Annotated in this window: 54 protein-coding genes and 1 pseudogene (1 of these 55 only partly in view); 26 read left to right on the top strand and 29 right to left on the bottom strand. The window is 58.3% G+C overall.

What is annotated here, in order from left to right; translation table 11 throughout:
• Nucleotides 1-58: 58 nt before the first annotated feature.
• Nucleotides 59-511: a YhcH/YjgK/YiaL family protein gene (locus ACMWKK_RS08940; RefSeq protein WP_112780458.1), complete on the bottom strand. Its 453-nt coding sequence runs from the start codon at nucleotides 509-511 to the stop codon at nucleotides 59-61.
• Here ACMWKK_RS08940 and ACMWKK_RS08945 point away from each other — a divergent pair.
• From ACMWKK_RS08945 to ACMWKK_RS08970, 6 genes are all read left to right on the top strand, one after another.
• A complete protein-coding gene (locus tag ACMWKK_RS08945; RefSeq protein ID WP_139156888.1) occupies nucleotides 488-736 on the top strand; it encodes a hypothetical protein in 249 nt (82 codons plus the stop codon). The genes ACMWKK_RS08940 and ACMWKK_RS08945 overlap by 24 nt on opposite strands.
• 448 nt (nucleotides 737-1,184) lie before the next feature.
• Complete coding sequence (gene arcA, locus ACMWKK_RS08950; RefSeq protein ID WP_112780457.1) at nucleotides 1,185-2,405, top strand: arginine deiminase; 1,221 nt, start codon at nucleotides 1,185-1,187, stop codon at nucleotides 2,403-2,405.
• 10 nt (nucleotides 2,406-2,415) lie between these two features.
• On the top strand, nucleotides 2,416-3,327 hold the full coding sequence (arcC, locus tag ACMWKK_RS08955; protein ID WP_112780456.1) for a carbamate kinase: 912 nt from the start codon (nucleotides 2,416-2,418) through the stop codon (nucleotides 3,325-3,327).
• Between the two features lie 129 nt (nucleotides 3,328-3,456).
• Nucleotides 3,457-4,461 carry an ornithine carbamoyltransferase gene (gene argF / locus ACMWKK_RS08960; protein ID WP_045331738.1) on the top strand — a complete coding sequence of 335 codons (1,005 nt, stop codon included), beginning with the start codon at nucleotides 3,457-3,459 and terminating at the stop codon, nucleotides 4,459-4,461.
• A 47-nt stretch (nucleotides 4,462-4,508) separates the two neighbouring features.
• The gene (locus ACMWKK_RS08965; protein WP_112780455.1) at nucleotides 4,509-5,912 is read left to right on the top strand and encodes a YfcC family protein; all 1,404 of its coding nucleotides are present in this window, start codon (nucleotides 4,509-4,511) and stop codon (nucleotides 5,910-5,912) included.
• 75 nt (nucleotides 5,913-5,987) lie between these two features.
• Nucleotides 5,988-6,467 carry an arginine repressor gene (locus tag ACMWKK_RS08970; RefSeq protein ID WP_023334317.1) on the top strand — a complete coding sequence of 160 codons (480 nt, stop codon included), beginning with the start codon at nucleotides 5,988-5,990 and terminating at the stop codon, nucleotides 6,465-6,467.
• A gap of 3 nt (nucleotides 6,468-6,470) precedes the next feature.
• On the opposite strand, the pseudogene ACMWKK_RS08975 reads toward ACMWKK_RS08970, so the two are convergent.
• Nucleotides 6,471-6,588: pseudogene (locus ACMWKK_RS08975) on the bottom strand (hypothetical protein).
• Here ACMWKK_RS08975 and ACMWKK_RS08980 point away from each other — a divergent pair.
• The 5 genes from ACMWKK_RS08980 (at nucleotide 6,568) to gbpA (ending at nucleotide 10,156) form a co-directional block, all read left to right on the top strand.
• A complete protein-coding gene (locus tag ACMWKK_RS08980; protein WP_022646880.1) occupies nucleotides 6,568-6,672 on the top strand; it encodes a pyrBI operon leader peptide in 105 nt (34 codons plus the stop codon). The pseudogene ACMWKK_RS08975 and the gene ACMWKK_RS08980 overlap by 21 nt on opposite strands.
• Before the next feature lie 34 nt (nucleotides 6,673-6,706).
• A complete protein-coding gene (pyrB, locus tag ACMWKK_RS08985; RefSeq protein WP_112780454.1) occupies nucleotides 6,707-7,639 on the top strand; it encodes an aspartate carbamoyltransferase in 933 nt (310 codons plus the stop codon).
• A 12-nt stretch (nucleotides 7,640-7,651) separates the two neighbouring features.
• A complete protein-coding gene (pyrI, locus tag ACMWKK_RS08990; protein WP_112780453.1) occupies nucleotides 7,652-8,113 on the top strand; it encodes an aspartate carbamoyltransferase regulatory subunit in 462 nt (153 codons plus the stop codon).
• Between the two features lie 73 nt (nucleotides 8,114-8,186).
• Nucleotides 8,187-8,573 (top strand): 2-iminobutanoate/2-iminopropanoate deaminase, encoded by a 387-nt coding sequence (gene ridA, locus ACMWKK_RS08995; protein ID WP_003863373.1) that lies wholly within the window; start codon nucleotides 8,187-8,189, stop codon nucleotides 8,571-8,573.
• A 131-nt stretch (nucleotides 8,574-8,704) separates the two neighbouring features.
• Nucleotides 8,705-10,156 (top strand): N-acetylglucosamine-binding protein GbpA, encoded by a 1,452-nt coding sequence (gene gbpA / locus ACMWKK_RS09000; protein ID WP_112780452.1) that lies wholly within the window; start codon nucleotides 8,705-8,707, stop codon nucleotides 10,154-10,156.
• A gap of 85 nt (nucleotides 10,157-10,241) precedes the next feature.
• Here the strand turns inward: gbpA and ACMWKK_RS09005 are convergent, their stop codons facing one another.
• Entirely contained in the window at nucleotides 10,242-12,626 is a 2,385-nt protein-coding gene (locus tag ACMWKK_RS09005) for a beta-N-acetylhexosaminidase (RefSeq protein WP_112780451.1), read from the bottom strand.
• A 200-nt stretch (nucleotides 12,627-12,826) separates the two neighbouring features.
• Nucleotides 12,827-15,535, bottom strand: coding sequence for a magnesium-translocating P-type ATPase (gene mgtA / locus ACMWKK_RS09010; RefSeq protein WP_112780468.1), 2,709 nt, complete (start codon nucleotides 15,533-15,535; stop codon nucleotides 12,827-12,829).
• A gap of 391 nt (nucleotides 15,536-15,926) precedes the next feature.
• Here mgtA and treR point away from each other — a divergent pair, with 391 nt between their 5' ends.
• The 4 genes from treR to ACMWKK_RS09030 all read left to right on the top strand — a co-directional run bounded on the left by treR (nucleotide 15,927) and on the right by ACMWKK_RS09030 (nucleotide 21,056).
• The gene (gene treR / locus ACMWKK_RS09015; RefSeq protein WP_045331748.1) at nucleotides 15,927-16,874 is read left to right on the top strand and encodes a trehalose operon repressor TreR; all 948 of its coding nucleotides are present in this window, start codon (nucleotides 15,927-15,929) and stop codon (nucleotides 16,872-16,874) included.
• Nucleotides 16,875-16,999: 125 nt separating this feature from the next.
• The gene (gene treB / locus ACMWKK_RS09020; protein WP_045331760.1) at nucleotides 17,000-18,418 is read left to right on the top strand and encodes a PTS trehalose transporter subunit IIBC; all 1,419 of its coding nucleotides are present in this window, start codon (nucleotides 17,000-17,002) and stop codon (nucleotides 18,416-18,418) included.
• A gap of 52 nt (nucleotides 18,419-18,470) precedes the next feature.
• Nucleotides 18,471-20,126, top strand: coding sequence for an alpha,alpha-phosphotrehalase (treC, locus tag ACMWKK_RS09025; RefSeq protein ID WP_112780450.1), 1,656 nt, complete (start codon nucleotides 18,471-18,473; stop codon nucleotides 20,124-20,126).
• A 183-nt stretch (nucleotides 20,127-20,309) separates the two neighbouring features.
• Complete coding sequence (locus tag ACMWKK_RS09030; protein ID WP_045331753.1) at nucleotides 20,310-21,056, top strand: oligogalacturonate-specific porin KdgM family protein; 747 nt, start codon at nucleotides 20,310-20,312, stop codon at nucleotides 21,054-21,056.
• Nucleotides 21,057-21,064: 8 nt separating this feature from the next.
• Here the strand turns inward: ACMWKK_RS09030 and ACMWKK_RS09035 are convergent, their stop codons facing one another.
• The gene (locus ACMWKK_RS09035) at nucleotides 21,065-21,724 is read right to left on the bottom strand and encodes a MurR/RpiR family transcriptional regulator (protein ID WP_112780449.1); all 660 of its coding nucleotides are present in this window, start codon (nucleotides 21,722-21,724) and stop codon (nucleotides 21,065-21,067) included.
• Nucleotides 21,725-21,903: 179 nt separating this feature from the next.
• Between ACMWKK_RS09035 and ACMWKK_RS09040 the strand changes: the two genes are divergently transcribed.
• From ACMWKK_RS09040 to nrdG, 5 genes are all read left to right on the top strand, one after another.
• Nucleotides 21,904-23,307: a PTS fructose transporter subunit IIC gene (locus tag ACMWKK_RS09040; RefSeq protein WP_406542784.1), complete on the top strand. Its 1,404-nt coding sequence runs from the start codon at nucleotides 21,904-21,906 to the stop codon at nucleotides 23,305-23,307.
• A gap of 10 nt (nucleotides 23,308-23,317) precedes the next feature.
• Nucleotides 23,318-25,915 (top strand): glycoside hydrolase family 38 C-terminal domain-containing protein, encoded by a 2,598-nt coding sequence (locus ACMWKK_RS09045; RefSeq protein WP_112780447.1) that lies wholly within the window; start codon nucleotides 23,318-23,320, stop codon nucleotides 25,913-25,915.
• A 1-nt stretch (nucleotide 25,916) separates the two neighbouring features.
• Nucleotides 25,917-26,489, top strand: coding sequence for a PTS sugar transporter subunit IIA (locus tag ACMWKK_RS09050; protein WP_112780446.1), 573 nt, complete (start codon nucleotides 25,917-25,919; stop codon nucleotides 26,487-26,489).
• Nucleotides 26,490-26,859: 370 nt separating this feature from the next.
• The gene (nrdD, locus tag ACMWKK_RS09055) at nucleotides 26,860-28,998 is read left to right on the top strand and encodes an anaerobic ribonucleoside-triphosphate reductase (RefSeq protein WP_112780445.1); all 2,139 of its coding nucleotides are present in this window, start codon (nucleotides 26,860-26,862) and stop codon (nucleotides 28,996-28,998) included.
• 105 nt (nucleotides 28,999-29,103) lie between these two features.
• Nucleotides 29,104-29,568: an anaerobic ribonucleoside-triphosphate reductase-activating protein gene (gene nrdG, locus ACMWKK_RS09060; RefSeq protein ID WP_112780444.1), complete on the top strand. Its 465-nt coding sequence runs from the start codon at nucleotides 29,104-29,106 to the stop codon at nucleotides 29,566-29,568.
• 3 nt (nucleotides 29,569-29,571) lie between these two features.
• On the opposite strand, the gene ACMWKK_RS09065 is transcribed toward nrdG, so the two are convergent.
• The 12 genes from ACMWKK_RS09065 to ACMWKK_RS09120 all read right to left on the bottom strand — a co-directional run bounded on the left by ACMWKK_RS09065 (nucleotide 29,572) and on the right by ACMWKK_RS09120 (nucleotide 38,735).
• Nucleotides 29,572-29,856 carry a type II toxin-antitoxin system RelE family toxin gene (locus tag ACMWKK_RS09065; protein ID WP_112780443.1) on the bottom strand — a complete coding sequence of 95 codons (285 nt, stop codon included), beginning with the start codon at nucleotides 29,854-29,856 and terminating at the stop codon, nucleotides 29,572-29,574.
• Nucleotides 29,846-30,088: a type II toxin-antitoxin system RelB/DinJ family antitoxin gene (locus tag ACMWKK_RS09070; protein ID WP_023331889.1), complete on the bottom strand. Its 243-nt coding sequence runs from the start codon at nucleotides 30,086-30,088 to the stop codon at nucleotides 29,846-29,848. Before ACMWKK_RS09070 ends, ACMWKK_RS09065 begins: the two co-directional genes overlap by 11 nt.
• Before the next feature lie 77 nt (nucleotides 30,089-30,165).
• Nucleotides 30,166-32,076, bottom strand: coding sequence for a BglG family transcription antiterminator (locus ACMWKK_RS09075; protein ID WP_045329792.1), 1,911 nt, complete (start codon nucleotides 32,074-32,076; stop codon nucleotides 30,166-30,168).
• A gap of 19 nt (nucleotides 32,077-32,095) precedes the next feature.
• Nucleotides 32,096-33,232: a lactonase family protein gene (locus ACMWKK_RS09080; RefSeq protein WP_112780442.1), complete on the bottom strand. Its 1,137-nt coding sequence runs from the start codon at nucleotides 33,230-33,232 to the stop codon at nucleotides 32,096-32,098.
• Between the two features lie 20 nt (nucleotides 33,233-33,252).
• On the bottom strand, nucleotides 33,253-33,993 hold the full coding sequence (gene dagF, locus ACMWKK_RS09085; protein WP_112780441.1) for a 2-dehydro-3-deoxy-phosphogluconate aldolase: 741 nt from the start codon (nucleotides 33,991-33,993) through the stop codon (nucleotides 33,253-33,255).
• The gene (locus ACMWKK_RS09090) at nucleotides 33,990-35,108 is read right to left on the bottom strand and encodes a DgaE family pyridoxal phosphate-dependent ammonia lyase (RefSeq protein ID WP_112780440.1); all 1,119 of its coding nucleotides are present in this window, start codon (nucleotides 35,106-35,108) and stop codon (nucleotides 33,990-33,992) included. Before ACMWKK_RS09090 ends, dagF begins: the two co-directional genes overlap by 4 nt.
• Complete coding sequence (locus ACMWKK_RS09095; RefSeq protein ID WP_112780439.1) at nucleotides 35,092-36,225, bottom strand: amidohydrolase/deacetylase family metallohydrolase; 1,134 nt, start codon at nucleotides 36,223-36,225, stop codon at nucleotides 35,092-35,094. Before ACMWKK_RS09095 ends, ACMWKK_RS09090 begins: the two co-directional genes overlap by 17 nt.
• A 42-nt stretch (nucleotides 36,226-36,267) precedes the next feature.
• Complete coding sequence (locus tag ACMWKK_RS09100) at nucleotides 36,268-36,909, bottom strand: DUF4310 family protein (RefSeq protein WP_023310183.1); 642 nt, start codon at nucleotides 36,907-36,909, stop codon at nucleotides 36,268-36,270.
• A 13-nt stretch (nucleotides 36,910-36,922) separates the two neighbouring features.
• Nucleotides 36,923-37,699, bottom strand: a complete 777-nt coding sequence (locus ACMWKK_RS09105; RefSeq protein WP_008501408.1) for a DUF4311 domain-containing protein — start codon at nucleotides 37,697-37,699, stop codon at nucleotides 36,923-36,925.
• A gap of 22 nt (nucleotides 37,700-37,721) precedes the next feature.
• Nucleotides 37,722-38,021, bottom strand: a complete 300-nt coding sequence (locus tag ACMWKK_RS09110; RefSeq protein WP_008501409.1) for a DUF4312 family protein — start codon at nucleotides 38,019-38,021, stop codon at nucleotides 37,722-37,724.
• A gap of 2 nt (nucleotides 38,022-38,023) precedes the next feature.
• The gene (locus ACMWKK_RS09115) at nucleotides 38,024-38,386 is read right to left on the bottom strand and encodes an SFCGS family glycine-rich protein (protein ID WP_006810339.1); all 363 of its coding nucleotides are present in this window, start codon (nucleotides 38,384-38,386) and stop codon (nucleotides 38,024-38,026) included.
• 10 nt (nucleotides 38,387-38,396) lie between these two features.
• Complete coding sequence (locus ACMWKK_RS09120) at nucleotides 38,397-38,735, bottom strand: glycine dehydrogenase (RefSeq protein WP_112780438.1); 339 nt, start codon at nucleotides 38,733-38,735, stop codon at nucleotides 38,397-38,399.
• A 315-nt stretch (nucleotides 38,736-39,050) separates the two neighbouring features.
• Here ACMWKK_RS09120 and ACMWKK_RS09125 point away from each other — a divergent pair, with 315 nt between their 5' ends.
• Nucleotides 39,051-39,245, top strand: coding sequence for a hypothetical protein (locus ACMWKK_RS09125; RefSeq protein WP_045329808.1), 195 nt, complete (start codon nucleotides 39,051-39,053; stop codon nucleotides 39,243-39,245).
• The gene (locus ACMWKK_RS09130) at nucleotides 39,187-39,309 is read left to right on the top strand and encodes a Hok/Gef family protein (RefSeq protein ID WP_223239959.1); all 123 of its coding nucleotides are present in this window, start codon (nucleotides 39,187-39,189) and stop codon (nucleotides 39,307-39,309) included. The genes ACMWKK_RS09125 and ACMWKK_RS09130 overlap by 59 nt, the downstream gene beginning before the upstream one ends.
• Before the next feature lie 70 nt (nucleotides 39,310-39,379).
• Here ACMWKK_RS09130 and cybC read toward each other — a convergent pair whose 3' ends face one another.
• Nucleotides 39,380-39,766, bottom strand: a complete 387-nt coding sequence (cybC, locus tag ACMWKK_RS09135) for a cytochrome b562 (RefSeq protein ID WP_014882281.1) — start codon at nucleotides 39,764-39,766, stop codon at nucleotides 39,380-39,382.
• Nucleotides 39,767-39,807: 41 nt separating this feature from the next.
• A complete protein-coding gene (pmbA, locus tag ACMWKK_RS09140) occupies nucleotides 39,808-41,160 on the bottom strand; it encodes a metalloprotease PmbA (RefSeq protein ID WP_032643854.1) in 1,353 nt (450 codons plus the stop codon).
• Nucleotides 41,161-41,255: 95 nt separating this feature from the next.
• Between pmbA and yjgA the strand changes: the two genes are divergently transcribed.
• Complete coding sequence (yjgA, locus tag ACMWKK_RS09145) at nucleotides 41,256-41,807, top strand: ribosome biogenesis factor YjgA (RefSeq protein ID WP_042713463.1); 552 nt, start codon at nucleotides 41,256-41,258, stop codon at nucleotides 41,805-41,807.
• A gap of 103 nt (nucleotides 41,808-41,910) precedes the next feature.
• Here the strand turns inward: yjgA and mpl are convergent, their stop codons facing one another.
• Nucleotides 41,911-43,290, bottom strand: a complete 1,380-nt coding sequence (gene mpl / locus ACMWKK_RS09150) for a UDP-N-acetylmuramate:L-alanyl-gamma-D-glutamyl-meso-diaminopimelate ligase (protein WP_161656334.1) — start codon at nucleotides 43,288-43,290, stop codon at nucleotides 41,911-41,913.
• A gap of 197 nt (nucleotides 43,291-43,487) precedes the next feature.
• On the opposite strand from mpl, the gene fbp reads away from it, so the two are divergent.
• Nucleotides 43,488-44,486 (top strand): class 1 fructose-bisphosphatase, encoded by a 999-nt coding sequence (fbp, locus tag ACMWKK_RS09155; RefSeq protein ID WP_032643851.1) that lies wholly within the window; start codon nucleotides 43,488-43,490, stop codon nucleotides 44,484-44,486.
• A 148-nt stretch (nucleotides 44,487-44,634) separates the two neighbouring features.
• On the top strand, nucleotides 44,635-44,991 hold the full coding sequence (locus ACMWKK_RS09160; RefSeq protein WP_112780436.1) for a helix-turn-helix domain-containing protein: 357 nt from the start codon (nucleotides 44,635-44,637) through the stop codon (nucleotides 44,989-44,991).
• On the opposite strand, the gene ACMWKK_RS09165 is transcribed toward ACMWKK_RS09160, so the two are convergent.
• The 5 genes from ACMWKK_RS09165 to ytfQ form a co-directional block, all read right to left on the bottom strand.
• Nucleotides 44,963-46,534, bottom strand: a complete 1,572-nt coding sequence (locus ACMWKK_RS09165; RefSeq protein WP_112780435.1) for a methyl-accepting chemotaxis protein — start codon at nucleotides 46,532-46,534, stop codon at nucleotides 44,963-44,965. The two genes, ACMWKK_RS09160 and ACMWKK_RS09165, sit on opposite strands and share 29 nt — an antisense overlap.
• Nucleotides 46,535-46,627: 93 nt before the next feature.
• Entirely contained in the window at nucleotides 46,628-47,629 is a 1,002-nt protein-coding gene (gene yjfF, locus ACMWKK_RS09170) for a galactofuranose ABC transporter, permease protein YjfF (protein WP_112780434.1), read from the bottom strand.
• Nucleotides 47,616-48,641 carry a galactofuranose ABC transporter, ATP-binding protein YtfT gene (ytfT, locus tag ACMWKK_RS09175; RefSeq protein WP_181663649.1) on the bottom strand — a complete coding sequence of 342 codons (1,026 nt, stop codon included), beginning with the start codon at nucleotides 48,639-48,641 and terminating at the stop codon, nucleotides 47,616-47,618. The genes yjfF and ytfT overlap by 14 nt, the downstream gene beginning before the upstream one ends.
• A gap of 10 nt (nucleotides 48,642-48,651) precedes the next feature.
• The gene (gene ytfR / locus ACMWKK_RS09180; protein WP_112780432.1) at nucleotides 48,652-50,154 is read right to left on the bottom strand and encodes a galactofuranose ABC transporter, ATP-binding protein YtfR; all 1,503 of its coding nucleotides are present in this window, start codon (nucleotides 50,152-50,154) and stop codon (nucleotides 48,652-48,654) included.
• Nucleotides 50,155-50,259: 105 nt separating this feature from the next.
• Nucleotides 50,260-51,216 carry a galactofuranose ABC transporter substrate-binding protein YtfQ gene (gene ytfQ / locus ACMWKK_RS09185; RefSeq protein ID WP_014830433.1) on the bottom strand — a complete coding sequence of 319 codons (957 nt, stop codon included), beginning with the start codon at nucleotides 51,214-51,216 and terminating at the stop codon, nucleotides 50,260-50,262.
• A gap of 309 nt (nucleotides 51,217-51,525) precedes the next feature.
• On the opposite strand from ytfQ, the gene ppa reads away from it, so the two are divergent.
• Entirely contained in the window at nucleotides 51,526-52,056 is a 531-nt protein-coding gene (gene ppa / locus ACMWKK_RS09190) for an inorganic diphosphatase (RefSeq protein WP_010427397.1), read from the top strand.
• Between the two features lie 61 nt (nucleotides 52,057-52,117).
• On the opposite strand, the gene ACMWKK_RS09195 is transcribed toward ppa, so the two are convergent.
• From ACMWKK_RS09195 to tamB, 4 genes are all read right to left on the bottom strand, one after another.
• A complete protein-coding gene (locus ACMWKK_RS09195; RefSeq protein ID WP_112780431.1) occupies nucleotides 52,118-52,468 on the bottom strand; it encodes a type II toxin-antitoxin system ChpB family toxin in 351 nt (116 codons plus the stop codon).
• On the bottom strand, nucleotides 52,462-52,713 hold the full coding sequence (locus ACMWKK_RS09200) for an AbrB/MazE/SpoVT family DNA-binding domain-containing protein (protein WP_112780430.1): 252 nt from the start codon (nucleotides 52,711-52,713) through the stop codon (nucleotides 52,462-52,464). Before ACMWKK_RS09200 ends, ACMWKK_RS09195 begins: the two co-directional genes overlap by 7 nt.
• A gap of 209 nt (nucleotides 52,714-52,922) precedes the next feature.
• Nucleotides 52,923-53,267 (bottom strand): gamma-glutamylcyclotransferase, encoded by a 345-nt coding sequence (locus tag ACMWKK_RS09205; protein WP_014830431.1) that lies wholly within the window; start codon nucleotides 53,265-53,267, stop codon nucleotides 52,923-52,925.
• A gap of 2 nt (nucleotides 53,268-53,269) precedes the next feature.
• A protein-coding gene (tamB, locus tag ACMWKK_RS09210; RefSeq protein WP_406542785.1) for an autotransporter assembly complex protein TamB crosses the window boundary here: on the bottom strand, nucleotides 53,270-55,934 show its 3' portion. The gene runs 1,112 nt beyond the window's last position; 2,665 of the gene's 3,777 nt are visible here — the last part of the coding sequence; its start codon lies off the right edge, out of view — the gene reads right to left on this strand; the stop codon is at nucleotides 53,270-53,272.

Below are 55,934 nucleotides of genomic sequence, written 5' to 3' on the forward strand. Positions count from 1 at the left end.
CCGGCTCGGTGCAGGCCCCTCTCCCCTGTGGGGAGAGGGTTAGGGTGAGGGGTAAAGGTCACTCCACCAGCATCTTCACCACAACCTTACGCACTTTCGCCGGTGCTCCTACCGCGCACAGCGGCTTGTGCACTTCGCCCGGCCAGAACACCACGAAATCCCCTTCGCTTAGCACCACGGTTTTCTCCTGCTCGCCTTCCGGCAGGAACGCGATGTCTTTGTCCGCCAGCCAGTCGGTGTCCGGCGTGCCGTGCGGCAGGGTGCTGAAGGTCATCCCCTCCTGGCCCTTCATTACGATCTGGATATCCAGATAGCGCGCATGGTACTCGGCGCGGCGATCGGCAAACGGCTGAGTGATGTCCTCCGAAACCAGATAAAACAGGCTGTTGCCGTTGATGTCATGTTTCCCGAGCGGCGTCGCGTCGGTGACGTGGCTTTTGACGTGCTCAATGGCCTGGCGCAGCGCGTCCGGCAGCCAGGGCTGGAGATGGTGGATGTTGCCAATGATCATGCGAAAACCCTCGATATAAAACAACGTTTCATTTTCATCTCTTATACGAGAATCCAGGCTGCCATACCAGCCCTTTTTGGAAGAGGTTTGCGCGAGCGCATGTTTATCGGAAAAGGTGTTAATTCTCTGTTAATCCTTCCCGGCAATTATGCAGGGGTTATGCATAACCTTGATAAACGCTTGCCACGCGACCGCTCTAACCTGTTGATCGTTCGCTTTAATTAACAAAACTCCTTGCCGTCTCACACTTTACTGTTTTGATAATTTGCTCTAAAAAACCATAATTATTTATTGATTTTTCTTAAGTCAAAAATAGTTAATTACGTTAATTGCATAGCCATTCCAACTCATGATATTTATCATTTAAAATCAAACACATAACAACTTATTTCAAAAGATTAAAATCTACAAAATAATAACAACCCCAAATAATGCCACGGGATCCTGCTTAGCTATTCACCCTGCAATAATATGAAATTAATCATTATCTGATGCGAATCATGCAAATGAAAACAAACCCCTTAATATCCGTTTTCGCGTGAGCGATATCACAATACGGATTATTTAACTGCCTAGTATGAATCACGAAATCAATTGAGCTTAGCCGCCATGAAATTAATACATGACATGGCGCATGCCCTTTTTATTCTGAAAAACAGTTAAAGGAATAATTATGGAAAAGCATTACGTCGGTTCTGAAATTGGTCAATTGCGTAGCGTTATGCTGCACCGCCCAAATTTAAGTCTGAAACGCTTAACGCCATCAAACTGTCAGGAGCTGCTATTCGATGACGTGCTCTCGGTTGAACGGGCGGGTGAAGAGCATGACATCTTCGCAAACACGCTGCGCGAGCAGGGTGTGGAAGTCCTGCTGTTGACCGACCTTCTCACTCAAACCCTTGATATTGCAGAAGCCAAAGCGTGGCTCCTGGAGACGCAAATCTCCGACTACCGCCTCGGGCCAACCTTTGCCGGCGACGTGCGCGGCTGGCTGGCAGATATGCCGCACCGGGAACTAGCGCGCAGATTAAGTGGCGGATTAACCTACGGCGAAATTCCGGCAGCCATTAAAAATATGGTGGTGGATACCCACACGGCGAATGACTTTATTATGAAGCCGCTGCCGAACCATTTATTTACCCGCGATACCTCCTGCTGGATATATAACGGCGTCTCTATTAACCCGATGGCTAAACCGGCGCGCCAGCGTGAAACCAATAATCTGCGGGCAATATATCGCTGGCACCCGGCGTTTGCCGACGGCGATTTTATTAAGTATTTCGGCGACGAGAATATTAATTACGACCACGCCACCCTGGAAGGCGGCGACGTATTGGTCATTGGCCGCGGGGCGGTGCTGATCGGCATGTCCGAGCGCACGACGCCGCAGGGCGTGGAGTTCCTCGCCAACAGCCTGTTCAAACACCGTCAGGCCGAGCGCGTGATCGCCGTTGAGCTGCCAAAACACCGCTCCTGCATGCACCTTGATACCGTGATGACCCACATCGACGTGGATACCTTCTCCGTCTACCCGGAAGTGGTGCGCAAGGACGCCCAGTGCTGGACGCTCACCCCGGACGGACGCGGCGGGCTGCTGCGCACCCAGGAAACCGACCTGCTGCACGCCATCGAGAAGGCGCTCGGCATTACCCAGGTGCGCCTGATCACCACCGGCGGCGACGCCTTTGAGGCCGAACGCGAGCAGTGGAACGACGCCAACAACGTGCTGACCATCCGCCCGGGCGTGGTGATCGGCTACGAGCGCAACGTCTGGACCAACGAGAAGTACGACAAAGCGGGCATTACCGTGCTGCCGATACCAGGTGACGAACTCGGACGCGGCCGCGGCGGCGCGCGCTGCATGAGCTGCCCACTGGAACGCGACGGAATTTAAAGGAGCCATCATGGAACGAAAACCTACTCTGGTTGTGGCCCTCGGCGGCAACGCGCTGCTGAAGCGCGGCGAGCCGCTTGAAGCGGAGATCCAGCGCCAGAACATCGAGCAGGCCGCCCGCACCATCGCCGGGCTGACGGCGCAGTGGCGCGTGGTGCTGGTGCACGGCAACGGCCCGCAGGTCGGGCTGCTGGCCCTGCAGAACAGCGCCTACGACAAAGTGACGCCCTACCCGCTGGACGTTCTCGGTGCCGAAAGCCAGGGAATGATCGGCTACATGCTCCAGCAGGCGCTGAAAAACAGCCTGCCGCAGCGGGAGGTAAGCGTCCTGCTCACGCAGGTCGAAGTGGACCCCGCCGACCCTGCCTTTAGCAATCCGACCAAGTACATCGGGCCGGTGTACAGCGAAGCCCAGGCGAAAGCGCTGGCGGCTGAAAAAGGCTGGGTGTTTAAGGCCGACGGCAGCTACGTCCGCCGCGTGGTGCCGTCTCCGCAGCCGAAGCGCATCGTCGAGAGCGACGCCATCACGGCGCTGATCCAGCGCGACCACCTGGTGATCTGCAACGGCGGCGGCGGCGTGCCGGTGGTGGAGAACGCCAACGGCTATCGCGGGATTGAGGCGGTAATCGACAAAGACCTCTCCGCCGCCCTGCTGGCCCGCCAGATAGAGGCCGACGCCCTGCTGATCCTCACCGATGCCGACGCGGTGTACCTCGACTGGGGCAAACCGACCCAGCGTCCGCTGGCGCAGGTGACGCCGGAACTGCTCAGGGGCATGCAGTTCGACGCCGGATCGATGGGGCCAAAAGTGGCCGCCTGCCGCGAGTTTGTTGAAGCCTGCAACGGCATAGCCGGGATCGGCGCGCTGGCCGACGGCGCGGAGATCCTCGCGGGCGAGAAAGGCACGTTGATTCGTAACTGAATAACTTCCCCCTCACCCCTGCCCTCTCCCCACAGGGGAGAGGGAGCAAACCATCCCCTCGCCCCTTTGGGGAGAGGGTTAGGGTGAGGGGTCAGGTCTTAGACATTAATTTTAAAAAGGATTTCCCACATGACCATCAACCTGAAAAACCGCAACTTCCTGAAACTGCTGGACTACACCCCGGCGGAGATCCAGTACCTGATCGACCTCGCCATCGAGCTGAAGGCGGCCAAAAAAGCCGGGCGCGAAAAGCAGACCCTGGTCGGGAAAAACATCGCCCTGATCTTTGAAAAAACCTCCACCCGCACCCGCTGCGCCTTCGAAGTGGGCGCATTCGACCAGGGCGCGCAGGTGACCTACCTCGGCCCAAGCGGCTCGCAGATCGGCCATAAAGAGTCGATGAAGGACACTGCCCGCGTGCTGGGCCGGATGTACGACGGCATCGAATACCGCGGCTACGGCCAGGCCATCGTCGAGGAGCTGGGCGAGTACGCGGGCGTGCCGGTGTGGAACGGCCTGACCGACGAGTTCCACCCGACGCAGATCCTGGCTGACCTGATGACCATGCTGGAGCACGCGCCGGGCAAAACCCTGCCGGAGCTGAGCTTTGCCTATCTCGGCGACGCCCGCAACAACATGGGCAACTCGCTGATGGTCGGTGCGGCCAAGATGGGAATGGATATCCGCCTCGTGGCACCGAAATCCTTCTGGCCGGAAGCCGGGCTGGTTGAGCAGTGCCGCGCCATCGCCAAAGAGACGGGCGCGCGCATCACCCTCACCGACGACGTGGAAGAAGGCGTTCGCGGGGCCGATTTCCTCTACACCGACGTGTGGGTCTCCATGGGCGAGCCGAAGGAGGCCTGGGCCGAGCGCGTCAGCCTGATGAAGCCGTATCAGATCAATGCGGACGTGATGAAGGCCACCGGCAACCCGAACGTCAAGTTCATGCACTGCCTGCCCGCATTCCACAACGAGCACACCAAAGTGGGCCGCGAGATCGAGATGGCCTATGGGCTGAAGGGGCTGGAGGTGACGGAAGAGGTCTTCGAATCGCCAAACTCCATCGTCTTCGACGAAGCGGAGAACCGCATGCACACCATTAAAGCGGTCATGGTGGCGACACTCGGCGACTAATCACCGCCCGGCGCGCCGCGGGGTGCGCCGGGTTTAAGGAGAACATCATGGGCAAGTTTAAGTTTCCCTCCGCTTACACCATTCTCTTTTTTCTGATTGCCGTTGTGGCGGCGCTGAGCTGGGTCGTCCCCGCCGGTCAGTACCAGATGGCAATGAACGAGACCCTCGGCAAAGAGGTCCCGATTGCCGGCACCTACGCGCACGTGGCGGCCCATCCGCAGGGGCTGGTTTCCGTCCTGATGGCGCCCATTGCCGGGCTGTACGATCCGGTTTCCGGCCAGGCCGGGGCGATCGACGTGGCGCTGTTTATCCTGATCATCGGGGGATTTCTCGGGATCGTCACCAAAACCGGCGCGATTGACGCCGGGATCGAGCGCGTTACCACCCGGCTGCGCGGGCGCGAGGAGTGGATGATCCCGATCCTGATGGCGCTGTTTGCCGCGGGCGGCACGATTTACGGCATGGCCGAAGAATCCCTGCCGTTCTATACCCTGCTGGTGCCGGTAATGCTGGCCGCCCGGTTCGATCCGGTGGTCGCCGCCTCTACCGTGCTGCTCGGGGCGGGGATCGGCACGCTCGGCTCCACCATCAACCCGTTCGCGACGGTGATCGCCGCCAACGCCGCCGGGATCCCCTTCACCAACGGCATCGCCCTGCGCGTGGCGCTGCTGGTCATCGGCTGGATCATCTGCGTGGCGTGGGTCATGCGTTACGCCCGCAGGGTGCGCAAGGATCCTTCACTCTCTATCGTCGCGGATAAGCAGGAGGAGAACCGCGCCCACTTCCTCGGCAACAAGGGCGAACAGTCGCTGGAATTCACCCCGGTGCGCAAACTCATCCTGGTGATTTTCGCCCTCGCCTTCGCGGTCATGATCTACGGCGTGGCGGTGCTCGGGTGGTGGATGGCGGAGATCTCGGCGGTGTTTCTCGCCAGCGCGATTATCGTCGGGCTGATTGCGCGGATGAGCGAAGAGGAGCTGACGTCTACGTTTATCAACGGCGCGCGAGATTTGCTGGGCGTCGCGCTGATTATCGGCATCGCGCGCGGTATCGTAGTCATTATGGATAAGGGCATGATTACCCACACCATTTTGCACAGCGCGGAAGGTCTGGTCAGCGGGTTGTCCACGGTGGCGTTTATCAACGTGATGTACTGGCTGGAGGTCGTGCTGTCGTTTCTTGTGCCTTCTTCATCCGGCCTGGCCGTTCTGACGATGCCGATCATGGCACCGCTTGCCGATTTCGCTAACGTCAACCGCGACCTGGTGGTAACCGCTTACCAGTCCGCTTCCGGCATCGTTAACCTGGTCACGCCGACCTCGGCGGTGGTCATGGGCGGGCTGGCTATCGCCCGCGTGCCCTACGTGCGTTATCTGAAATGGGTGGCGCCGCTGCTGGGGATCCTGACGGTGGTGATCATGGTGGCGTTGAGCCTGGGGGCAATGATGTGATGTTTTGAAGTTGTAGGCCCGGTAAGCGTAGCGCCACCGGGCGTTTTGTTTCAGCCACTTACATGAGAAATAGTTATGACGGAATATGGTGATTACTCTCCAAAAGAACAGTTACAGCTGACGGTCTGCCAGCGCCTGATCGCAGAAAAGAGTTATCTCTCTCAGGAGGAGATCCGCCGGGATTTGCAGGAGCGTGGTTTTGAAACCATCAGCCAGTCCACCGTTTCACGTCTGCTTAAATTGCTCGGCGTCATAAAAATTCGAAATGCCAAAGGGCTAAAGATTTATTCGCTGAATCCCCAGCTGCGCCCGGCCCCCGACGCCGCGCGTACCGTGTCCGAAATGGTGGTCAGCGTCGAGCACAATAGCGAGTTTATCCTTGTGCATACCGTCGCCGGATATGGCCGCGCGGTGGCGCGAATTCTGGATTATCACCAGCTCCCGGAGATTTTAGGCGTGGTGGCGGGCAGCAGTATCGTCTGGGTCGCACCCCGGGTGGTGAAGCGCACCGCGCTGGTGCACAAGCAAATTAATTATTTACTCAGAACGCATTAATATTCACAAAGAACCGTTTGCACTGAGTAAAGCGTGCATTAAATCGCTTGATCCGAAAAGCGAGCTGCGTATAATGCCCGACAATTTGCCGGGAGGAAGCATGGTCAAGCGTGTACGACATAACGTCTTACCGCGTCTGAAATCAGACGCTGGCCTGCCGTTTTTCTTCCCGTTGCTAAACCTATTCCCAGAGCCCCTCATTTGAGGGGCTTTTTTTTGCCCGGCGTCAGGAGATAAACATGAATCCGCTTTATCAAAAACACATCATTTCCATAAACGACCTCAGCCGCGAAGAGCTGGAACTGGTTCTGGAAACCGCGGCAAAACTGAAGGCCAATCCGCAACCGGAGCTGCTGAAGCACAAGGTGATTGCGAGCTGCTTCTTTGAAGCCTCGACCCGCACCCGCCTCTCCTTCGAGACCTCCATGCACCGCCTGGGCGCGAGCGTGGTGGGATTCTCGGACAGCAGCAACACGTCGCTGGGTAAAAAAGGCGAAACCCTGGCGGATACCATTTCAGTGATTAGCACCTACGTCGACGCGATTGTGATGCGTCATCCGCAGGAGGGCGCGGCGCGTCTGGCAACCGAATTCTCCGGCGGCATTCCGGTGCTGAACGCCGGTGACGGTGCTAACCAGCACCCGACGCAAACCCTGCTGGATCTGTTCACCATTCAGGAGACCCAGGGCAAGCTCGAGAACCTGAATATCGCGATGGTCGGCGACCTGAAATACGGCCGCACCGTTCACTCCCTCACCCAGGCGCTGGCGAAATTTAACGGTAACCGCTTCTTCTTCATCGCCCCGGACGCGCTGGCGATGCCGCAATACATTCTCGACATGCTGGACGAGAAAGGCATCCAGTGGAGCCTGCACGCCAGCATCGAAGAGGTGATGAGCCACGTGGATATTCTTTATATGACCCGCGTGCAGAAAGAGCGCCTGGACCCGTCCGAGTACGCCAACGTGAAGGCGCAGTTCGTGCTGCGCGCCAGCGACCTCGAGGGCGCGCGCGACAACATGAAGGTGCTGCACCCGCTGCCGCGCATCGATGAGATCGCCACAGACGTGGACAAAACGCCGCACGCCTGGTACTTCCAGCAGGCCGGGAACGGCATTTTCGCTCGCCAGGCGCTACTGGCACTGGTTCTGAATCGCGACTTAGCTCTGTAAGGGGAGACGACCATGACGCACGATAACAAACTCCAGGTTGAAGCCATCAAGCGTGGCACCGTGATTGACCATATCCCTGCCCGGGTGGGCTTTAAGCTGCTGACGCTGTTCAAGCTGACCGAAACCGACCAGCGCATCACCATCGGCCTGAACCTGCCGTCGGGCGAGATGGGCCGCAAGGACCTGATTAAAATCGAGAACACCTTCCTGACCGACGAGCAGGTAAACCAGCTGTCGCTGTACGCGCCGGACGCCACCGTCAACCGCATCGACGAGTATGAAGTGGTCGGCAAATCCCGCCCGAGCCTGCCGCATCGCATCGAGCGCGTGCTGGTCTGCCCGAACAGCAACTGCATCAGTCATGCTGAGCCGGTTTCCTCCAGCTTTGCAGTGAAAAAACGCGCCGATGACATCGCGCTCAAATGCAAATACTGCGAAAAAGAGTTTTCTCATTATGTGGTGCTGGCCAACTAATTGAGGTTGGTAATGAAATCCCGGCTGTTATAATGGCCGGGAACATTCTTAACGCTGTCATTCTGGAGAAAACATGAGCAAAGTACTCGCGACGGAAAATGCACCAGCCGCTATCGGCCCTTACGTTCAGGGCGTTGATCTGGGCAGCATGATCATTACCTCAGGTCAGATCCCGGTGAACCCAAAAACCGGCGAAGTGCCAGCCGACGTTGCGGCGCAGGCGCGCCAGTCGCTGGAAAACGTGCAGGCTATCGTTGAATCTGCCGGACTGAAAGTAGGCGACATCGTGAAAACCACCGTTTTCGTGAAAGATCTGAACGACTTCGCAACCGTTAACGCTACTTACGAAGCCTTCTTCACCGAGCACAACGCCACCTTCCCGGCGCGCTCCTGCGTGGAAGTCGCGCGTCTGCCAAAAGACGTGAAAATTGAAATTGAAGCGATTGCCGTACGCCGCTAATTCATTTCAGTTATACAGGGCAGCTTCGGCTGCCTTTTTTATTTTGACTATTTTTACCTTCGCAAGACGATGACGGCGCGGTCAGGGAATCAATACACTCGCACACCTTCAATTCCCGCTTCGGACTAAAAATGAAAATCTCCAGCATTGCGTTGGCTGTAGCAACCTTCACGGTTGCCTCTTCTGCGCTGGCGCACGGCTATATCGAATCTCCCGCCAGCCGCGCTTATATGTGCAAACAGGGACAAAATATTGACTGCGGTCTGGTGGAATATGAACCCCAGAGCGTAGAACGGGCCTCCGGTTTCCCGTCAGGGAACCTGCCGCCGGATGGCGAACTCGCCAGCGCCGGGATTGCCAACTACTCCCAGCTTGATAAGCAAAGCCAGAATGCCTGGACCAAAACGCCGATGACCGCCGGGGTGCATCAGTTTGTCTGGCACCACACCGCGCCGCACAAAACCACCAACTGGCGTTATTACATCACCAAACAAAACTGGAATCCGAACAAGCCGCTGACCCGCGATCAGTTCGACTTAACGCCGTTTTGCACGGTGAACGGCAACGGCCAGGCACCCGCAATGACCCAGTCGATGAACTGTAACGTGCCGGAACGTACCGGTTATCAGGTAATTTACGGCGTGTGGGAAATTGCCGATACCGCCAACAGCTTCTATCAGGCCATTGACGTGGATTTCGGCAACGGCGGCAGCGTCACGCCGGATGAAACCCCGGCCGCAGCCTCCGTCTGGCGCAAAACGCTGAGCGGCCAGGTCGCGGGTAACAACCTCAACGTGGGCGATAAGGTGATTGCCCGCTTCTTCGATGCCAATGGCGAAATCGCCTCCATGGCGACCGGGCTAACCATCGCCTCGCCTCAACAGGGCGATGCCAACCAGTGGGCTTACGATCTGGCGCAAAAAATTAACAGCGCCCACAGCGACGTGCGCGTCGGCGTGAAGGATGAAAGCGGAGACGTTAACCCGGTTCACGGCGCAAACGGCGTTTTCGTAAAAGAGGGCAGCACGCTGAAGTCGGTGGCGATTTCTTATGAAGAGCAAAAAGCAGTGGTGAATGAGTCCATCGCCGTGACTGACCTGCATTACAGCAAAGTGATTAACGGTGCCGCGACGGTGACATTCCACGTCAATACGCAGGGTGACGTGAACGTTGAAGCGCACGTGTTAAACCATCCCGGGGCGGAAAAAGGCTACCTTAAGCAGGATATGAATAACAGCAGCCAGGACGTGACCATGAACCTGACAAACGTCACGCCAGGGCACCACATGCTGAAATACTACGCCACCAATAAAGCCGGCACCCTGTTCGCGCAGGACGTGCTGGATATGATGCTCGAAGGTGAAGCCGCCTCCGGCAATACCGGTAAATCTGATTTTATCTTCCCGGATAACGTTGCCTCTTATAAGGCGGGCACCGTGGTGTTGCAGCCTAAAGACGGTAAGACCTATGAGTGCAAGCCGTTCCCGTACAGCGGGTACTGCAAGCAGTACAGCACGACCGCCACCCAGTTCGAACCCGGCGTGGGTTCACACTGGAAAGAGGCGTGGATATTGAAGAACTGAGTTGCCTTTACGCCCGGCGGCACTTCGTTTGCCGGGCCTACACGTCTCGTAGGCCCGGTAAGCGTAGCGCCACCGGGCGCTTATGTTACTGGTTTCGCGTCGCTCTGAGCAGCGTCTCGAGCGGATAGACCGCCGCAATGACCACTTCGTCCTGCACCTTTGCCGCGTTATCCAGCTCGCGCTGAATCGACGCAATCTCCTTATCGTCCAGCGTCCCCTGACGCGCCACCAGGTCGGTGAGCCGCAGGCCAATCGACGCCAGCTTATCCACCTCCTGAATCACCGGCTTAACGGCCTTCAGCTGATAGCTGTTTTCGCTGAGCGCCAGCGCGTCGCTGGTGTTGCTCTGCCAGCGGTTAAAGACGTGGCGCAGCGCGTCGGCACTTTCCGTATCTTCCGCGTCGCTCACCAGCCGGTTCGCCCACCTGTGCATCTGGCGCACGGTGGCGCTTTCGGCGTTAAGCGCATCGGCAAAGCGGTTGAGCGGCTCGAACTGATGATAGTTTCCGGCCTGGAACTTCAGGTGCTGGCGGGTGTAGTACTGCGCGGGCTCAATCGCCTGCGCGAGGATCTGCAGCGGCAGGGTGTCGGCATTGCCCGCAAGGCGCGTGAACTGCACCTGCTGCTGGGTATGCTGCTGCAGCCCGACCGATACCGTCGACCAGCTGTCCATCGCCTGCAGGCGGGTGTACATGTTGTCGACATCGTTGACGTCCCGGGCGGACCACAGCCGCTCCGCCACCGCAAAGGTGCGCGGCCACAGGCGAACGTCCAGCACCGGCGCCACCACGTTTTCTGCCCACAGCGCGGCCTCGCCGCCGAGCAGGTTGGCCTGGTTCGCCGCGTCCGGCACGACGGGGGGCGTGCCTTTCGGCACGTCGTCCAGACGCGTGCCGCTAATCGGGTAGCGGGTATTCCCGACAAGGAAATAGCCGGAGAGTTTATCGTTATCGACGGTCACAACCGGGCGCGTTTCGCCCATCCAGGTATCAACGGTAAACGTCACCTGGCTGTCGTCGCGCCAGTCGATGTTCTGCACCGCGCGGCGGGATTTCCCGGCAAAATCAATAAACCCGCGCCAGCCCGCATCCCCTTTCACCAGGGTAAAGCTCCCTTCCACCGGCTTGCCCTTCAGGCGCGGCATGGAAAAGGCCCAGCTCTGGGCGCTGTCGGTGTCGGCTATGACGTCCACGCCGTTCAGCCCCTGCGGGACGATCTCGTTGCGGTAGTGATAGGCGGTTGACTGAGGCTGGTCGAGATAGAAGCCCGTCGAGAGAATACCCTTGTAGCCGTTCTGCGCCACCTGACCCAGCGCGTCCTGCCCCTGCCAGGACTGGATCAGAATGCTTTTCGGCAGATCGGGATGGTAGATCTCGTCCCAGCCGACCATCTGCCGATGATGTTTTTCGAGGATCGTCTCCAGCCTGCGGTTGAAATAGGCCTGCAGCGCGTGGCTGTCCGCCAGCTTTTTGTCGCGCATAAACTGCTGGATGGCCGGGTTCGCTTTCCACTGGCTGTCATCCACCTCGTCGCCGCCGATGTGCAGATACGGATCGGGGAAGATCGCCGCCAGTTCGCTGACCATCGCGTCAGCAAAGGCGTAAGTTGCCTCTTTGGTGGGATCCAGAACCGGCTTCAGCACGCCCCAGTGGCGCTCCATGGCGTACGGCCCCGGCGCGCTCATCAGCTCCGGGTAGGCCACGGCAATCGCCGAGGCGTGGCCCGGCATGTCGATCTCCGGCACCACGCGAATGCCGCGCTCGGCGGCGTAGCGCACAACCTCACGCATCTGTTCCGGCGTGTAGAACAGCCCGTCGCTGGCAAGCTGCGTCAGCTTTGGGTAGCGCGTCGAGCTGAAGCGCCAGCCCTGATCGTCGGTTAAGTGCCAGTGCAGGACGTTGAGCTTGGCGGCGGCCATGCCGTCGATCTGCCGTTTGATATCCGGCAGCGGAATGAAGTGGCGCGCCGAGTCCAGCAGCAGCCCGCGCCACGGGAAGCGCGGCGAATCTTCAATGGTCACCCACGGCAGCGAGGTGTTTTCCGCGCCGTTCTGCACCAGCTGGAGCAGGGTTTCCATGGCGCGCAGTGCGCCGAAGCGGGTGTTGGCGGAGATGTTCACACCGTTGGCATCCACCGTAAGCCTGTATCTTTCATCGCTGTCCGGCAGCGGCTGCGGTTTTACCTTTTTCGCGATGGCGATGCGGATCGTCGGTTTGTCGGGCTTTTCAGCCTGCGGCTGCAGCGTCCAGCCGGTTTGCAGGGCGATGCGCTGGCGCAGGCGGCTGGCGGCGTCACCGAGATCGTCCCCGCTGACGCTGATGGATAGGCCGTTGCCGAGCACCAGCGCGCCCTGGGTCGTCGGGCGTTCGACCTTTGCAGGCCAGGGCATTAAAGGGAGATCCCCTGCCGGGGCGGCAAAGGCAGAGGCGCCGAGCATCAGCCCGGCGGTTAAGAGACTGTACCGTAACATGAATGTTCCTTATCTGACGGGCCAAATAAAGGCAAAACATTCTGTTAACATGCGCTCAAATTGTCGTCAAGCGAATGCGCCGACGGAGATCACAGGTTGTTGAATTTGGGAGGAAAGCTATCTGCCGGGTGGCGGTTGCGCCTTACCCGGCCTACGATCCGAACGTAGGCCCGGTAAGCGCAGCGCCACCGGGCTTGCCGTTACTGCCACCCATACCGACGCGCATAGAACCCTTTCACCATCTGCGTCAGCACCATGTAGCCCGCGAGGATCGCCACCAGCCACGGGAAGTAGCTCAGCGGCAGCGCCTGCAGCTGCAGATAGCTTGCCAGCGGTGAGAACGGCAGCGCGATGCCGAGCACCATCACAATCCCCGTCATCACAATCAGCGGCCACGCGGCGCGGCTCTGGATGAACGGAATGCGGCGGGTGCGGATCATATGCACAATCAGCGTCTGCGACAGCAGCCCCACCACGAACCAGCCGGACTGGAACAGCGTCTGATGTTCCGGTGTGTTGGCGTGGAACACAAACCACATCAGGCAGAAGGTCAGGATGTCGAAGATGGAGCTGATCGGGCCAAAGAACAGCATAAAGCGCCCGAGATCCGCCGGGTTCCAGTGCTGCGGCTTCTGGATCTGCTCGTCATCCACGTTATCAAACGGGATCGCCACCTGAGAGACATCGTACATCAGGTTCTGGATCAGCAGGTGCAGCGGCAGCATCGGCAGGAACGGCAGGAACGCGCTCGCCACCAGCACGCTGAAGACGTTGCCGAAGTTGGAGCTGGCGGTCATCTTGATGTACTTGAGCATGTTGGCGAAGGTGCGACGCCCTTCGATCACGCCCTCCTCCAGCACCATCAGGCTCTTTTCCAGCAGAATGATATCCGCCGCCTCGCGGGCGATATCCACCGCGCCATCGACGGAGATACCGATGTCCGCCGCACGCAGCGCGGGCGCGTCGTTGATGCCGTCACCCATAAAGCCCACCACGTGCCCTTCGCGCTTGAGCAGGGTGACGATGCGCTCTTTGTGCATCGGCGTCAGGCGGGCAAACAGCGTGGTGCGCTGCGCCAGTTTCGCCAGCTGGTCGTCGGACAGGTGCTCAATGTCGCTCCCCACCACCACGTCGCCCGCGTCCAGCCCCACTTCGTGGCACACCTTCGCGGCCACCAGCTCGCTGTCGCCGGTGAGAATTTTGACGGTGATACCGCTCGCCTTCAGCGCCTTCAGCGCCGGTGCGGTGGTCTCTTTCGGCGGATCGAGGAAGGCAATGTAGCCCTCGAGGATCAGATCGGACTCGTCGATACGCTGATAGTCCCCCTCCCGCGCGGGCAGAAACTTGCTCGCCACCGCCACCACGCGCAGCCCCTGACGGTTCAGGTTGTCGGTGACGCGCTTGATGCGGCGCAGCATGGTGTCGTCCAGCGGCACGATGTCGCCGTTATAGCGCACCTGCGTCGACACGTTGAGGATCTCCTGCAGCGCGCCTTTGCAGATCAGCTGGTGAACCTCCTGCTGCTCGCTCACCACCACCGACATGCGGCGGCGCTCGAAGTCGAACGGGATTTCGTCCACCTTCTGCCAGCGGCCGGAGAGCGTGCGGGCGGACTCTTCATCGACCCCTTCCAGCACCGCGACGTCGAGCAGGTTTTTCAGCCCGGTCTGATAGTGGCTGTTCAGCCACGCGCTGTGCAGCACGCGCTCGCTGGTTTTGCCGGAGATATCGGTGTGGTTCTCCAGCACGATTTTGTCCTGAGTCAGGGTGCCGGTTTTATCGGTGCAGAGAATGTCCATCGCGCCAAAGTTTTGAATGGCGTCGAGGTGTTTGACGATCACCTTCTGTTTAGAGAGCTTCACCGCCCCGCGCGCCAGCGTGGAGGTGACAATCATCGGCAGCATTTCCGGCGTTAAGCCGACGGCCACGGAGAGCGCAAACAGCGCCGCTTCCCACCAGTCGCCTTTGGTGTAGCCGTTAATCAGCAGCACGATGGGCGTCATCACCATCATAAAGCGGATCAGCAGCATGCTGACGCGGCCAATCCCTTTCTGGAAGGCGTTCGGCTCGCTCTCCTGCTCGCTGACGCGCCCGGCAAGCTGGCCAAACCAGGTGTTGCCCCCGGTGGCGGTGACAATCGCCTGCGCGGTGCCGCTGACCACCGTGGTGCCCATAAAGCACAGGGTGTCGCACTCGAGCGGGTTCATCTGCTGCGGGTCGCGGCTGCGCGCCACCTTTTCAACGGGCAGGGATTCCCCGGTCAGCGAGGCCTGGGCCACGAACAGATCGCGCGCCTGGATGATGCGTAAATCCGCCGGGATCATGTCCCCCGCGGCCAGCTTCACCAGATCGCCCGGCACCAGCTGGTCGATTGGCAGCTCCACCCAGGCGTTTTCGCCGAGATCGTTAATCACGCGCGAGACGGTCGCGGTGTTGCTGACCATTGCCTTCAGGGCGTCCGCCGCTTTAGTAGAGCGGGCCTCCTGAATGAAGTTCAGCAGCGTGGAAATCCCCACCATCAGGGCAATCACCCCTGCGGCAAACAGATCTTCCGTCGCGTAGGAGATAAGGCCGAGCACCGTCAGCAGCAGGTTGAACGGGTTGCGGTAGCAGAGCCACAGGTGTACCCACCACGGAGACGGCTTTTGCGCCGGGATCTGGTTATCGCCATGAACGGCGCGAATTTTCTCCACTTCGGCCGCGTTCAGCCCTTCCGGGTGTCCGCCAAAGGCGCGCCAGACCTCGTTTTCATCCATCGCCGCCACGTTGAGGCAGCGCTCGGTCAGGGACGCGGGGATCGCGGTGCCCGCCATATTTTTGGCATTGGGCAGCGGGTCGCGCTGAACAAGGCGGTGTGGCAGGTGGCGGCTCAGCAGGGCCTGCAGCTGCCGGGTGATATTTTTAAACATAATCATTCCTCCGCATCCGCGAATGCGGACGCAGCATTTCCTTCAGGCGTGGCAAGGCCGTACCTGAGAGGCACTCAATTTTTCAAGCAGGAACGTTTGGGACGTTGCTGCCTCACATCACCGGTGAGTCAGCAACAGGCTGGCTTACCGGAAAGAACGTATGCTCTCGCTCAGGAGAGGTGTGGGATCGGGATCCATGAAGCCTCCGGTAAGTAAAAAGTAGGGTGTCGCCGCGCAGTATACGGATTTTAGCGTACCCTTTGTGACCATTCGGGCGGTATTATAACCCCCGGCAAATAAACCGAACGTAAACCAGACTTTGCCCATAGCGAAATCGCGCTATAGCATTAGGCTCAATTGACCACTTTGTCGTTGTTACAGGGAATACAGCATGCAGAACCGCCTTACCATTAAAGACATCGCGCGTTTAAGCGGCGTGGGGAAATCGACCGTCTCACGCGTGCTGAACAACGAAAGCGGCGTCAGCGAACGCACCCGCGAGCGCGTTGAGGCGGTCATGAATCAGCACGGCTTTTCCCCTTCCCGCTCCGCGCGCGCCATGCGCGGGCAGAGTGACAAAGTCGTCGCCATTATTGTCTCGCGTCTGGACTCTCTGTCTGAAAACCTCGCCGTGCAGACCATGCTGCCCGCCTTCTATGAGCAGGGGTATGACCCGATCATGATGGAGAGCCAGTTCTCGCCGCAGCTGGTGGAAGAGCATCTGGGCATGCTCCAGCGGCGCAACATTGACGGCGTGGTGCTGTTCGGGTTTACCGGCATTAAGGACGAGATGCTGAAACCCTGGCAGCCTTCGCTGGTCATGATGGCGCGCGACGCCCACGGCTTTGCCTCCGTCTGCTATGACGACGAGGGGGCGATTATCACTCTTATGCAGCGCCTGTTTGACGAAGGCCATCGCCACATTAGTTTCCTCGGCGTGCCCCACGCGGACGTCACCACCGGCAAGCGTCGCCATGAGGCCTACCTGGCGTTTTGCAAAAAGCACAACCTCTCCGCCGTCGCCTCCCTGCCGGGGCTGGGCATGAAGCAGGGGTACGAGCAGGTCGCCAGCGTTCTGACCCCGCAAACCACCGCGCTGGTGTGCGCCACGGACACCCTGGCGCTGGGGGCGAGTAAATATCTGCAGGAGCAGCGCATCGACGGCCTGCAGGTGGCGAGCGTCGGCAGCACGCCGCTGATGAAGTTTTTACACCCGGAAATTATTACCGTCGACCCCGGCTACGCCGAGTCCGGCAGGCAGGCCGCCGCGCAGCTGATCGAGCAGATCAACGGGCGGAGCGAACCGCGCCGAATCGTCATTCCTGCCCACCTTTCTTAACCCCGCCCAACGGATTATTGTGATCTTCGCCCGATTTCGGGAACGTTCCCATTTTCGCCGTCACGCTGAAGGAGTAGGCTTGCGCTCAGGTCATTACACCCTTCCATCTGTCATGAGGTTTCATGATGAGTAAAGTCAAACAAGCAGATATCGATCGGCTGATCGTCCTGGTCGGCGGCCGCGAAAACATCGCCACCGTCAGCCATTGCATTACCCGCCTGCGGTTCGTGCTGAACGATCCGGCCAAAGCGGATCCGAAGGCCATTGAAGAACTTTCCATGGTTAAAGGCTGCTTCACCAACGCCGGTCAGTTCCAGGTGGTCATTGGTACCGAAGTGGGCGATTACTATCAGGCTCTGCTGGCAACCACCGGGCATAGCGCGGCGGATAAAGAGCAGGCCAAGAAGGCCGCGCGCCAGAATATGAAGTGGCACGAGCAGCTGATCTCCCACTTCGCGGAAATTTTCTTCCCGCTCCTGCCCGCGCTGATCAGCGGGGGCTTAATTTTAGGCTTCCGTAACGTCATCGGCGACGTGCCGATGAGCGACGGCAAAACCCTGGCGCAGATCTATCCGGCGCTGAAAACCGTTTACGACTTCCTGTGGCTGATTGGCGAGGCGATCTTCTTCTATCTGCCGGTTGGGATCTGCTGGTCCGCGGTGCGCAAGATGGGCGGTACGCCGATCCTCGGTATCGTGCTGGGCGTCACGCTGGTCTCTCCGCAGTTAATGAACGCTTACTTACTTGGTCAGCAGGTGCCTGAGGTGTGGAACTTCGGCCTGTTTACCATCGCCAAAGTGGGCTATCAGGCGCAGGTTATTCCGGCCCTGCTGGCGGGCCTGACGCTGGGCTTTATCGAAACGCGCCTGAAGCGCATCGTGCCGGATTACCTCTATCTGGTGGTGGTGCCGGTCTGCTCGCTGATTCTGGCGGTGTTCCTGGCGCACGCCTTTATCGGTCCGTTTGGCCGCATGATCGGCGACGGCGTGGCCTTCGCGGTGCGTCACCTGATGACCGGCAGCTTCGCGCCGATTGGTGCCGCGCTGTTTGGCTTCCTGTACGCCCCGCTGGTGATCACCGGCGTGCATCAGACCACGCTGGCCATTGATATGCAGATGATCCAGAGCCTCGGCGGCACGCCGGTCTGGCCGATTATCGCCCTGTCTAACATTGCTCAGGCGTCCGCGGTGACCGGCATCATCATCGTCAGCCGCAAGCACAACGAACGCGAGATCTCCGTTCCGGCGGCTATCTCCGCCTACCTCGGCGTCACCGAACCGGCGATGTACGGTATCAACCTGAAATACCGCTTCCCGATGCTCTGCGCGATGATCGGTTCCGGTCTGGCGGGCCTGGTGTGCGGACTGAACGGCGTAATGGCAAACGGGATTGGCGTGGGCGGTCTGCCGGGCATTCTCTCCATCCAGCCCGCTTTCTGGCAGGTGTTTGCCCTGGCGATGGCCATCGCGATTATCGTCCCAATGGCGCTCACCACCGTGGTTTACCAGCGCAAGTTCCGTCAGGGCTCGCTGCAGATTGTTTAATTCTTCTCTTTCGGGGCGCAGTTGCGCCCCTTCGCATTTGCAGGAACACACTATGAATACCCTTCCTCACTGGTGGCAGAACGGCGTCATCTATCAGATTTACCCAAAGAGTTTCCAGGACACCACCGGCAGCGGCACCGGCGATTTGCGCGGCGTGACGCAGCGTCTGGACTACCTGAAAACCCTCGGCATTGACGCCATCTGGCTGACGCCGTTTTATATCTCCCCGCAGGTGGATAACGGCTACGACGTGGCGAATTACACCGCCATCGACCCGTCCTATGGCACGCTGGATGACTTTGACGAGCTGGTCGCCGAAGCGCACGCGCGCGGCATCCGCATCGTGCTGGATATGGTGTTCAACCACACCTCGACGCAGCACCCGTGGTTCCGCGAGTCGCTGAACAAAGAGAGCCCGTACCGCCAGTTCTACATCTGGCGCGACGGCACGCCGGAGCAGCTGCCTAACAACTGGCGCTCCAAGTTTGGCGGCAACGCCTGGCGCTGGCACCCCGAGAGCGAGCAGTATTACCTGCACCTGTTCGCGCCGGAGCAGGCGGATCTCAACTGGGAAAACCCGGCGGTGCGCGCCGAGCTGAAAAAGGTGTGCGAATTCTGGGCCGATCGCGGCGTGGACGGCCTGCGCCTGGACGTGATTAACCTGGTTTCAAAAGATCAGGATTTCCCGGACGACGAGCATGGCGACGGTCGCCGCTTCTACACCGACGGGCCGCGCATTCACGAATATCTGCAGGAGATGAGCCGCGACGTCTTCACCCCGCGCAGCCTGATGACGGTGGGCGAGATGTCCTCGACCTCGCTGGAAAACTGCCAGCAGTACGCGTCGCTCGACGGCAGCGAGCTGTCGATGACCTTTAACTTCCACCACCTGAAGGTGGATTACCCCGGCGGCGAGAAGTGGACGAAGGCGAAGCCGGACTTCGTCGCGCTGAAAACCCTCTTCCGCCACTGGCAGCAGGGGATGCACAGCAGGGCCTGGAACGCGCTGTTCTGGTGTAATCACGATCAGCCGCGCATCGTGTCCCGCTTTGGCGATGAAGGCGAACACCGCGTTCACGCTGCAAAAATGCTCGGCATGGTGCTGCACGGCATGCAGGGCACGCCGTACATCTATCAGGGCGAAGAGCTGGGGATGACCAACCCGCACTTCAGCCGCATCACCGATTACCGCGACGTGGAAAGCCTGAACATGTTCGCCGAAATGCGGGCAAACAGTCGCGATCCGGAGGAACTGCTGGCGATTCTGGCGAGCAAATCCCGCGATAATGGCCGCACGCCAATGCAGTGGGACGCGTCGCACAACGCGGGCTTTACCGGGGGCGAACCGTGGATTGGGGTTTGCGACAACTACGAGACGGTGAACGCCCGTGCCGCGCTGGACGACCCGGATTCGGTGTTCTACACCTATCAGTCGCTGATTAGCCTGCGCAAATCGCTGCCGGTACTGACGTGGGGAGATTATGAGGATCTCCTGCCGGAACACCCTGCTCTGTGGTGTTACCGCCGTCAGTGGCAGGGGCAGACGCTGATAGTGGTGGCGAACCTGAGCCGCGAGCGCCAGCAGTGGCAACCGGCGCCGGTGCAGGGTGCATGGCGGGTCGCACTCAGTAACTATGAAGAGGCTTCCTCCCGTCCCGATACGCTGCAATTGCGCCCGTTTGAAGCTATCTGGTGGGTGCAGGACTAAGCCGTCTGTTTTGCCGGATGGCGCTGCGTTGACCCGGCCTTCATTTGGCTAGACATCGTAGCGCCGCCGGGCGAAACACATTTTATGTTTAGCGATACGCTAAATGTACGACGATAACTTTTACATCGCGGCGTACCGAAAATAAAAATACCCCTGCCAATAAAATAACCTCGGCAGGACATTATGAAAAAGACAATTATTAAGACAACGTGTATTAGTGCATTATTATTGAGCGCACAGGGATGGTGCGGAAATACGTCCGTTGACCTTCGGTTTGGTCATAACACGCGCTCAGACGTAAATGATTCACGTATTAAGGTTATGCATCAGGCGGATAACGGTTTTTATTTCTCCGTTGAAGCCGCACAAAACCACAACGATACCTTTTTTGGCGATACCGACCGATATAACCCAGACGACAAGGGAGTAACGGAGGCGGCACAGGAGATCGAAACGCGCTGGCGCTTCGATCTTGGAAACGGCTTCGCCGTTGCACCCGGCATGGTAACGGTTTTCACCGCCAGCAATACCCATTACCGCCCCTTCATTCAGGGCTGGAAAGCGTTCGATAACGGTTTAAACCTCTCTGCCCGTTATCGCTATAACACCGTCAATGATGCGCACAGCGACAGAGAATTAGACGGAAGCGGTTATACCCGCCGCCAGTCACACCAGTTCGACATCTGGTTCGCTTATAACATTGGCAAATTCGGGATGTCCTACAACCCACGCTTCCGCTGGCAGGATGGTGTCGATCAGGGTACCGGAGATGACACCTACTGGGAACATACCGTCGCATTCAACTATAAGCTCGACGATGGCTGGACACCTTACGTCGAACTGGTCTCACTGGATAAAACATACATTACCGATAATGGCGATCATAAAAATGATTACGCCATCCGTCTTGGCGTAGTGAAAAAACTCTAACGGCCTGACTACACCGTATCGTGCTGCAGCAGCCTGCAGCCGATACGATCAACGGCGGTCAGCAGTTCAAGCTGCCCTTCCCGCTGATACAGCGAAACCGCATTGATATCAATCAACAGCGGCCAGCACAATGAAGAGAGCGCGGCCAGCGTAGACCCCTCGCGGGTGATCGCAATAATTTTTAACCCTTTGCGCAGCGCGTTACGCGCCATTTCAATTAAAGACTGTGTCTCTCCGGATTTACTGATCAACACCAGCGTTCCCTTCGATACTCGCGTCAGCTGATGCATATCATTAAGAATGAGATGCGGCAGGCTCGCCAGGGATAAAAAACGCGACAGATAGTTGAGGCTGGTGAGCGATGCGCCCCGTGCGTAGAGAAAAATATGGCTGGAATGGATCAGCAGCCTGGACACCTCGGCCACAACATCGTCCCCCTGCTGCCCCACGTCAGGGTTTGCAGGCGCAGGGGTAGAACGATCGCGTAAAAAACGATACCGAAGCTCGGTATAGCTTTTATACCCCATTTTTTTACACACGCGATTTACGGAAGTCGTTGTCGTAAAAGTATCACGGGCAATCTCTTTTGCCGATATATTAGAAATATTAGACGCATGATGTTGAATGTATTCAAATATCAAACGTTCACTTCCCTGAAATGAATTCATATATTACACCCTGTTTAATCCCGACATGATATTACCATAATGGCAAAATAGCCTCTGGAAGGCGCTTCACATATTGCGTGCTCGCGTATCACGATACGTAATAAGTATTAGCAAACGTTAAAAACTACTTTGGCTTCTCTTTATACTTTCCCTGTTTTCACATCCAGGGAATTATGACAATGACGAAACAAAAAGTTGTCGCGGTAACGGCCTGCCCAACAGGCATTGCCCACACCTTTATGGCGGCAAATAAAATTATTACATGGGCTAAAGCGCATAACATGGAGGTAAAGGTCGAAACGCAGGGCAGCGACGGCGTTAAAAATCGCTTAACAAAGCAGGATATTGCCTCCGCCACCGCCATTATATTGGCTACCGACGTTCCCATTCAGGATGCCGAGCGCTTTGAAAACATTCCCCACCTTCAGACCCGCACTCAGGAACTGATCAAGCACACCGATCGCTATCTGCGTCAGGCGCTGGCAATGGAAAAAAATGCCACCACCGTGGCAGATGAAGACGAGGACGATATCCGGCGTTCGACTTACCAGATTTTTATTGGCCATATCATGGCGGCCATCAGCTATATGTTACCGGTCGTGGTCATGGGCGGGCTAATGATGGCGACGGCAAAAATTACCGGCCAGTTTATTAATATTGAACATTCGCCGTTCAGCGTGCTGGATAAAGTGGGCTTTATGACCATCAAGTTCATGTATCCCGTCTTCGCCATGTATCTGGCCTTTGCGATTGCCGGTAAACCCGCGCTGATCCCCGGGCTTATCGGCGGCATCATGTCCGACGATGTCTACAAACGCTTCTTTGATATTGAGGGCTTTATGCCGTCCGGTTTTTTCGGCGCCATCGGCATTGGCTTTTTTGTGGGCTATCTGGTGCGCTGGCTTAATGATTCTATTCACGTCCGCCAGCAGCTCACCACCATTAAGACCATGCTGATCGTCCCGCTGATCACCGGCATTACGCTGGTGATGGTCATGGAGTATCTGATCAACCCGATTTTTGGCTCGCTTAACCAACTGATGGTGGTCTTTTTTACCTCGGCAGGTGATACCGGACGCGGTTTCTATTCCGCGATGATTGCTGCAGGCACCGCTTTTGACCTGGGCGGTCCGGTCAACAAGGCGGCAGGTTCTGTCGCGCTCGGTCTGAATGGCATGAGCGAGACCTTTGACTTAACCGCCCGTGAACTCTCCATCGTGATCCCCTCCATTGGCGTTGGCTTTGCTGCATTCCTCAACGGCCGCTTTGGTCTGCCGAATGTCTTCAACCAGGAAGAGAAAACCGTTGGCAGCACCTCGCTGTTACTGGGTGTTATCGGGATCTCGGAAGGCGCTATCCCCTTCATCCTGAAAAACCCACGTCTGATCCCGGTGTTCATGACCGGTGCCGTCGTCGGCGCGCTGGTCGCCGTTGCCCTTGGCGTGAAACAAACGCTGCCTCTACCCGCCATCTGGGGCTGGCCGCTGGCCACCAACGTGGCGGGTTACCTGGTGAGCGTCTTTATCGGCGCACTGATTTGCGCCCTGGGCGTGCTTTATGTCAGCCCAAAGCACGGCAGGTAAGGGGAACGCCATGAATCAGATCCACGTTATTGCCCACACCCACTGGGATCAGGAGTGGTACTTCACCCGTCAGGACAGCATGGTGCTGGCGTCATATAACTTTGCCGACGTCATCGACACGCTGGAGCAAAACCCGGCTTACCGCTGCTATCACCTTGACGGACAGATGGCGGTGGTGGATGACTTTCTCGCCATCAACCCGGATTATCGCGCCAGGCTGGAAAAACTGGTCACCGAGAAAAGGGTTTTTGTGGGGCCGTGGTATACCCAGACGGATACCTACAACGTGCATGGCGAATCCATTATCCGCAATCTCAAGTACGGTATCTTCGCCGCCCGGACGCTGGGGCATGCGATGCAGGTCGGGTATCTGCCGGATACCTTCGGTCACAATGCGCAGATGCCCACGATTTTGCAGGGCTGCAATATCGACAACATCGTCTTCTGGCGAGGTATCGATCACGACCGGCAGGCCAAAAACAGCCAGTTTATCTGGCGCGCGCCGTCAGGTGCGAGCGTCATCGCCTGCGTGATGGCGCTCGGGTATGGTGCGGCTAAAAATATCTCCGCAGAAGCCAGCCATCTGCAGGGGAAAATCTATCCGATGGTCGATCTGCTGCGATCGCGGGCCGGTATACATGACCTGCTCCTGCCCTGCGGTGGGGATCAGGTCAGCATTGACCCGACGCTGCCGACAATTCTGCAGGTCGCGAGCACACACTCCCCGCACCAGGACCAGTACGTCATCAGCTCGCTGGAGCGCTACGTCGACATCCTGCGCGAACAGCGTGACCAATTTGAATGCTGGGAAGGCGAGCTGAAATCGCCGCGCTACACCCGTATCCACAAAACTATCGGCTCCGTGCGCTACGACATCAAAAAGAAAAATGATGAAATTGAGCGGTTTATCCTGCGACAGCTGGAGCCGACGATCGCCATGGCGCGGCATCAGGGGATCCCGGTCAACCTCTCAGTGGTCGATACGCTCTGGAAGAAGCTGTTGCGAAGCCATGCCCACGACTCCATCGGCGGCTGTAATAGCGATACGACTAACCGCGACATTCTGCATCGAATGGCGCAAACCGAGCAGCTGTGCCACAGCCTGTGGAATGTGGTGGTGAAAACCCTGGCTAGCGCCTGCGCGCAGGAAGGCGACCTGCTGCTGTTTAACCCGCTGGCGACCCCAGCGCGGCGCGTGATTAAAACCACGCTGTACAGCCGCGCTGAAAATATCACTCTGTCCTGTCAGGGGCGGCCCATCTCCTTTGATGTTCTGAAAAGGGATAGTCTGCCCGGCGGAACGGCAATTTCCCTTACCGCCGAAGGGGAATGCGAGACGCCCCTTCCTCCTTATTATCGCTGGCAGGTTGCAGTGCAAACCCCGCTTCTGCCGCCGGTCGGCTATCTGACCGTAAACGTTGAAGATAGCCCCACGCCTTTCCGGCAGCCTGAACAGATAAAGGGAGGCGAAATAGAGAATGCGCATTATCGGCTGACGCTGGACGCCGGAACGTTAACCCTGAAGGACAAACGCAACGGCAGATGTATCCCCTCTCTCTTCACCCTCGAAGACTGCGCGGATGCGGGCGACAGCTACGATTTCTCACCGCTCGCGGGCAATACGCCGACTCGCTGTTCTCATTTCACGCTTATTGACTGCCTGAAAACACCTCTTGTCGAAAAGCTGGTTATTGAGGCGACGCTGCTTCTGCCGCAGGATCTCGCCGGACGTCAGGATACGGCCCGAAAACCGTTAACCCTGCGTGTGGCGTGCGAATTGCGCCATGACGATCCGAACCTGTATGTCGACAGTTCGCTGGAAAATAGCCACTGCGATCACCGGCTGCGCGTGCTGATCAATAGCGATATCCAGACTCATCACTCCATCGCCTCACAGCCCTTTGCGGTCATCCGCCGTAAAACGGGTTATGACGATGAAAAGTGGCAGGAACGCTATCGGGAGAAGCCCGTGGATATCGAAACCAGCGATGGCATTATCGCTATCGCGGAAGCAGGAAAAGCGCTGGTGGTGAATAGCCGCGGCATGAAGGAATTTCAGATTATCGGCAGCGAACCGGCGGCTATAGCTCTGACATTGTTCAAATCGACGGGGGTGCTCGGGCGAAACGACCTTGACTGGCGACCGGGCCGGGCCTCCGGCATCAATAATACGGTCGTTGAAACCCCCGATGCCCAGCTGCTGAAGCCGCTGCACTTTTCATTCACCGTCGCGCTGGCTGATAACGCAGACCATCTCACGCTTCGCCAGCTGGAAAATCAGGTGGCTGGAGAACCTTATACCTATCAGCGGCAAACGCTGCATACGCTCGATCACCGCCTTGAGCGCTTTTCGTTACGTCTGTTTGAACGCCGCCTTCCGGCACAATTTTCGCTGCTAACCCTACCGGAGCCGCTCATTCTTTCTGCCTTGCCCCATGCCCAACGGTCGCCTGGTACAGTCGTCCGCGTGTTTAACGCCGGTACTCAGCCGGTTCGCGTTCCTGCGGCGCTGGCTGGGCTTCGTCAGATCAACTATCTGGAAGAACCCGTGCCGCCGGTTACGGCGATCCTCCCTTCCGCGACCTGCGATTTTTTGATTGAGGCTTAACATGAACTTGCTTGCATTGACGCACCCCGATCTGGTTTTTATCAACCCGCCATGCCGTACGCCTGAAGCGCTGATCCGCTGGCTCACCGAACCGCTCGCAAAGCGGAAAATCATCAGCGATCAAGAGGCGTTTATCCACAGCGTTTTACAGCGTGAAAGTGAAGGACCTACCGCCCTGGGCGAAGCGCTCGCCGTTCCGCACGGTAAATCGGAGACGGTGCATCAGGCGGCGTTTTGCCTGGCGCTCTTTGACGACCCGATACGCTGGCCGGGACTGGAGGGGGAGGAAGAGGTGAGCATGGTCTTCCTGCTCGCTATTCCTCCTGCTGAAGCAGGCAGCACGCATATGCAGCTGCTGACGACGCTGACCAGCCTGTTGACGGAAGACCGGGTGCGTGAGCAGCTTCTGGCGGCGCGCACCCGGGAAGAGGCCATGTCCGCCCTGAGTACGGAAGCCCCCCCTGTCGAACATGCGGTTCCCGCTCGTTCCCTTCTCATCCCGCTGGTGCTGGGCACCATCGCTAGCGCCGCCTTTTTACAGGCCGGGTTAAGCTGGGTCTGCGGGGGACATTAATCCCGTTGCGCTCAGTCCCCACCGTGCTGAGCGCTTGTTTTTGTTGAATAATTAATCAGATTTTTCTCCCCCTACTTTACAAAGCCTGTAGAGCCCGCCGTTTGTACTCTCGCCTTTTTACTTTGTTCTGCATCAAATAAAACGCAAACATGTTTGATGCAAATCACTATATGTAGCACTTAAAATGCACGCCGACCCAACATATTGTATTTATCGTCTACTATTCCAACAACAAGACGGCGCTTACGCTGGCCGGAATTGTGGATAACACGAGCTGGGAACGCGGGAAGTCTTTGGCCCGGCGGGGAATACGCCCGGTGAAGTCTTCTCCACCTCTGTGGATAACCTGTTTTTAAAAAATGGAGTGATCATGACACCGCATGTGATGAAACGTGATGGCTGTAAAGTGCCGTTTAAATCAGAGCGCATCCAGGAAGCCATTCTGCGTGCAGCTAAAGCAGCGGGAGTCGATGACGCAGATTACTGCGCCACCGTCGCAGACGTCGTTAGCAGCCAGATGAACGAACGTAGCCAGGTCGATATCAATGAGATCCAGACCGCGGTTGAGAATCAGCTGATGGCGGGGCCCTACAAGCAGCTGGCGCGCGCCTACATTGAGTACCGCCACGATCGTGACGTGCAGCGTGAGAAGCGAGGACGTCTGAACCAGGAGATCCGTGGCCTGGTGGAGCAGACCAACTCGGCCCTGCTCAATGAAAATGCCAACAAAGACAGTAAGGTGATCCCGACCCAGCGCGACCTGCTGGCCGGTATCGTCGCCAAACACTACGCCCGCCAGCACCTGCTGCCGCGCGACGTGGTCTCGGCGCACGAGCGCGGTGAGATCCACTACCACGATCTCGACTACTCTCCCTTCTTCCCGATGTTCAACTGCATGCTGATCGACCTGAAAGGCATGCTCACCCACGGCTTTAAAATGGGTAACGCCGAGATTGAACCGCCTAAGTCCATCTCCACGGCCACCGCGGTCACGGCGCAGATTATTGCCCAGGTCGCCAGCCACATCTATGGCGGCACCACCATTAACCGCATTGACGAAGTGCTGGCCCCGTTCGTGACGGCAAGCTTCAACAAGCACCGTAAAACGGCCGAAGAGTGGCAGATTCCGGACGCTGACGGCTACGCCCACTCCCGCACCGAAAAAGAGTGCTACGACGCGTTCCAGTCGCTGGAGTATGAGGTAAATACGCTGCACACCGCCAACGGCCAGACGCCGTTTGTCACCTTCGGCTTTGGCCTGGGCACCAGCTGGGAATCGCGCCTGATTCAGCAGTCCATCCTGCGCAACCGCATTTCCGGCCTCGGCAAAAACCGCAAAACGGCGGTGTTCCCAAAACTGGTGTTCGCCATTCGCGACGGCCTGAACCACAAGTTTGGCGATCCGAACTACGACATCAAGCAGCTGGCGCTGGAGTGCGCGAGCAAGCGCATGTACCCGGACATCCTGAACTACGATCAGGTGGTGAAAGTCACGGGCTCGTTTAAAACGCCGATGGGCTGCCGCAGCTTCCTTGGCGTGTACGAGGATGAAAACGGCGAGCAGATCCACGACGGGCGTAACAACCTGGGCGTGATCAGCCTAAACCTGCCGCGCATCGCGCTGGAGGCCAAAGGTAATGAAGCGGAATTCTGGAAACTGCTGGACGAACGTCTGCAGCTGGCGCGTAAGGCGCTGATGACCCGCATAGCACGCCTTGAAGGCGTCAAAGCCCGCGTGGCGCCAATCCTCTATATGGAAGGGGCCTGCGGCGTGCGTCTGAAAGCCGACGATGACGTGTCCGAGATCTTCAAAGACGGCCGCGCGTCCATTTCGCTGGGCTATATCGGCATCCACGAAACCATCAACGCGCTGTTTGGCGACCAGCACATGTACGACAGCGAAATGCTGCGTGAGAAAGGGATCGCCATCGTGCAGCGCCTGCGCGACGCGGTAGACCAGTGGAAAGAAGAGACCGGCTACGGCTTTAGCCTCTACAGCACGCCGAGCGAAAACCTGTGCGACCGCTTCTGCCGTCTGGACACCGCCGAGTTCGGGATTGTGGAAGGCGTGACCGACAAAGGGTATTACACCAACAGCTTCCACCTCGACGTAGAGAAAAAGGTGAACCCGTACGACAAGATCGACTTTGAAGCGGCCTATCCGCCGATCGCCAGCGGCGGCTTCATCTGCTACGGCGAGTACCCGAACATCCAGCACAACCTGAAGGCGCTGGAAGACGTGTGGGACTATAGCTACCAGCACGTGCCGTATTACGGGACCAACACGCCCATCGACGAGTGCTACGAGTGCGGCTTTACCGGTGAGTTCGAGTGTACGAGCAAAGGCTTTACCTGCCCGAAATGCGGCAACCACGACGCGGCCCGCGTTTCCGTGACCCGCCGCGTGTGCGGCTATCTCGGCAGCCCGGACGCGCGTCCGTTTAACGCCGGCAAGCAGGAAGAGGTGAAGCGCCGCGTGAAGCATCTGGGGAATGGGCAGATCGGGTAATCCGCTGCCACGTTCATGCCCGGTGGCGCTGCGCTTACCGGGCCTACGAACCGCTCACTTTTGTAGGCCGGGTAAGCGCAGCGCCACCCGGCGTGGTTATTCGCAATGAACTATCACCAGTACTACCCCGTCGACATCGTCAACGGCCCCGGCACCCGCTGCACCCTGTTTGTCTCAGGCTGCGTCCACGAATGCCCCGGCTGCTACAACAAAAGCACCTGGCGCCTGAATTCCGGCATGCCGTTCACCGCCGAGATGGAAGATAAAATCATCGGCGACCTGAACGACACGCGCATTCAGCGTCAGGGGATCTCACTTTCCGGTGGCGACCCCCTGCACCCGCAAAACGTGCCGGATATTCTGAAATTAGTGAAACGCATTCGCGCAGAGTGTCCGGGAAAAGATATCTGGGTCTGGACAGGCTACACGTTGAATGAGCTAAACGCTGCTCAGAGGGAAGTGGTGGATCTGATTAACGTCCTGGTCGACGGCAAGTTCGTGCAGGATTTAAAAGACCCGGCGCTCATCTGGCGCGGCAGCAGCAACCAGGTTGTGCATCATTTGCGGTGAGCGTTAGAGCCGTTTGTTTGCATCATGATAGACGGCTGATTTCTCTCTCTTACCGATAGCGATAACAAATACCGTTATAACGCTGTCCTGAACTTGATAAACCAGGCGATAGCCGGACGCTTTGAGTTTGATTTTGTAGCAATCCGGCAGTCCATGCAGGCGGGCGGATTCGACCCTGGGGTGAACCAGTACGTCGGCAAGTTTTTTCTTAAACTGGGCTTTCACCGTATCGCCCAGCTTATGCCACTCCTTCAACGCCCTCGGGTCAAATGCCAGTTCATAAGTCATCCAGACTAACCTTAATTCCCTTTTGCGGATTAGCCAGTCGCTCCCGGACTGTCTGTATCAGTTCATCTTCACTGTCGCTAATGGTGACCGTTTTCACTGGCATACGTCCCGTCTCCGCGACGTACTGAAACAGCAATCGCACCGCTTCCGTTGGGGTAATATTGAGTTTTTCGAGCACGGCATAAGCCTCGTTTTTGAGTTTGTCATCGAGACGGACGTTCAGCGTGGCCATTATGCCTCCGGTAAAATCGAATGTGTAATGCAGTTTAGCATTACATTCGCATTACATCGAATTCTGGATAACGCCTCTCAAAACCGACTCAAACTCTCCATCGCCACCGCCTTAAACTCGGCAAAATCGCCGCAGCTGCAGAGCCGCGACATGGCCCGTTCACGCAGGAAGGTGACAAAGATATCGTAAATCGCCATCGCCTCTTCGTATTCGCTTTTGCTGATGGCGAGCAGGAAGATGACGTGCGCGGTTTCGTCGCCCCACTGCACGCCGTGCGGGGCCAGCACGGTATAGACCACCGTTTTCTGCGCCAGCAGGCCGAGGGAGTGCGGCAGCGCGATGCCGTCGCCGAGCATGGTGCTGACGATGGCTTCACGCTCAATGACCGAGTCCAGAAACTCCGCGCCGACAAACCCCTCGCCTTCAAGCTGCGCGCACAGTTCCCGGAACAGCGTCTGCTGATCGACAGGCTTATCAATAATGCGGAAATGGGCCGCGTCGAAGTATTTATCCAGCATCCACGGGCGGGTACGGTCCACCAGCACCAGCTTGCCGATCTGCTCCAGCTGATAGTCGGTCGGGAACGGGGCGATCGTCACCACCGGTTTCGACTTTTCGCTGACGCGGGCGGTGGCGATGACAAAGTCCTCGCTCAGCGATTCCACCTGCTCGTACTCGCGCAGGGTGAGCGTGCGCGTGACCTCAATTTGGGGATATTTACGCTGTAGCACCGCCTCAATCATGCGGACCATGGCATTACCGGCGTCGCAGACCAGCAGCACGCGCGGCTGGCGCTGGTAGCCGATGTTGTAGTGACGCTCCAGCCCGACGCCAATATGCAGTACCAGGAAGCCAATCTCGTTTTCGCTGATCGCATACGGCGTGTATTTGCCCCAGCTCGACACCGCCGCGAGCGTCATATCCCACGCCATCGGATAGTGCTGCTTAATGTTATCCAGCAGCGGATTGGGGATCATGATTTGATACCGCACGCGGGTGATCATGGTTTTGATGTGCGTGAGCAGGTCCGCGTGCAGCTGCGCGTCGCTGAGCAGGTTGTAGTTATAGTGGGTGTTGATGTAGCGCAGGATGTAGTTAACCAGCGCTTCGTCGTCATCCGCGTTAATCGCGCTCGGGGCAATCTCCTGAATCTGCCGCGCCGCAATGTGCACGCACAGCCAGCTCTCCTCCGACGGTGAAAGCGCCTTGCCCGCCAGTCGCTGGATGGTCACCGCGATATCCTTCGCCGCCTCGCGCACGTTCTCTTCCACGTCTTCGGCGTGGAATTCCGGCAGCGGGTAACCTTCGCTGATGCGGCGCACCGACACCGCGCAGTAGAGGCGCAGGAACAGCTCGCCTTCGTCGGTGAGGCGAATATGGTGACGCGTTAAGGCATCGTGCAGCACGGGCACCATCTGCTCCGCCACGCCGGCGTTGAGCGCCACGTCGGTCACCAGCGGGTTCAGGCTGTCCTGCTGCGCCAGCTCCCAGAGCAGATCGGTCAGGCAGGCGCGGGTCGACATCTCGCTGCCAAACAGCTTCATGCCGTGGCGAGGACGCGTTTCCAGCGTCAGGTTGTAGCGATGAAACCACTCGCGCACCTCCGCCATGTCGCTTTGCAGCGTGGCGCGGCTGACGAACCACTCGTCCGCCAGGTCCTCAAGCTTGAGTGAAAACGCAGAGGTCAGAAAACGCACCACCAGATAATGCACGCGCTCCGGCCCGGTCCGGGGAATTCGCAGCGCGCGCGGGTGGGAGGCCTGTAGCTGCTGATAACGGGCAGCATCGTCAATTTTAAGCTGATAGCCGTTGCCCCGGCTCAGGATAAACTGCGCCCCGTGGCTCGCCAGCAGCGCATTCAGGGCGGTGATATCGGCACGGACGGTTCGCGTGGAGACCGACAGCCGCTGCGCCAGCTCGTCCTGCGGCAGCGTCTCGTTTTGCAGCAGGTCGAAAAGTTGCGCTAAACGTTGGTTCGGAAATCGCACGAGTTTGTCCTCTTACAGCTTAAGGTGAAATGACCATCTGGGATGGGCTGCCGACCGGGGTATAGTCTGGCTCAAAGCCTAGCTTGCCGTCCTGACCGACGCGGAAACGGGTAATGTTGTCGCTGCGCTGGTTCATGACGTACAGCCAGCGCCCCTGCTTGTCGAGCGTCAGGGTGCGCGGGTAGTCGCCGCGCGTCCACACGTCGTCCTGATGCGTCAGCGTGCCCTCTGCCGTTACGGTAAAGTGCCCGATGCTGTTATGCAAACGGTTAGCCACATACAGCTGCTTGCCATCGGCGCTTAATGCGAGCCCGGCAGCAAAGCTGGTGCCTTTGTACCCTTCCGGCAGGGCGGAAAGCGTTTTGCCCTCTTTCAGGGTGCCGTTGGCGTTCACGGTATAATGGGTCAGCGTGGACGCCTCTTCGTTAATCAGCCACAGGGCATCGCCCTTCGGCGTAAAGACAAAGTGGCGCGGCCCGGCCCCTTTCGAGGAGGCGCTGATAAACGGCGGATCGTTCGGGGTCAGCTTCCCTGTTCGATCGTCAAACCGGTACTGATAGATGCGATCTAACCCCAGATCGGTGGAGAACACGTACTTTCCGCTCGGATCGGCGGCGATCATGTGCGCGTGGGGGCCATTGTGATCGCTGATGGCAAAACTGCCCTCCGCTGCCGCTTCCGGCTTCGCCGCGCCCGGTTCACCCCGATCCTGATGCGTGTCCGTGGCCTCCCCCAGGCTGCCGTCTGCGTTGATCGGCAAAACGGCAATCGATCCGCTGACGTAGTTTGCCACCAGCAGGCTCTGGCCGTTCGGCGTCAGGGCAAGATAGACCGGCCCCGCGCCGCCGGACGCCACCTGATTCAGCTCGTTCAGTTCCCCGTTATCGCCGACGCGCAGCGCCTGCACCACGCCCTGCTCCACTTCGCTTGCCAGGTAGAGCGTTTTGCCATCTTTCGCGAGGGTAAGCTGCGCGGCGTTCGGCAGCTTGCTCACCAGCGTTTTATTGCCGAGCGCACCGGTTTGCGGGTCGACGGTAAAGCGGTACAGCCCTTCGCCGTTGGGGTTGTAGGTGCCGACCCAGGCGAACTGCGGCTGGGCGATGGCCGCGGTGGCGAGCAAAGAGAGTGAAGCGACGAGCAGGTTACGGGTGTGCATGGTGGCTCCTTTGGGTGTTATTACTTAACCAGCTTCTTCGTCATCGCCAGCAGCGTACGCACGTCTTCCGGACGCGTGTCGCCGCTGGCCTTGTCGATAATCGAGCTGTAAATATGCGGGATGATTTTGCTCACGCCCGCGTCGAGGGCGATCTGCAGGATCTCTTCATAGTTTTCCAGATCGATACCGCCCGTCGGCTCCAGCCAGAAGTCGTGGCGGGCGCAGGCTTCCGCCACCGCCTGGTATTCGTCACGGCACTTCAGGCCGCCCATCGGGAAGTATTTGATCGAGCTGCCGCCGAAGTCTTTCAGCAGGGCAATCGCGGTTTCAACCGGCACGATACCGTCTGGTGCCGCGCTGCTCAGCGGGCCGGTGGAGATTTTTACCATCCCGACGGTACCGGTCGGCGAGACCAGACCGTTGACCACGGAGTCATTCTGCCCCAGCAGCGCGCGGCTGGTGGCGACGCCGGTAAAGACCTGATTCACGTGCTGCGGCTGCACCTGACGGGAGATCTCGCTCACCATCGCGGACTGGTTCGGATCCCCCGCGCCCAGGCCAACCGAGAGCGCATTATCAATCAGCGCCGCGTACTCGCGCATATCCGCCACCGCGCTGGCCACGTCCGGGTAATTTTTGGAGAGCACGCCCACCAGCACGTGGCCTTCCGCCGCCTCGTAGATGGCGCTGGCGTTGGCTTTTGAGCCCGCCAGCACGTTCAGGCAGACGCGGTCACGGTAAAAGTTGGGGGTCAGTTTCATGCGTTTTTCTCCTGTCCTAATACTTCGCTAATGCGGCGGTACACTACGTTCAGCTGGTCAGCGTTTACGCTGCGCACGTCCGCTTCGATAATCCCTTCGTTAGCCTTGTAGCCGCGGAAGTAAATGGCGTATTCCCCCTGCTTCAGCTTCGCCACCAGGTCGCCCGTGCCGACGCCGGTTGCGGCTTCGTCAAACTTAATTTCCGCTCGCGCGATGTCGCGCCCGGCGCTGTCCCAGACTACGCGCGCGGTGACGCCGTTCAGGGTGTTAAGCGCGTCGATAAACGGCGTCATCTTCGCCACCATCTCGGCGCCGCTCTCTTTGGTCGCCGTCAGGTAGTGTTCGATGGCGCAGGTCAGGCCGAGAATGCCCTCTTTGCCCACCTTCATCGCGCGGCCAATGCCCGCCGTCTGCCGCTTCACCCACTCAACGTACTGGGTCTTGCCGATCACCAGCCCGCTGGTCGGCCCTTCAATTGCCTTCGCGCCGCTGTAAATCACCAGGTCCGCGCCGGAACGGTAATAGGTATGGAGATCTTCTTCCGCCGCCGCGTCAACGATCAGTGGCAGATCGTGCTTGCGCGCCACAACCGCCGCCTGCTCGACGCTGAGCATGCTTTTCTGCACGCAGTGGTGCGATTTAATGTACATGATCGCTGCCGTGCGCGGGGTGATCGCCGCCGCCAGCTGATCGGCGGAGCATTCGTTGGCGTAGCCCGCTTCCACCAGCCTGCCGCCGCCCAGCGCCACCATGGTGCCCACCGGCGCGCCAAAGTTCACGTTGTGGCCTTTCGGCAGGACGATCTCGTTGTTCTCAATCGGGGTCACGTGCAGGTTTTCCAGCAGCCAGTCGCTGTCTTTCACCAGCACCGCCGCCACGGACTGGGCAATGCCCGCCGACGCGCAGGAGACCACCGTCGCCCCCTCCACGTCCAGCAGCTTCGCGATGTACTCCCCGGTTTTATTGACCAGGTCCTTCATCTCGAAATAGTGATTCATGCCGTCCATCGCCGCCTGCACCACCTCCGGGCGCGGCGTGGAGACGCCCAGCGCCGTCATGCGGCCAGAGGTGTTGATAACCTGCTTTAAATGGTACTTCTCATAAATCGAAGACATGTTCCGTGCTCCCTTGTTCGGTCATGTAGCCCTTGCCCGCGCGGATCGCGGCAAGCGGCACCAGAATGTGTTCAGCCTGCAGGCTGTCGTTTTCAGCATCCGTCAGCACCGTCGGCTGGCGTTTGAGCGTGAACAGCGTCAGGTCGGCGTCAAGACCCGGCTGGATGCGGCCCTTGCGCGTCAGGCGCAGGCCGTCTGCGGCGTTGGCGGTGACGCAGTCAATCACCTGCGGCAAGGACATGCCGATGGCGAGAAACTTCGACATCACGCTCGCCAGGCTTCCTACCGGGCCGTTAATGCGGTTGCGGCAGTAGATATCCGAGCTGATGGTGTGCGGCAGAATGCCCATCGCGATGGCGCGTTTCGCCACCTCAAAGCTGAAGCTCGCCGTACCGTGGCCCACGTCCAGACGCACGCCGCGCTTCAGGGCGGAGGTGATGGAGGCGCGCAGCTCGCCGGACGGCGTCAGAATGCGGTTGGGTTTGCCGTTGTAGCAGTGGGTAATGATGTCGCCGGAGCTGAGCAGTTCGGCAATCTCGTCGAGGTTCGGCGGGTTGTTGCCGATGTGCACCATCAGCGGCAGGTCGCCGTTCTCTTTCTGAATGGCTTTCGCGCGTTCCAGCGGCGTAATGCCGTTTTCACCGACCACGCTGCTGCTCATGCGCGCCTTCAGGCCGACGATAAAATCCGGGTGGCGCGTCACCGCCTGCTTCACCGCGTCGGCGTCAATATTCGCCATATTGGCCAGCTCGTTCTGGGCAATCAGCCCCACGCGGGAGATGTTGAGCAGGGCAAACACCTCGGTGGAGGCTTTGCGGGTAATGTTATAGAAATCATCCACGTCGTCGGCACCGGTACTGCCTGCGTCCACCACGGTAGTGACGCCGGTGGCAATGCCCACGCTGTCCGGCTCGTCGTGGTAAATCGGCGAGTTCGGGTAGCAGTGAACGTGGGAGTCAATCCAGCCTGCGCTGACGAACACGTCGCCGTTCAGCTCAACCGTTTTACGCGCGGGGGCGATAATGTCGCCCGTCGCGGCGATCTTCCCGTCCTGAATGGCGATATCGGTCAGGGTATCGTCGGCAAGGCGCGCACGGCGCAGGAGTAAATCAAACATGAGGATCTCCTGGTAAGGCGGGCGCCGCAGCGCCCGCAGGTATTAAAGGGCGACCGGGAACAGCCAGCCCAGCAGCATTGCACCAAGAATGGCGCCACCGGTGATCGGCTTCTGCCAGATGTAGAACACCAGCGCCCCCAGCAGGGAGCCGACGCCGATAGGAATGGAGGCGGTCATGGCGCTGAGGATAATCAACGGCCCGAGGAAGCGGCCGGAGGCGTTACCCGCGCCCATCATCACGTCCGCGCCGTAGGTGGAGTTGCTCTGGTTGATGGTGAACTTACGCGCCAGGATAATGACGTAGCCAATCGCCAGGCCAATCACCAGGCCGGTAATCAGCGCGGCAATGAAGTTGGTCACCGGGAACATGATGCCCGCACCCAGCAGCAGCGCCGGAACGCCGAGGCCCACGCCGGTCTGAATCGCCCCGCCAATATCGAGAATGCCGACCAGCGACCCTTCAATGATGCGCGCAAACAGGAAGCTTGCGCCGAACGCCGCCACCGCGCCGTAAACGCCGGTATCAATGCCCGCTTTCAGCATCGCCACGAAGGCCACTTCGTTAAACGCGCCGATGCCGTAGAGGTAGTACATGTGCGTCCCGGCGAAGACGCCGGAGGAGAGCAGGCCAACGAAGATCGGGAACGACCAGTCGGCATACCAAAAACCTTTATTCTGTTCCATGTCGAGGCTCCTGTTATTTACCGCTGAGCGAGTTGTGGATCATGTCGAGCCAGTTCGGCACGGTCAGGTGGAAGGATTCGATCATCTTCATGTCGAAGCCGCGGAAGAAGCCGCTCAGCACGAAGAGCAGAACGATCGCCGCCATCATCACTTTGGTGACGTGGTTCCAGCCGCTCTCTTCCACGCCTTTACCGATCAGGATCCCCAGCACCAGGCCCGGTACGGCGTTGCCCATGATCAGCTGCGCCGCGCCGCCGAAAATAGTCGCCCAGAAGCCCGATTTTTTACCCGCGTCGATGGCCGCCAGCCAGAAGATCACCGGCATCACGGTATTGACCAGCAGGTTTGCCGCAGGCACCAGCACCTTCACGGCGGTGACCTGAAGCGCAGCGGGAACGGAGGAGGCGGTCAGGTTAAGGAAGGTGACGACGATCATGCCGATCACGCCGCAGGCAATCGCCATTTTGCGCGGGTCGTGCAGCGTTTCGCCGACGTTACGGTTTTTGATCATCAGTGCCGCCGCGCCCCAGTTTGGGATGATGCGGTGGTCGACGTCCTGTGTGAAAGCCCCTGCGGCCACGGAAGAGGCCCAGGCGTTAAAGAAGAAACCTAACCCAAAGGAGAAGTGGGACGCCGGATCCCCTTCGCAGGAGTTCAGTTCTCCCAACGTACGAAACGCGCCCATACCCTGAGTGGTAGGCGCATGAAACATGCGTGCAGCCCCGGCCCCGACACCGACGCCTACCAGGCCGCCGATGATGAGCGATTTTATTAATATAATTAAGAACATCAGTCTGCCCTTTTATGAATAATCAGCGTTGCGTGACGAAATCCACCCGATCGAGATTGATGGCGGTCACGTTGACGGTCACATCCAGCTCCACGCTGTAGGTGCGTCTTTCCCGGCGCAGAAAGAAGAACAGAAACGCTTCTTTTCGCACCGCTTCTTGCGCCTGAACGACCTGCACATCCTGTGGCTCAATACGCAGTAAGATATGCGGTGAGGCTTTCATCACCGCGGCCTGAACGTGGTTGAGCGCGTCGGCAAAGGCGCGCGCTTTAGCGTCGCCTTTCCCCTTCACTCTCACCGTGGTTGTGAACTGTTCTTTCATGCTTATGCGCCGTATTTCTTCTGCCACGCCTGCACCAGACGCTCGCCCAGCTCTTCTTTATCCATAAAGCCAAAGCCCAGCACGTTGCAGCCTTCGTTGATGGCGGTGACGCCCTCGTCCACGGAACGCATGCCGTATTTTGCCTTGTAGCCATACTTAGTTTGCGCGGTGATGGCACCTGCGCCGCCGCTGCCGCAGAAGGAGATGCCGAAGGTGGCGTTTTCCGCCTTCATCACGTCGCCGAGCTTCATATCCGCCGCCATGCCCGGCACAACCACCGCGCGTCCACCGGCTTTTTCCACACCGGCCGCCACTTTCTGACCTTTACCCAGGCGATCGCCAATCACGACTGTAATCTGTTCCATGTGTTGCTCCTTAAAGGTTGTCTTTCGCGACTTCAAAGTGAACGGAGAGCAGCCAGGCTTCTTCATCAGGAAGATTGCCAAACTGCGCGACCACTTCACGGGCGAGCCGCATTGAATCGGGTGAAATTTCGTCGAACAGCTCCGCTTCGACCTCCGGCAGCGGCTCGCCGGTCACGGACCGGTGCGCCATGGCGCGGACGTGGGAGGTGAGCATCTGCTCCTGTACCGCGTTGGGGATGATGTTGTTCCGGGCCAGCAGGGCATAGACCTGCTGCAGCATGGTGTTTGCGAGTTGTTCTGTTTGCACCGTCTGTTCCCCAACGTCGTTCATTACCGCTCCGTTAATCACTGGTCTTACCCCGTTAATGGCTCTGGAATAAAACTAACGTTGGGGGGGAATTGTTTGTAGCGAGTTGTTTTCCACTTCGAAGTGGAAAGGCGAGCCGCAGCAGTGATCTGTGCCACATAAATGCGGTGAATCTGGATAAACCGCTGTATTTACGTGATGAATATCACGCTATTAAGCGGCAACGAATGGGTAATCAGAGTGGAAAAGATTCCGAGCAGGCTCGTAGAAATGTGACGTGGATAAGGTTTTCTTATGGGGATTGGGTAGAGTGGCGGCGGGTGCTTGAGACTGACCGTCTCAGGCATGGGACGGAAAGTGGAAAGCCCCTACCTGAATTTAAATCAGGACGGGGCTGTAAACGACACGTCTAGCCACGTGATGTTTGCTACCTCGCCCGCTTTAAAGCAAGGAGGCATCCATGAAACGCCAATCCCCAAGTATCGGGGTTTTGATGATTATTTCTTTGACGATAATCATCTTAACGCTGGTGACGAGGAAAACACTGTGTGAGATCCGTTTTCGAAACGGCTCGCTTGAAGTGACAGCGCGGATGGATTGTCGCTCCGGCCAGTAGGGAGCAAAGATGCGGAGGCGCGTAATGCGCCTCCGCATACGGAGAAAGGACGTACAGCTCAGGCACCCAATTAACGATACTTTTTATGGTACGTGTTGCGCGTGGTCACAAACTGCTCGGCCGCCGCCTGGGCTTCTTTCACTTTGCCTTCGTTTGCCAGCTTCAGCGCGCCGTCGATCTGGCCGACCAGCACGTCAAAGCCGTGACGATAGTCCTTCATCTCTGCACTGTCTGCCGCTTTGCTTTCCAGCTTCGGTGGCGTCGCTTTTTGGGCGTCCAGCGCGGCTTCACGCATTTTGGTCAGGGCGTCTTTCATTTCCGCCGCATTGTCGGTCTTTTGCACCACCTTCAGGTTTTGCCCGAGGATGCCCATGTCTTCTTCAAGATCGGCAGCAAACGCAGAAGAGCCAAGAACCAGCGTTGAAGCTGCGACGATCGCTAACAGGTGTTTACGCATTGCTCACTTCCTTTTTTATTATTAACACGCCATTACGGGTATTACTGACCGGCGATTTTCATTTCCGGCAGTAACACAGAACCACACTGTATATTGCTACGTGTTTCAATATCGTTACCGACCGTAACGATGTTGCGCCACATGTCCTTCAGGTTGCCGGCAATCGTGATTTCGCTCACCGGATACTGAATTTCGCCGTTTTCCACCCAGAAGCCCGCCGCACCGCGCGAGTAGTCGCCGGTAATGCCGCTTACGCCCTGGCCCATCAGCTCGGTCACTACCAGACCGGTGCCCATCTCTTTCAGCATTTGCTCAAAGTTGAGGCCCTGTCCGGCAATGCGCCAGTTGTGGATGCCGCCCGCGTGGCCGGTGCTTTTCAGCCCCAGCTTGCGCGCGGAGTAGTTGGTCAGCAGCCACTGGGTCAGCACGCCATCTTTGACGATATCGCGCCGCTCGGTACGCACGCCTTCGCTGTCGAACGGCGTGGAGGCCAGCCCTTTCAGCAGGTGGGGATGCTCTTCGATGGTCAGCCATTCCGGCAGGATCTGCTTGCCCAGCGAGTCGAGCAGGAAGGTCGATTTACGGTAAACGGATCCGCCTGCGATAGCGCCCACCAGATGGCCAAACAGGCCGGTTGCCACTTCGTTGGCAAAAATCACCGGGGCCTTCATGGTGGAGAGCTTGCGCGGCGACAGGCGGGACAGCGTGCGCTCGGCGCACTCTTTTCCGACCCACTCCGGAGACTGCAAATCTCCCAGCGCGCGGCCAATGGTGTAGGCGTAGTCGCGCTCCATGTCGCCGTTCTCTTCGGCGATGACGCAGCTGGAGAGCGAATGACGGGTAGAGCAGTAGCCCTGGAGCATGCCGTGGCTGTTGCCGAATACCTTGATGCCGTAGTGGCTGTTGAAGCTGCCGCCTTCGGTATTGGTGATGCGCTTATCGGCCTGCAGGGAAGCCTGCTCGGCGCGCGCGGCCAGCTCGATGGCTTCGTCCGGGGTCACCTCCGCCGGGTGGAAAAGATCGAGATCCGGCGCGTCAAAGGCCAACAGATCTTTATCCGCCACGCCGGCGTAAGGATCCGGCGAGGTATAGCGGGCAATATCCAGCGCCGCCTGCACCGTACGGGCAATGGCGTCCGGGCTGAGATCGGTGGATGACGCGCTGCCTTTGCGATTCTGGTGATAGACCGTGATCCCCAGCGCGCCGTCGCTGTTGAATTCTACGTTCTCCACTTCACCATAGCGGGTGCTCACGCTGATGCCGGTGGTTTTACTGACCGCCACTTCGGCGCCATCTGATTTTTCTGAAGCAAGCATCAGCGCGGTGGAGACGGCTTCTTCCAGAATCTTACGCTGCGCTTCAACTTGTGAGGTTACTTTCATCGCAAATGCCATACTGTAAGAGAGAGTTAACTGAAGTCTAACAGAGAACCGTTTTTCAGTGCGCGTCTTAACTGGTAACATTAGCCTCTTTTTTTAAGGAGCCTGACATGACTAAGCAGCCCGAAGACTGGCTCGACGACGTTCCCGGTGATGACATCGAAGACGAAGATGATGAGATCATCTGGGTCAGTAAAAGTGAAATTAAACGTGACGCCGAAGAGTTAAAACAGCTTGGCGCAGAAATGGTAGAACTGGGTAAAAACGCGCTGGACAAGATCCCGCTCGACCAGGATCTGCGTGATGCCATTGAACTGGCACAGAAAATCAAAAAAGAAGGCCGTCGTCGCCAGCTTCAGCTTATCGGGAAAATGCTGCGTCAGCGCGACGTCGATCCGATCCGCCAGGCGCTGGACAAGCTGAAAAACCGCCATAACCAGCAGGTTGCCTTTTTCCATAAGCTTGAGCAGATCCGCGATCGCCTGATTGAACAGGGTGATGATGCCGTACCGGAAGTGCTGAACCTGTGGCCGGATGCCGACCGCCAGCAGCTGCGTTCGTTGATCCGCAACGCGAAGAAAGAGAAAGAAGGGAATAAGCCGCCGAAGTCTGCGCGCCTGATTTTCCAGTATCTGCGCGAGCTGTCTGAGAACGACGAGTAACATTCGTAGCGCCTGTTCCCTCACCCCGGCCCTCTCCCCAGAGGGGAGAGGGAGCAGAGAAGGATGTAGGCCCGGTAAGCGTTAGCGCCACCGGGCTTTTTTTTTACGCGTCGGCGGCCGCTTCCGCTTTCTTCGCCAGGCCGTCCAGCAGCTTCTGATGGATCCCACCAAAACCGCCGTTGCTCATCACCAGAATGTGGTCGCCGGGCTGAGCGGCTTTCACCACCATATCCGCGAGCGCATCCACATCCGCACTCCAGTGCGCAGGCTGAATGCAGGCATCGGCCACTTCCGCCACCTGCCACGGAATATGCTGCGGCTGCAGCAGGAAGACCTCATCGGCGCGTCCCAACGACGGCGCCAGGTCGTCTTTGCAGATGCCCATCTTCATGGTGTTCGAGCGCGGTTCCAGCACCGCCAGAATGCGGGCCGTGCCGCCGACCTTGCCGCGCAGGGCGGCAAGCGTTGCCAGGATCGCCGTCGGGTGGTGCGCAAAATCGTCATACACGGTGACGCCGTGGGCTTCACCGCGCAGTTCCAGACGGCGACGGGCGTTGATAAACGAGCCCAGCGCATTCGCCGCATCCGCAGGCAGTACGCCGACGTGACGCGCCGCAGCAATGGCCATCAGGCCGTTGTGCATATTGTGTTCGCCCACCAGGCCCCACTTCACCTCACCCACTTTTTCACCGTCGAGCAGCACTTCCCACTCGGAGGCATCGGCGTTGAGCTTCTTCGCCTGCCAGTGGCCCTGCTCACCCACCAGCTCCTGCTCGCTCCAGCAGCCCATTGCCAGGGTCTGCTTCAGGTTGATGTCGTTTTCCGGCAGGATGATGCGGCCCTGGCCCGGAACAATGCGCACCAGGTGGTGGAACTGTTTCTGGATCGCTTTCAGATCGTCGAAAATATCCGCGTGGTCAAACTCAAGGTTGTTGAGGATCAGCGTGCGCGGGCAGTAGTGCACGAACTTGGAGCGCTTGTCGAAGAACGCGCAGTCATACTCGTCGGCTTCGATCACAAAGAACGGGCTGTCGCCCAGACGTGCAGAAACCTCGAAATTACCCGGCACGCCGCCGATCACGAAGCCCGGCTTGTAGCCGCAGGCTTCGAGGATCCAGGTCGCCATCCCCGCGGTGGTCGTTTTGCCGTGGGTACCGGCAACGGCAACCACCCAGCGGTCACGCAGGACGAAATCGTGCAGCCACTGCGGGCCGGACATGAACGGAATATTGCGTTCCAGTACCGCCTCAACGCACGGATTGCCGCGGGTCATGGCGTTGCCAATGATCACCAGGTCCGGCTCGGGATCCAGCTGGCCGGCATCGTAGCCCTGAATTAAAGAGATGCCCTGCTTCTCCAGAAGTGTGCTCATTGGCGGATACACATTGGCGTCCGAACCTGTCACTTCATGGCCCAGCGAGCGCGCCAGCATTGCCAGTCCGCCCATGAAAGTGCCACAAATCCCCAATATATGAATGCGCATACGTCACTATCCTTCTTCAATGTGGCGCACATTTTACTCACATGTTAGCGGCTGTGAAACGCATTTCAGGTAAATCCGTATCCTGCTGGCGCGATTCACCTCTGCGCTACTATTTGAATATTTGTTAAGATTGTTGGGCTTTAGTCGTTTTAGTGAACATACAATCGCTCTACTCACAAAGATGCAGGGAAAGTGTTATGAAAACGTTAGGTGAATTTATTGTCGAAAAGCAGCACGAGTTCTCTCATGCTACCGGTGAACTCACTGCTTTGCTGTCGGCAATAAAGCTGGGCGCTAAGATCATCCACCGCGATATCAACAAGGCCGGTCTGGTCGATATCCTGGGTGCCAGCGGTGCCGAGAACGTTCAGGGCGAGGTTCAACAGAAGCTCGATCTGTTCGCAAATGAAAAATTGAAAGCTGCACTGCGCGCGCGCGACATCGTTGCGGGTATCGCCTCTGAAGAAGAAGATGAAATTGTTGTTTTCGAAGGGTGTGAACACGCGAAATACGTTGTTCTGATGGATCCGCTCGACGGCTCCTCAAACATCGACGTCAACGTTTCTGTCGGTACCATTTTCTCCATCTACCGCCGCGTCACGCCTGTTGGCACGCCGGTGACCGAAGAAGATTTCCTGCAGCCGGGTATTAACCAGGTTGCTGCGGGTTACGTCGTTTATGGCTCCTCCACCATGCTGGTTTACACCACCGGCTGCGGGGTGCACGCCTTTACGTACGATCCGTCACTGGGCGTTTTCTGTCTGAGCCAGGAACGCATGCGCTTCCCGGAGAAGGGCAACACCTACTCCATCAACGAAGGCAACTACATCCGCTTCCCGAACGGCGTGAAGAAGTACATCAAATTCTGCCAGGAAGAAGATAAAGCGACGCAGCGCCCGTACACCTCCCGCTATATTGGATCGCTGGTTGCGGATTTCCACCGTAACCTGCTGAAAGGCGGCATCTACCTCTACCCAAGCACCGCCAGCCACCCGGACGGAAAGCTGCGCCTGCTGTACGAATGCAACCCGATGGCGTTCCTCGCCGAACAGGCGGGCGGCAAGGCCAGCGACGGTAAAGAGCGTATTCTGGAGATCGTGCCGGAAAGCCTTCACCAGCGCCGTTCATTCTTCGTCGGCAACAACCACATGGTTGAAGACGTTGAACGTTTTATCCGTGAGTTCCCGGACGCGTAATCTCTCTCCCGGGGAGCCTGTCAGGCTCCCCAACACATTTATATATTTTACCGTATAAGTGTTTATAAAAAACACGCTTTAATATTCACCACTGCTCCTGCATTATTTCCATAACAGTTTGCCAGATATTTCGTGGAGCAGAATCGCAATGAAAAATTATTCCCGTGCGACTACCGGTATAGATTTAAATCTTATCCCCGTATTTATTGAAATCGTCCGCTGCGGCAGCATGGCGAAGGCCTCGCTGCGCCTGGAGATGTCCCGCCCGGCGGTGAGTCTGGCATTAAAGCGCTTTAACCAACTCTTTGATGAACCATTATTTTACCGCAAAGGTTTATATCTTGAGCCGACGGAAAAAGCGTTAGATTTGACCCGCTCGCTGGAAATATTAATGGGTGAAATTCACGATAATATAGCAGGCGTTAATTCAGCACGAAATAAAGCCCCGACACAGAACGTGCCGGAGCGCGAGAATATTATGCCGCGGTCTGAGCCGACACTTTGAAGGATGACATGGCTTCCATCAGCTGGCGCGACTGCTCCTCAAGGGAGCGGGTCGCGGCGGAGGATTGCTGCACCAGCGCCGCATTCTGCTGCGCGGTTTCGTCCATCTGATTCACCGCAATATTCACCTGCTCAATGCCGCGGCTCTGCTCCTGAGACGCGGTGGCAATTTCACGCATCAGTTTGGTCATGCGCAGCACTTCGGTTGCGATCTCATCCATCGTTTCGCCAGCCTGCTGGGCCAGCTCGCTGCCCTCGTTAACGTGGGTCTGCGAATCGCTGATAAGGGAGCGGATCTCTTTCGCCGCGTCGGCGCTGCGGCTGGCCAGGTTGCGCACTTCACCCGCGACGACGGCAAACCCGCGCCCCTGCTCGCCCGCGCGCGCCGCTTCCACGGAGGCGTTAAGCGCCAGAATATTGGTCTGGAAGGCAATGCCGTCGATCACGCTCAGGATATCGGCGATGCGCGCCGAGCTGCCGGAGATATCGCGCATTTTTTCAATCACATAGCAGACCATTTCGCTGCCGTGATCGGCCGTGTCGGAGACCGACCTGGCCAGCTGGTGCGCCTGCTCGGCGTTATCGGCGTTGAGCTTCACCGTCGCGGTGATCTGCTCCATGCTGGCCGCCGTCTGCTCCAGCGACGTGGCGGTAGATTCCGTACGCTCGGCAAGATCGCGGTTTCCCAGCGTCAGCTCGCGGCTGCCGGTATCAATTTGCGCGCTGGCATCGCGTACCCGCAGAACCGAGTTCATCAGCGAGTGCCGCATCTCCTCTATCACCGCGTTGAGGCGGTTAAACTCCTGGCTCGCGGGTGCCGTCAGCGTATGGGTTAAATCGCCTGCCGCCACATTTTCCAGCTGAACAATCGAGGCCGAGAGCGGCTTGAGCAGCATATGGCGCAGCGCCAGCCAGGCGAGGACGATGATGCCCGCCGTCAGCAGCGCGGCGACGATAATCAGGATCAGGACGCGGGTTTTGCTTGCCTGCACGGCGGTCACTTCCGCCTGACCACGCGCTTCGCTCCACTTCTGAAACGCCTGCATGTCGTTATCAAACTGCTTCGCCACCGGAATCAGCGTCTTCTCCAGGAGATCGTAATACCCGTCCGCGCTCTGGTCATTCAGGGTTTTCAGCATCGGGTTGATCCCCTGCTGGTTATAGGTCGCCAGGCTAGCCGCCACCTTATCAAGCAGCCGCTGCCCCTGCTCGTCAGCCACGCCGCCGTCGATCACGCCTTTCAGCGTTTTCTGGGCCAGGGCAACTTCCTGATTGATGTTTTTTACCGCGTTGGCCGCATCGTCCAGCAGGCCGATTTCCATCATGCGGACGGCCTGGCCCGCCTCATTGCGCGCGCGCAGGATCAGCGTATAGCCTGAATTTAGCTGCACCATCTGCTCACCCTGTAGGTGATTGATGCGCTGCAGTGAAGAAGAACTCTGCGTGAGGGCATAAATGCCGATGCCGCTGACAATCAGCAGCAGAAGGGTCATAACGGCCAGTAAAGAGAGCAAGCCGGTACGAATCGATAGCGTTTTAAGCATGATATTATTTCCGGTAGCGAGATATTTCTGGACAGAAAAAAAGGTTATCGGCCGCTACCGGAAAATGTTTAGACTTTAAGCAAATTCAGCGTGTTATCGCTCTGTTATCGATGTGTTTACGCGGGTAACAGGCGAGCTTTGACGGTTCTCCCAGAGCACCGTCAGCCCCCGCTGCAGGGCAATAAAAATAAACAGCAGAATGCCGATGGCGATCTTCGTCCACCACGAGCTGAGCGTGCCGTCAAAGTTGATATAGGTTTGTATCAGCCCCTGGATCGCCACGCCGAACAGCGTTCCCAGCACCGTCCCCACCCCACCGCTGAGCAGCGTGCCGCCAATCACCACGGAGGCAATCGCGTCCAGCTCCACGCCCACGCCTGCAAGGGCGTAGCCCGCCTGGGTATACACCGAGAAGACGATACCCGCCAGCGTCGCCAGGCCGGTTGAGAGCATATAGATGCGTATGGTGGTGCTGCGGGTCGAGATCCCCATCAGGTTAGCCGACGTGGCGTTACCGCCAATCGCGTAAACCTGATTGCCAAACCGGGTACGGTGGGCAAGGAAGATGCCAACGACTACCACGCCCAGCATCAGCAGCCCCATCGCGCTCAGCCGTCCGCCGCCGGGAATTTTCCACGCCAGGCTGGAGAGCGTGTCGTACACCGGATGGTTAATCGGAATCGACTCCTCCGACACCAGGTAACTCACGCCGCGCAGGAAGAACATGCCCGCGAGGGTAATGATAAACGCCGGAATTTTTAACGCGTCGATCAGCAGCCCCATAAAGGCGCCAAACGCGCAGCCCATCGCCAGCACCAGCGGAAACGCCACCAGCGGGGAGATCCCCCAGAAGCCGATCGCCTTCGCGAGGAACACGCCCGTAAAGGCGATCACCGAGCCGACGGAGAGGTCGATCCCGCCAGAGAGGATCACAAACGTCATGCCGACGGCGATGATGCCTAAAAAGGCGTTATCGGTCAGGATATTGCAGATCACGCGCGTCGAGGCAAAGCCGGGGAACTGGGTCAGACAGTAGAGATAGCCCAGCACAAACACGCCCAGCGTGATCGTTAGCGGTAAATTACGTTTTATCATGGCCACGGATCCCCTTAATGATGCTGACAAAGCGCGGCGACTGGACGACAAGCACGCAGAGCACGACTACCGCTTTCACCACCTGGTTAAGCTCCGGCTGGAATCCCGAAAGCAGGATCCCGGTGTTCATGCCCTGAATGATCAGGGCGCCGATCGCCGAGAGCAGCAGGTTAAAGCGTCCGCCCATCAGCGACCCGCCGCCGATCACCACCGCGAGGATCGCGTCCAGCTCCAGCCAGAGCCCGGCGTTGTTGGCATCGGCCCCGCGAATATCCGCCGCAACGATGATCCCGGCGATGGCGGCGCAAATACCGCTCAGCACGTAGGTCAGCATCACCATCAGCCGCGTGTTGACCCCGGCGTTGCGCGCGGCGCGGATGTTGATCCCAACGGCCTCAATGAACATCCCCAGCGCCGTTTTGCGGGTAAAGAGCCAGAACACCACTAACGTCACCAGGGCAATCATCACCGGCGTCGGGAAGAACAGAAGGTTGCCGCTGCCGAGCCACGCCAGGCTCGGGGAGTTAAAGGTGACAATCTGTCCGGAGGTGATGAGCTGCGCGACGCCGCGCCCGGCCACCATTAGAATGAGGGTGGCGACAAAGGGCTGAATTTTCAGCACCGCGACCAGAATGCCGTTCCATAGTCCTGCCAGCACGCCGGTGCCTAAGGCCGCCAGTAAAACAACCGGCAGGCTGTGTCCGGCCACGGTCATTGAGGCTGCCGTGGCCCCGGCGATAGCCATCACCGCGCCAACGGAGAGGTCAATCCCGCCGGTAGCGATGACCAGCGTCATCCCGATGGCCAGCAGCGCCACGGGGGCGGCACGGTTTAAAATATCAATCGGGCTGCCAAACAGGCGGCCATCCTGCACGATAATCTGGAAAAAATGCGGCGCGACCAGGCTATCCACCAGCAACACCACCAGCAGCGCCGCGATTTGCGGCGTGCCGGTTGGCCAGCTGAAGCGGCGCTTTGACTCACCGGTTTGCGAAAGCGAACGGGGCATCACGATTCACTCCTTATGCCGCGATGGCATTCATGATCGCCGGAACGGACAGCTTATCCAGCGGGATCTCAGCCACCTGTTTGCGATCGCGCATGATGATGACGCGATCGGCATAGCCCACCAGCTCTTCCAGCTCGGACGAGATAACCAGCAGCGCCAGCCCGTCCGCGCACAGGGTTTCGATAAGCCGGATAATTTCGGCGTGCGCGCCGACGTCAATGCCGCGCGTCGGCTCGTCGAGGATCAGGAACTGGGGTTTGGTCAGCAGCCAGCGCGAAAGCAGGACTTTTTGCTGGTTACCGCCGGAGAGAAATTCAATCGGCTGTTCCGCGCTCGGCGTGCGGATGCCGAGCTGGCGGATAAAGCGCTCGGCAATGGCGTTTTGCTCGCGCTTAGGGATCGGACGCAGCCAGCCGCGCTGCGCCTGTAGCGCCAGAATGATATTTTCCCGCACCGAGGCGGCGGCGATAATACCGTCCGTTTTCCGGTCTTCCGGGCAGAATCCCACGCCCAGGCAGGAGGCCTGATGCGGCGACCGCAGGGTTTGCGGTTTGCCCTTGATCAGCGCGCTGCCGCTGTCGGCAGGCTTGATGCCGAAGATCACCTCGGCGGTTTCGGTCCGGCCTGACCCTAGCAGGCCCGCCAGCCCGACAATTTCGCCTGGCCGCACCTCAAGGTTAAACGGCGCGATCGTCCCTTTTTTGCCGTAGTTGCTGAAGGCGGCGACCGGCTTCTCGCTCAGCAGCGTGCGCCCTGCGCGCTGAAGGGCGTTGGTTTCCAGCTCGCGGCCCAGCATCATTTTCACCAGCTCGATCTGCGGCAGCTCGCGGGTTTCGCGGCAGCCGACAAAGCTGCCGTTGCGCAGCACCGTAATGCGATCGCTCACCTCGTAGACCTGATCGAGGAAATGGGTGACGAAGATCAGGCTGACGCCCCGGTCGCGCAGCTGGCGCATCAGGGTAAAAAGCATCTCGACTTCCTGGGTATCGAGACTGGCGGTGGGTTCGTCGAGGATCAGGACTTTCGCCGAGAGATCGATCGCGCGGCAAATGGCGACGATCTGCTGCATCGCCACGGAAAAGCGGTTCAGCGGCTCGCGAACGTCGAGGGAGAAGCCGTACGATTCCATCAGGTTCGTCGCCCGCGCCTCCATCTCTTTACGGCGCAGCAGGCCAAAACGCCGAGGTTCGCGGCCAATAAACAGGTTATCCGCCACCGACATATTCGGCAGCAGGTTCACTTCCTGGTAGACCGTCCCGATCCCCAGCTGTTGGGCATGGGCGGTATTTTTCGGCGAAATGGCGTTGCCTTCCAGCCAGATGGTGCCGCGGTCGGCGTGATAAACGCCGGTCAGGGTTTTAATCAGCGTCGATTTTCCCGCGCCGTTCTCGCCCAGCAGCGCCATAATTTCGCCGCGCCGCAGGCTGAAATCGACGTTATCCAGCGCCTTCACGCCGGGGAAGAATTTACTCAAGCCCTCTGTGCGGAGGATTTCCTGGTGTTGTTCAGTGGTCATGGTTTCCCCCTGCATCAAGCCGGATGGCGCTACGCTTATCCGGCCTACAAAAGAGCGTATCGTAGGCCGGGTAAGCGTAGCGCCACCCGGCATGTTCAGACGGGCTTAATAGCCCATATTTTTCTTCTTCTCTAACTCTTCTTTCGCCGTGTCCGGCAGGTAGAGCGTGGACTTGGTGACCGTCACCTTCTCAGGCAGGGTGCCGTCTTTCTTGAATTTCTCCAGCGCGTCGAATGCCGGGCCCGCCATGTTTGGCGTCAGCTCCACGCTGGCGTTGGCTTCGCCGTCGATCATCGCTTTGTAGATGTCAGGTACGCCGTCGATAGAGCCGGTGAGGATATCTTTGCCCGGCTTCAGGCCCGCTTCTTTGATCGCCTGAATGGCACCAATCACCATGTCATCGTTGTGGGCGTAAACCATGCAGATGTTTTTGCCGTTGTTTTCCGCCTTAATGAAGCTCTCCATGACCTCTTTGCCTTTACTGCGGGTAAAGTCGCCGGACTGAGAGCGGATAATCTTGATGTTTGGCGCTTTCGCGATGGCCTCAGCAAAGCCTTTTTTACGGTCGATAGCCACGCTCGCACCCACGGTGCCCTGCAGCTCAACGACGTTACACGGCTTGCCGTCGACCTGTTTCACCAGCCAGTCGCCAATCAATTGCCCTTCAAGCACGTTGTTGGCGGTGACGGTGGTCATATAGAGGGATTTGTCTTTGACGTCGATGGAACGGTCGAGCAGGAAGACCGGGATCTCAGCGTCTTTCGCTTCCTTCAGGACGGGTTCCCAGCCGGTCGCCACGACGGGGGCAATAAAGATGGCATCCACGCCCTGGGCGATAAAGGAGCGCACGGCTTTGATCTGATTCTCTTGTTTTTGCTGACCATCGGCGATTTTCAGCGTAATGCCGCGTTTCTGAGCTTCGCTTTTCGCCACGTTGGTTTCTGCCGCTCGCCAGCCAGATTCAGAGCCGACCTGCGAAAAACCTACGGTTAAGGGAGCGGCCATCGCCATAGACGACATGGCTGCCGAAACGGCTGTGACCAGGAGTAAGCGCTTCCACATATGAACGTCCTCGTAGGGTGAGTTATTGTTGGTTAAAAGATGTTCTGCGGAATGACTATAGCCCATGAAATAGGTAACGAATTGCGTTACATCACACTTCAGAAAAGTGAATAAAACGTTAATCACAAGTTTGTAATCGCTTTCATTTCATCATGAAAAATGCGGCTATGTTTATGGATTTTCCTGTCATGGAATCGGTCTGAAAAGTGGAGAAAGCGGGGAGAGAAAGCGAAAACAGGCGGAGACATTCAGCGCGAGTTGGCTATAATACCTGCCACGAATTTACCATCCATTTTAAAGGACACCGACATGAGCTTACTCAACGTCCCAGCGGGTAAAGAACTGCCAGAAGACATCTACGTTGTTATCGAAATCCCGGCTAACGCAGATCCGATCAAATACGAAGTGGACAAAGAGAGCGGCGCCCTGTTCGTAGACCGTTTCATGTCTACCGCGATGTTCTATCCGTGCAACTACGGCTACATCAACCACACCCTGTCTCTGGACGGTGACCCGGTTGACGTACTGGTCCCAACGCCATACCCGCTGGAGCCAGGCTCCGTCATTCGCTGCCGTCCAGTTGGCGTGCTGAAAATGACCGACGAATCCGGTGAAGATGCCAAGCTGGTTGCGGTACCGCACACCAAGCTGAGCAAAGAATACGATCACATCAAAGATGTGAACGACCTGCCAGAGCTGCTGAAAGCGCAGATCACTCACTTCTTCGAGCACTACAAAGACCTCGAAAAAGGCAAGTGGGTTAAAGTTGACGGCTGGGACAACGCGGAAGCGGCGAAAGCAGAAATCATCGCCTCCTTCGAACGCGCTGCTAAGAAGTAATTCTTACTGCTGTTAATAAAGCCCCGCGAGTCGGGGCTTTTTTGTGGGCGGTTTCCGGCAGTTAGCTCACTATCGCCTGCAGCCGCAAAAGAGCATCTTCTACCGTTTCATCGGACGCCACGCCAATGCGTTTGGCCTGCCGCGCGCCTAAATCCATCATGCGGATCTGGTTGACGAGAATCACGCCCTGAATGTCACCGTCTTCGCAAGAAAGCGCCACGCTGAACCCCGCGTAGCGGGCAAAATTGCCGCCCTGAGTGACGGGCGCCACCAGCGTCATGCCCAGCTGATTGAACGCGCTCACGGAAAGCACCAAAGCGGGCCGTCCTGATCCCTGCTGCTCGTGGCCGCTGGCAGGATCGAACCCAACAAGAACGATGTCGCCTCGTTCAAAACAGGGCCGCTTTACCATACCTCATCACCCGCCGGCTTGGCGTTCCCCCACACCTCCTGCTCGCTTATTTCAGGCGCGGACATATCGCACTGAGCGAGCAACTCTTCCAGTGAATACTGCTTTGTTACCGGAGTGAGCACTAACTGATTATTCGTCACACGAGCCTCCATACTCTGGCCCGGCTTCACGCCGAGCGCTTTCATCACCACGCCAGGAATGACCATACCTGCACTATTTCCCCATTTCTTAATGGTTATACGCATCTGCACCTCCGAAGTTATACAGAGTATAACTCTTTTGGCGACGACAAGGTTTACACCCTCGAAAGTGTGGAGACCAGCAAAAAAAGCGCAGTGATGAAGAAAGCAGAAACCTGCTCGACGAAAAAAAGAAATTGATGAGAAAAAGGCGCAGCAGAGCGTGAAGAACGTTGCAAAAAAACAACGCCACCTTACGGTGGCGTTGTCGTTTTTCAGTACTGGTCTCTGTCTAACCAGTTACCGCTTACGATCCGCGTTAACCCTTCGACCGGACGCTGGTAGACGTACATCCACGCGCTTCCGTACGGCGTCTGGATCAACTGGCGCGCGTATTCACCGCCCCTGGTGCGCAAGGCATCAAGTTCGGCAAGCGTCGCGTTATCAATACGATACACTTCACCCTGTACTGTTCCTTCGCCCGGAACCGCGCCTGGATAGTGGCCCAGGCTGTACAACTGGTAGTTCTCGATATTGTAATTCCCCAGCAGCAGGGCATTGGTCATCCAGTGACTGTTGCCTTGCTTGGTTCGTAAACTGCCGTAGACAAATATTCGCATTGCTAAAACTCAAACTGATAGAGCAGATCAAGTGCCTGGTCTACGCCGGACACTGCTTCCAGATATAGCTTAGGCATCAGGCGATAGCGTAACGTGAGTGTTGCCAGTGAGTCAAAGATCCCCACACCATATTTTACCTGCAGACCCGGCAGTACATAGCCGCTGACCACCACCTGCGAGGAGTCACCCACGCCCTGGGTGTCCAGCGCCAGATTACTTACGCCGAACGTCTCGCCGATTTTACCCACAACCTGCCCACTTTGTGCAACCCCCAGCCCCACGAGCATCGAGGTCATCGCCGCACTGTCGCTCTGACCGCTGTCGAGACCCTGTCCGCGCAGCAGGTAGGAAAGAGCCTCTTGCTGGGACATCGCCGGGTCAGAGAAGATCTCCGCCTTCGGTTCGTCGGCGGAACCGGTGACGCGTACCCCGGCAATGACGTCGTTTTCCGTCGCTTCCGGGTTACGAATCGCTTCGATATTCAACAGGGGCTGATCCGGTGGACCAGAGAACAGCAGCTCGCCTTTACGGACAATCAGATCCTGACCATAGGCGTGGAAGCGCCCTTCAGGAATATTGATCTGCCCGTTGAGGCCAAGCCCTTGTTTATCCTGCGCCACCTTCAGGTCGCCCGTGAGCCTCGCCTTCAGCCCAAACGCATCCAACCGCACGTTATTCCCCACGTGCACGATAAGGTTACTATTGATCGGTATGCCAGCGCTCTTCTGTTCGACAGGTTTCAGATTTTCATTGAGCATAACTTCATCACTTGAGACGCCGACCGCGCTTTCCGGCACGTCGTGAACCACGATGCGCGCCCACGGCACGTCGACGCGACCGTCAAGCGTGAAGAGGCTTGGCGTGGCCTCAAAGACCACATCAGGCGAGACGTCCAGGCGCACCATTGGCGGCACGGTGATACGCACCTTGCTGCCCTTCGCGGCAATACGGGCGCGCCAGTTGTCGAGCTGGCTCCAGTCTGCGTCGCCGCTCAGGTTGATTTGACCTTGTTGCGTCAGCACCGATCCGCTCAGCGTCGAGCTCATGCCGTTGAAGTTCATCGCAATCTGGCTGGGCTGCATGTCAAACGGCATAAAGTTGCCGTCGATGTCCACGCCGCTGAGCCGCATCTGACCGAACAGCTGCGGGCTTTGCGCGTTGCCGCCCAGGCGCAGGTTAGCGTTCAGCATGCCCTCGGCCTTTTCCCCGCGGGCGAAAATCGGGTTCACCATCGCCAGGTTGAAGTTGCGGATATTGACGTCGCCGCCCAGATTACGCCGTCCCTGCGGGTCGGTAATCTGGACCTGACCGTCAAGCTGTCCGTTATTGGTGAGGCGGATCAGCCACCCCAGCTCCGCACGGTTGTTATGCAGGTCCGCGCTCAGGTTGAGCGTATCGAACGCCACCGGCAGCGGCGCGTCGTTGACCTCCTGCGTCACCTTCACGTTACGCCCGGACAGCGTGACGCTGCCCTGCGGCAGCCCCTCTTTGGTGGTGTCCCAGGCCACGTCGGCTTTTCCGCTGAAGACGCCGCTGGCCTGGGTAGTGTCCGGCATAAACGGCTTCAGCATCGCCAAATCGAAGCGGTTAAGGTTGATCTGCGCGCGCCCTTCCGCGCCCTCATCGATGGTCTGCGGAACGCACAGTTCCGCATTCGGGTTAGTCCAGCAGTGCGGCCCAATGCTGATCTTCTGCTCGGCGTTGCGGTAGTCCAGCGCGATGGATCGCGACAGCGCCAGCGGCCCGACCGGGGTATTGAATCGCGTGTTGTCCAGCGTCCCTTTCCAGCGCTCTTCCTTGCGGTCGAAGCTGCCGGTCAGGTGAAGCTGGCCGGAGACCGGCTCGCCCTGCACCCGCAGCTGGAGGTCGTGCTGCTTCTCGCTCCCTTTCGCGTCAAGGGTGACCAGGCTGATGTTCACGTCCGGCTGCGAAATGCGCTCCACGCGCAGGTTCAGGTTACCGCCGATCTGGTCAGTGGATTTCACATCCCCTTCCACCCGGACGCGAGCAACGCTCAGTTCTTGCCAGCGCAGGTTATTGGCGGTGATATCCGCCAGCAGCTGCGGCGCGTCTACCGTGCCGCGCACCTTCACGAGTCCTTTCGCCGTACCGCCCAGACCCGGCAGGGCGTTGTCGAGATTCGGCGCGTCGATGGTGGCGTCCAGATTGAGATCTTTCACCCCCAGCTCGCCTTTGATGTCCGCCGTGTTGCGGCCCAGCGCCACGTGCAGGCCCGGGATCACCCACTGCAGGTAGCTGTTGCCTTTCACCGAGCCTTCAACGTTAACCTTATTCTGCTTGACGTTCCCGGTGAGCTTAATTTCCGGCACGTCCATCTGCCACGTGCCGCCGTACAGGCTGCCGCGCGTTTTGATCAGGCCATCCAGCTTCGACGGCCAGTCCGGCACCTCTTTGGCGGTGTTAATGCCCGTCAGCTTCAGCTCGCCGCGCCAGCTGATCGCCTGCTGCCAGTCGAGCAATGCAGTCAGCTCGGTTTTGCCTTCCAGCGCCGCGACGGTCAGCTTGTCGAGGTTGACCTGCCGCTCGTTGCCCTTCGCATCCAGCATGATGTTCGCGGGCGGTACGCCCTGCCCCTTCACCGCGGTGCGGAACGAGAGCGTGTAGTCGGTCATCTTGCCGCTCAGCTTCAGCTTCAGGTCATCGGCC

The organism is Enterobacter sp. 01-M-03-SI-ECC, assembly GCF_047530215.1.
GTDB lineage: Bacteria > Pseudomonadota > Gammaproteobacteria > Enterobacterales > Enterobacteriaceae > Enterobacter > Enterobacter chengduensis.

Excerpts from the sequence above, each read along its gene's own strand:
- ACMWKK_RS08945 (WP_139156888.1), top strand. The coding sequence starts at position 488 with ATGGTGGATGTTGCCAATGATCATGCGAAAACCCTCGATATAAAACAA.
- ACMWKK_RS08940 (WP_112780458.1), bottom strand. The coding sequence starts at position 511 with ATGATCATTGGCAACATCCACCATCTCCAGCCCTGGCTGCCGGACGCG.
- arcA (WP_112780457.1), top strand. The coding sequence starts at position 1,185 with ATGGAAAAGCATTACGTCGGTTCTGAAATTGGTCAATTGCGTAGCGTT.
- arcC (WP_112780456.1), top strand. The coding sequence starts at position 2,416 with ATGGAACGAAAACCTACTCTGGTTGTGGCCCTCGGCGGCAACGCGCTG.
- argF (WP_045331738.1), top strand. The coding sequence starts at position 3,457 with ATGACCATCAACCTGAAAAACCGCAACTTCCTGAAACTGCTGGACTAC.
- ACMWKK_RS08965 (WP_112780455.1), top strand. The coding sequence starts at position 4,509 with ATGGGCAAGTTTAAGTTTCCCTCCGCTTACACCATTCTCTTTTTTCTG.
- ACMWKK_RS08970 (WP_023334317.1), top strand. The coding sequence starts at position 5,988 with ATGACGGAATATGGTGATTACTCTCCAAAAGAACAGTTACAGCTGACG.
- ACMWKK_RS08980 (WP_022646880.1), top strand. The coding sequence starts at position 6,568 with ATGGTCAAGCGTGTACGACATAACGTCTTACCGCGTCTGAAATCAGAC.
- pyrB (WP_112780454.1), top strand. The coding sequence starts at position 6,707 with ATGAATCCGCTTTATCAAAAACACATCATTTCCATAAACGACCTCAGC.
- pyrI (WP_112780453.1), top strand. The coding sequence starts at position 7,652 with ATGACGCACGATAACAAACTCCAGGTTGAAGCCATCAAGCGTGGCACC.
- ridA (WP_003863373.1), top strand. The coding sequence starts at position 8,187 with ATGAGCAAAGTACTCGCGACGGAAAATGCACCAGCCGCTATCGGCCCT.
- gbpA (WP_112780452.1), top strand. The coding sequence starts at position 8,705 with ATGAAAATCTCCAGCATTGCGTTGGCTGTAGCAACCTTCACGGTTGCC.
- ACMWKK_RS09005 (WP_112780451.1), bottom strand. The coding sequence starts at position 12,626 with ATGTTACGGTACAGTCTCTTAACCGCCGGGCTGATGCTCGGCGCCTCT.
- mgtA (WP_112780468.1), bottom strand. The coding sequence starts at position 15,535 with ATGTTTAAAAATATCACCCGGCAGCTGCAGGCCCTGCTGAGCCGCCAC.
- treR (WP_045331748.1), top strand. The coding sequence starts at position 15,927 with ATGCAGAACCGCCTTACCATTAAAGACATCGCGCGTTTAAGCGGCGTG.
- treB (WP_045331760.1), top strand. The coding sequence starts at position 17,000 with ATGAGTAAAGTCAAACAAGCAGATATCGATCGGCTGATCGTCCTGGTC.
- treC (WP_112780450.1), top strand. The coding sequence starts at position 18,471 with ATGAATACCCTTCCTCACTGGTGGCAGAACGGCGTCATCTATCAGATT.
- ACMWKK_RS09030 (WP_045331753.1), top strand. The coding sequence starts at position 20,310 with ATGAAAAAGACAATTATTAAGACAACGTGTATTAGTGCATTATTATTG.
- ACMWKK_RS09035 (WP_112780449.1), bottom strand. The coding sequence starts at position 21,724 with ATGAATTCATTTCAGGGAAGTGAACGTTTGATATTTGAATACATTCAA.
- ACMWKK_RS09040 (WP_406542784.1), top strand. The coding sequence starts at position 21,904 with ATGACGAAACAAAAAGTTGTCGCGGTAACGGCCTGCCCAACAGGCATT.
- ACMWKK_RS09045 (WP_112780447.1), top strand. The coding sequence starts at position 23,318 with ATGAATCAGATCCACGTTATTGCCCACACCCACTGGGATCAGGAGTGG.
- ACMWKK_RS09050 (WP_112780446.1), top strand. The coding sequence starts at position 25,917 with ATGAACTTGCTTGCATTGACGCACCCCGATCTGGTTTTTATCAACCCG.
- nrdD (WP_112780445.1), top strand. The coding sequence starts at position 26,860 with ATGACACCGCATGTGATGAAACGTGATGGCTGTAAAGTGCCGTTTAAA.
- nrdG (WP_112780444.1), top strand. The coding sequence starts at position 29,104 with ATGAACTATCACCAGTACTACCCCGTCGACATCGTCAACGGCCCCGGC.
- ACMWKK_RS09065 (WP_112780443.1), bottom strand. The coding sequence starts at position 29,856 with ATGACTTATGAACTGGCATTTGACCCGAGGGCGTTGAAGGAGTGGCAT.
- ACMWKK_RS09070 (WP_023331889.1), bottom strand. The coding sequence starts at position 30,088 with ATGGCCACGCTGAACGTCCGTCTCGATGACAAACTCAAAAACGAGGCT.
- ACMWKK_RS09080 (WP_112780442.1), bottom strand. The coding sequence starts at position 33,232 with ATGCACACCCGTAACCTGCTCGTCGCTTCACTCTCTTTGCTCGCCACC.
- dagF (WP_112780441.1), bottom strand. The coding sequence starts at position 33,993 with ATGAAACTGACCCCCAACTTTTACCGTGACCGCGTCTGCCTGAACGTG.
- ACMWKK_RS09090 (WP_112780440.1), bottom strand. The coding sequence starts at position 35,108 with ATGTCTTCGATTTATGAGAAGTACCATTTAAAGCAGGTTATCAACACC.
- ACMWKK_RS09095 (WP_112780439.1), bottom strand. The coding sequence starts at position 36,225 with ATGTTTGATTTACTCCTGCGCCGTGCGCGCCTTGCCGACGATACCCTG.
- ACMWKK_RS09100 (WP_023310183.1), bottom strand. The coding sequence starts at position 36,909 with ATGGAACAGAATAAAGGTTTTTGGTATGCCGACTGGTCGTTCCCGATC.
- ACMWKK_RS09105 (WP_008501408.1), bottom strand. The coding sequence starts at position 37,699 with ATGTTCTTAATTATATTAATAAAATCGCTCATCATCGGCGGCCTGGTA.
- ACMWKK_RS09110 (WP_008501409.1), bottom strand. The coding sequence starts at position 38,021 with ATGAAAGAACAGTTCACAACCACGGTGAGAGTGAAGGGGAAAGGCGAC.
- ACMWKK_RS09115 (WP_006810339.1), bottom strand. The coding sequence starts at position 38,386 with ATGGAACAGATTACAGTCGTGATTGGCGATCGCCTGGGTAAAGGTCAG.
- ACMWKK_RS09130 (WP_223239959.1), top strand. The coding sequence starts at position 39,187 with ATGATTATTTCTTTGACGATAATCATCTTAACGCTGGTGACGAGGAAA.
- cybC (WP_014882281.1), bottom strand. The coding sequence starts at position 39,766 with ATGCGTAAACACCTGTTAGCGATCGTCGCAGCTTCAACGCTGGTTCTT.
- pmbA (WP_032643854.1), bottom strand. The coding sequence starts at position 41,160 with ATGGCATTTGCGATGAAAGTAACCTCACAAGTTGAAGCGCAGCGTAAG.
- yjgA (WP_042713463.1), top strand. The coding sequence starts at position 41,256 with ATGACTAAGCAGCCCGAAGACTGGCTCGACGACGTTCCCGGTGATGAC.
- mpl (WP_161656334.1), bottom strand. The coding sequence starts at position 43,290 with ATGCGCATTCATATATTGGGGATTTGTGGCACTTTCATGGGCGGACTG.
- fbp (WP_032643851.1), top strand. The coding sequence starts at position 43,488 with ATGAAAACGTTAGGTGAATTTATTGTCGAAAAGCAGCACGAGTTCTCT.
- ACMWKK_RS09160 (WP_112780436.1), top strand. The coding sequence starts at position 44,635 with ATGAAAAATTATTCCCGTGCGACTACCGGTATAGATTTAAATCTTATC.
- ACMWKK_RS09165 (WP_112780435.1), bottom strand. The coding sequence starts at position 46,534 with ATGCTTAAAACGCTATCGATTCGTACCGGCTTGCTCTCTTTACTGGCC.
- yjfF (WP_112780434.1), bottom strand. The coding sequence starts at position 47,629 with ATGATAAAACGTAATTTACCGCTAACGATCACGCTGGGCGTGTTTGTG.
- ytfR (WP_112780432.1), bottom strand. The coding sequence starts at position 50,154 with ATGACCACTGAACAACACCAGGAAATCCTCCGCACAGAGGGCTTGAGT.
- ytfQ (WP_014830433.1), bottom strand. The coding sequence starts at position 51,216 with ATGTGGAAGCGCTTACTCCTGGTCACAGCCGTTTCGGCAGCCATGTCG.
- ppa (WP_010427397.1), top strand. The coding sequence starts at position 51,526 with ATGAGCTTACTCAACGTCCCAGCGGGTAAAGAACTGCCAGAAGACATC.
- ACMWKK_RS09195 (WP_112780431.1), bottom strand. The coding sequence starts at position 52,468 with ATGGTAAAGCGGCCCTGTTTTGAACGAGGCGACATCGTTCTTGTTGGG.
- ACMWKK_RS09200 (WP_112780430.1), bottom strand. The coding sequence starts at position 52,713 with ATGCGTATAACCATTAAGAAATGGGGAAATAGTGCAGGTATGGTCATT.
- ACMWKK_RS09205 (WP_014830431.1), bottom strand. The coding sequence starts at position 53,267 with ATGCGAATATTTGTCTACGGCAGTTTACGAACCAAGCAAGGCAACAGT.